This window comes from Amazonocrinis nigriterrae CENA67 (assembly GCF_016056305.1).
Classification (GTDB): Bacteria; Cyanobacteriota; Cyanobacteriia; order Cyanobacteriales; family Nostocaceae; genus Amazonocrinis; species Amazonocrinis nigriterrae.
In genome coordinates, this window is sequence record NZ_JAECZC010000019.1 from 1 (window position 1) to 57,671 (window position 57,671).

General features: G+C 41.3%; 47 protein-coding genes and 2 pseudogenes (1 of these 49 running past the window's edge). 35 read left to right on the forward strand and 14 right to left on the reverse strand.

Annotated features, from left to right (window positions below):
• On the reverse strand, window positions 1-1,989 hold a 1,989-nt coding region (locus tag I8748_RS12635), incomplete at its 3' end, for a caspase family protein (protein ID WP_198124932.1).
• A gap of 296 nt (window positions 1,990-2,285) precedes the next feature.
• Between I8748_RS12635 and I8748_RS12640 the strand changes: the two genes are divergently transcribed.
• Together I8748_RS12640 and I8748_RS12645 are read left to right on the forward strand one after the other, a co-directional pair.
• Complete coding sequence (locus I8748_RS12640; RefSeq protein ID WP_198124933.1) at window positions 2,286-2,525, forward strand: DUF433 domain-containing protein; 240 nt, start codon at window positions 2,286-2,288, stop codon at window positions 2,523-2,525.
• Between the two features lie 56 nt (window positions 2,526-2,581).
• Window positions 2,582-2,884, forward strand: a pseudogene (locus tag I8748_RS12645) (DUF5615 family PIN-like protein); the annotation flags it as partial.
• 360 nt (window positions 2,885-3,244) lie between these two features.
• Here the strand turns inward: I8748_RS12645 and I8748_RS12650 are convergent.
• From I8748_RS12650 to I8748_RS12660, 3 genes are read right to left on the reverse strand one after another with little or no spacing between them, the layout of a single operon-like run.
• The gene (locus tag I8748_RS12650) at window positions 3,245-4,054 is read right to left on the reverse strand and encodes a Uma2 family endonuclease (RefSeq protein WP_198124934.1); all 810 of its coding nucleotides are present in this window, start codon (window positions 4,052-4,054) and stop codon (window positions 3,245-3,247) included.
• Window positions 4,055-4,111: 57 nt separating this feature from the next.
• Complete coding sequence (locus I8748_RS12655; protein WP_198124935.1) at window positions 4,112-4,900, reverse strand: ADP-ribosylglycohydrolase family protein; 789 nt, start codon at window positions 4,898-4,900, stop codon at window positions 4,112-4,114.
• Between the two features lie 22 nt (window positions 4,901-4,922).
• On the reverse strand, window positions 4,923-7,145 hold the full coding sequence (locus I8748_RS12660; protein WP_198124936.1) for an FdhF/YdeP family oxidoreductase: 2,223 nt from the start codon (window positions 7,143-7,145) through the stop codon (window positions 4,923-4,925).
• An 882-nt stretch (window positions 7,146-8,027) separates the two neighbouring features.
• On the opposite strand from I8748_RS12660, the gene I8748_RS12665 reads away from it, so the two are divergent.
• Entirely contained in the window at window positions 8,028-8,402 is a 375-nt protein-coding gene (locus tag I8748_RS12665) for an MFS transporter (protein ID WP_198124937.1), read from the forward strand.
• Here I8748_RS12665 and I8748_RS12670 read toward each other — a convergent pair.
• Window positions 8,399-8,713 carry a hypothetical protein gene (locus I8748_RS12670; RefSeq protein WP_198124938.1) on the reverse strand — a complete coding sequence of 105 codons (315 nt, stop codon included), beginning with the start codon at window positions 8,711-8,713 and terminating at the stop codon, window positions 8,399-8,401. The two genes, I8748_RS12665 and I8748_RS12670, sit on opposite strands and share 4 nt — an antisense overlap.
• 687 nt (window positions 8,714-9,400) lie before the next feature.
• On the opposite strand from I8748_RS12670, the gene I8748_RS35060 reads away from it, so the two are divergent.
• A complete protein-coding gene (locus I8748_RS35060) occupies window positions 9,401-9,586 on the forward strand; it encodes a ribbon-helix-helix domain-containing protein (RefSeq protein WP_225896399.1) in 186 nt (61 codons plus the stop codon).
• Here the strand turns inward: I8748_RS35060 and I8748_RS12675 are convergent.
• On the reverse strand, window positions 9,583-9,768 hold the full coding sequence (locus tag I8748_RS12675) for a CopG family transcriptional regulator (RefSeq protein ID WP_198124939.1): 186 nt from the start codon (window positions 9,766-9,768) through the stop codon (window positions 9,583-9,585). The genes I8748_RS35060 and I8748_RS12675 overlap by 4 nt on opposite strands.
• A gap of 689 nt (window positions 9,769-10,457) precedes the next feature.
• Here I8748_RS12675 and I8748_RS12680 point away from each other — a divergent pair.
• From I8748_RS12680 to I8748_RS12705, 6 genes are all read left to right on the forward strand, one after another.
• Window positions 10,458-11,543: a glycosyltransferase family 4 protein gene (locus tag I8748_RS12680; protein WP_198124940.1), complete on the forward strand. Its 1,086-nt coding sequence runs from the start codon at window positions 10,458-10,460 to the stop codon at window positions 11,541-11,543.
• A gap of 228 nt (window positions 11,544-11,771) precedes the next feature.
• Window positions 11,772-12,668: a S66 peptidase family protein gene (locus tag I8748_RS12685; protein WP_198124941.1), complete on the forward strand. Its 897-nt coding sequence runs from the start codon at window positions 11,772-11,774 to the stop codon at window positions 12,666-12,668.
• 132 nt (window positions 12,669-12,800) lie between these two features.
• Entirely contained in the window at window positions 12,801-13,430 is a 630-nt protein-coding gene (locus I8748_RS12690; RefSeq protein ID WP_198124942.1) for an HAD-IB family phosphatase, read from the forward strand.
• Window positions 13,431-13,525: 95 nt separating this feature from the next.
• Window positions 13,526-14,167, forward strand: coding sequence for a methylthioribulose 1-phosphate dehydratase (mtnB, locus tag I8748_RS12695; protein ID WP_198124943.1), 642 nt, complete (start codon window positions 13,526-13,528; stop codon window positions 14,165-14,167).
• Window positions 14,168-14,191: 24 nt separating this feature from the next.
• Window positions 14,192-14,491: a putative quinol monooxygenase gene (locus I8748_RS12700; protein WP_198124944.1), complete on the forward strand. Its 300-nt coding sequence runs from the start codon at window positions 14,192-14,194 to the stop codon at window positions 14,489-14,491.
• 154 nt (window positions 14,492-14,645) lie between these two features.
• Window positions 14,646-15,425 carry a class II glutamine amidotransferase gene (locus tag I8748_RS12705; protein WP_198124945.1) on the forward strand — a complete coding sequence of 260 codons (780 nt, stop codon included), beginning with the start codon at window positions 14,646-14,648 and terminating at the stop codon, window positions 15,423-15,425.
• Window positions 15,426-15,517: 92 nt separating this feature from the next.
• Here the strand turns inward: I8748_RS12705 and I8748_RS12710 are convergent, their stop codons facing one another.
• Window positions 15,518-15,784, reverse strand: a complete 267-nt coding sequence (locus I8748_RS12710) for a CDGSH iron-sulfur domain-containing protein (RefSeq protein WP_198124946.1) — start codon at window positions 15,782-15,784, stop codon at window positions 15,518-15,520.
• Window positions 15,785-16,066: 282 nt separating this feature from the next.
• Here I8748_RS12710 and I8748_RS36445 point away from each other — a divergent pair.
• The 8 genes and pseudogenes from I8748_RS36445 to I8748_RS12750 form a co-directional block, all read left to right on the forward strand.
• Window positions 16,067-16,249 (forward strand): annotated as a pseudogene (locus I8748_RS36445) (IS1380 family transposase); the annotation flags it as partial.
• Window positions 16,250-16,483: 234 nt separating this feature from the next.
• Window positions 16,484-16,975: a hypothetical protein gene (locus I8748_RS12720; protein ID WP_198124947.1), complete on the forward strand. Its 492-nt coding sequence runs from the start codon at window positions 16,484-16,486 to the stop codon at window positions 16,973-16,975.
• A 775-nt stretch (window positions 16,976-17,750) separates the two neighbouring features.
• Window positions 17,751-19,541, forward strand: a complete 1,791-nt coding sequence (locus I8748_RS12725) for an iron uptake porin (RefSeq protein WP_225896400.1) — start codon at window positions 17,751-17,753, stop codon at window positions 19,539-19,541.
• Between the two features lie 994 nt (window positions 19,542-20,535).
• Window positions 20,536-23,412, forward strand: coding sequence for a bifunctional transaldolase/phosoglucose isomerase (locus I8748_RS12730; RefSeq protein WP_198124948.1), 2,877 nt, complete (start codon window positions 20,536-20,538; stop codon window positions 23,410-23,412).
• A 100-nt stretch (window positions 23,413-23,512) separates the two neighbouring features.
• Window positions 23,513-24,529 (forward strand): phosphogluconate dehydrogenase (NAD(+)-dependent, decarboxylating), encoded by a 1,017-nt coding sequence (gene gnd, locus I8748_RS12735; protein WP_318781217.1) that lies wholly within the window; start codon window positions 23,513-23,515, stop codon window positions 24,527-24,529.
• A gap of 289 nt (window positions 24,530-24,818) precedes the next feature.
• On the forward strand, window positions 24,819-26,372 hold the full coding sequence (gene zwf / locus I8748_RS12740) for a glucose-6-phosphate dehydrogenase (RefSeq protein ID WP_198124950.1): 1,554 nt from the start codon (window positions 24,819-24,821) through the stop codon (window positions 26,370-26,372).
• Window positions 26,373-26,410: 38 nt separating this feature from the next.
• Window positions 26,411-27,334, forward strand: a complete 924-nt coding sequence (locus I8748_RS12745; RefSeq protein WP_198124951.1) for a Cof-type HAD-IIB family hydrolase — start codon at window positions 26,411-26,413, stop codon at window positions 27,332-27,334.
• A gap of 227 nt (window positions 27,335-27,561) precedes the next feature.
• Entirely contained in the window at window positions 27,562-28,509 is a 948-nt protein-coding gene (locus tag I8748_RS12750; RefSeq protein ID WP_198124952.1) for a class I fructose-bisphosphate aldolase, read from the forward strand.
• A 279-nt stretch (window positions 28,510-28,788) separates the two neighbouring features.
• Here I8748_RS12750 and I8748_RS12755 read toward each other — a convergent pair whose 3' ends face one another.
• The 3 genes from I8748_RS12755 to I8748_RS12765 all read right to left on the reverse strand — a co-directional run bounded on the left by I8748_RS12755 (window position 28,789) and on the right by I8748_RS12765 (window position 31,365).
• On the reverse strand, window positions 28,789-29,436 hold the full coding sequence (locus I8748_RS12755) for an NADPH-dependent F420 reductase (RefSeq protein WP_198124953.1): 648 nt from the start codon (window positions 29,434-29,436) through the stop codon (window positions 28,789-28,791).
• A 5-nt stretch (window positions 29,437-29,441) separates the two neighbouring features.
• A complete protein-coding gene (locus tag I8748_RS12760) occupies window positions 29,442-30,563 on the reverse strand; it encodes a ScyD/ScyE family protein (RefSeq protein WP_198124954.1) in 1,122 nt (373 codons plus the stop codon).
• Between the two features lie 403 nt (window positions 30,564-30,966).
• Window positions 30,967-31,365, reverse strand: a complete 399-nt coding sequence (locus I8748_RS12765) for a nuclear transport factor 2 family protein (protein ID WP_198124955.1) — start codon at window positions 31,363-31,365, stop codon at window positions 30,967-30,969.
• 737 nt (window positions 31,366-32,102) lie between these two features.
• On the opposite strand from I8748_RS12765, the gene I8748_RS12770 reads away from it, so the two are divergent.
• The 15 genes from I8748_RS12770 to I8748_RS12840 all read left to right on the forward strand — a co-directional run bounded on the left by I8748_RS12770 (window position 32,103) and on the right by I8748_RS12840 (window position 50,604).
• Window positions 32,103-32,906 carry an SDR family NAD(P)-dependent oxidoreductase gene (locus I8748_RS12770; RefSeq protein WP_198124956.1) on the forward strand — a complete coding sequence of 268 codons (804 nt, stop codon included), beginning with the start codon at window positions 32,103-32,105 and terminating at the stop codon, window positions 32,904-32,906.
• Between the two features lie 146 nt (window positions 32,907-33,052).
• Complete coding sequence (locus tag I8748_RS12775; protein WP_198124957.1) at window positions 33,053-33,961, forward strand: alpha/beta fold hydrolase; 909 nt, start codon at window positions 33,053-33,055, stop codon at window positions 33,959-33,961.
• A 606-nt stretch (window positions 33,962-34,567) separates the two neighbouring features.
• Window positions 34,568-35,230: a nuclear transport factor 2 family protein gene (locus tag I8748_RS12780; RefSeq protein WP_198124958.1), complete on the forward strand. Its 663-nt coding sequence runs from the start codon at window positions 34,568-34,570 to the stop codon at window positions 35,228-35,230.
• A 96-nt stretch (window positions 35,231-35,326) separates the two neighbouring features.
• On the forward strand, window positions 35,327-36,334 hold the full coding sequence (locus tag I8748_RS12785) for an aldose 1-epimerase (protein ID WP_198124959.1): 1,008 nt from the start codon (window positions 35,327-35,329) through the stop codon (window positions 36,332-36,334).
• A 257-nt stretch (window positions 36,335-36,591) separates the two neighbouring features.
• Window positions 36,592-37,365: an SDR family NAD(P)-dependent oxidoreductase gene (locus tag I8748_RS12790; protein WP_198124960.1), complete on the forward strand. Its 774-nt coding sequence runs from the start codon at window positions 36,592-36,594 to the stop codon at window positions 37,363-37,365.
• Between the two features lie 85 nt (window positions 37,366-37,450).
• The gene (locus I8748_RS12795; protein ID WP_198124961.1) at window positions 37,451-38,293 is read left to right on the forward strand and encodes a heme-binding protein; all 843 of its coding nucleotides are present in this window, start codon (window positions 37,451-37,453) and stop codon (window positions 38,291-38,293) included.
• A gap of 410 nt (window positions 38,294-38,703) precedes the next feature.
• The gene (locus tag I8748_RS12800) at window positions 38,704-38,922 is read left to right on the forward strand and encodes a hypothetical protein (protein ID WP_198124962.1); all 219 of its coding nucleotides are present in this window, start codon (window positions 38,704-38,706) and stop codon (window positions 38,920-38,922) included.
• A gap of 88 nt (window positions 38,923-39,010) precedes the next feature.
• Window positions 39,011-39,607: a 6-phospho-3-hexuloisomerase gene (gene hxlB / locus I8748_RS12805; RefSeq protein ID WP_198124963.1), complete on the forward strand. Its 597-nt coding sequence runs from the start codon at window positions 39,011-39,013 to the stop codon at window positions 39,605-39,607.
• A gap of 63 nt (window positions 39,608-39,670) precedes the next feature.
• Entirely contained in the window at window positions 39,671-40,309 is a 639-nt protein-coding gene (gene hxlA / locus I8748_RS12810; protein WP_198124964.1) for a 3-hexulose-6-phosphate synthase, read from the forward strand.
• A 91-nt stretch (window positions 40,310-40,400) separates the two neighbouring features.
• Window positions 40,401-41,309: an alpha/beta fold hydrolase gene (locus I8748_RS12815; RefSeq protein ID WP_198124957.1), complete on the forward strand. Its 909-nt coding sequence runs from the start codon at window positions 40,401-40,403 to the stop codon at window positions 41,307-41,309.
• Window positions 41,310-41,769: 460 nt separating this feature from the next.
• Window positions 41,770-42,243: a quercetin 2,3-dioxygenase gene (locus I8748_RS12820; RefSeq protein WP_198124965.1), complete on the forward strand. Its 474-nt coding sequence runs from the start codon at window positions 41,770-41,772 to the stop codon at window positions 42,241-42,243.
• Between the two features lie 461 nt (window positions 42,244-42,704).
• Window positions 42,705-45,467, forward strand: a complete 2,763-nt coding sequence (locus tag I8748_RS12825) for an AtaL-like protein (protein WP_198124966.1) — start codon at window positions 42,705-42,707, stop codon at window positions 45,465-45,467.
• Between the two features lie 366 nt (window positions 45,468-45,833).
• A complete protein-coding gene (locus tag I8748_RS12830) occupies window positions 45,834-46,757 on the forward strand; it encodes an EthD domain-containing protein (RefSeq protein ID WP_198124967.1) in 924 nt (307 codons plus the stop codon).
• Window positions 46,758-47,136: 379 nt separating this feature from the next.
• Window positions 47,137-48,834 carry an alpha/beta hydrolase gene (locus tag I8748_RS12835; RefSeq protein ID WP_198124968.1) on the forward strand — a complete coding sequence of 566 codons (1,698 nt, stop codon included), beginning with the start codon at window positions 47,137-47,139 and terminating at the stop codon, window positions 48,832-48,834.
• 462 nt (window positions 48,835-49,296) lie between these two features.
• Window positions 49,297-50,604 carry an Nramp family divalent metal transporter gene (locus I8748_RS12840; protein WP_198124969.1) on the forward strand — a complete coding sequence of 436 codons (1,308 nt, stop codon included), beginning with the start codon at window positions 49,297-49,299 and terminating at the stop codon, window positions 50,602-50,604.
• 189 nt (window positions 50,605-50,793) lie between these two features.
• Here I8748_RS12840 and I8748_RS12845 read toward each other — a convergent pair whose 3' ends face one another.
• The 4 genes from I8748_RS12845 to I8748_RS12860 form a co-directional block, all read right to left on the reverse strand.
• A complete protein-coding gene (locus tag I8748_RS12845; RefSeq protein ID WP_198124970.1) occupies window positions 50,794-51,549 on the reverse strand; it encodes a sulfite exporter TauE/SafE family protein in 756 nt (251 codons plus the stop codon).
• A 283-nt stretch (window positions 51,550-51,832) separates the two neighbouring features.
• Window positions 51,833-53,047 carry an FAD-dependent oxidoreductase gene (locus tag I8748_RS12850; protein ID WP_198124971.1) on the reverse strand — a complete coding sequence of 405 codons (1,215 nt, stop codon included), beginning with the start codon at window positions 53,045-53,047 and terminating at the stop codon, window positions 51,833-51,835.
• A gap of 243 nt (window positions 53,048-53,290) precedes the next feature.
• The gene (locus I8748_RS12855; protein ID WP_198124972.1) at window positions 53,291-54,826 is read right to left on the reverse strand and encodes a phytoene desaturase family protein; all 1,536 of its coding nucleotides are present in this window, start codon (window positions 54,824-54,826) and stop codon (window positions 53,291-53,293) included.
• Window positions 54,827-55,091: 265 nt separating this feature from the next.
• A complete protein-coding gene (locus tag I8748_RS12860; RefSeq protein ID WP_198124973.1) occupies window positions 55,092-55,229 on the reverse strand; it encodes a hypothetical protein in 138 nt (45 codons plus the stop codon).
• 213 nt (window positions 55,230-55,442) lie between these two features.
• On the opposite strand from I8748_RS12860, the gene I8748_RS12865 reads away from it, so the two are divergent.
• Both I8748_RS12865 and cysT read left to right on the forward strand, forming a co-directional pair.
• Entirely contained in the window at window positions 55,443-56,588 is a 1,146-nt protein-coding gene (locus tag I8748_RS12865; RefSeq protein WP_198124974.1) for a sulfate ABC transporter substrate-binding protein, read from the forward strand.
• A 361-nt stretch (window positions 56,589-56,949) separates the two neighbouring features.
• A protein-coding gene (gene cysT / locus I8748_RS12870; RefSeq protein ID WP_198124975.1) for a sulfate ABC transporter permease subunit CysT crosses the window boundary here: on the forward strand, window positions 56,950-57,671 show its 5' portion. 148 nt of this gene lie beyond the right edge of the window; 722 of the gene's 870 nt are visible here — the first part of the coding sequence; it begins with the start codon at window positions 56,950-56,952; its stop codon lies beyond the right edge, outside the window.

Genomic DNA, 57,671 nt, shown 5'->3' on the forward strand with positions numbered 1-57,671 from the left:
GATAGGGGGATGGGGGGATGTTGATATTACTCCCTCATCTTCCCCTGCTCCCCCTGCTCCCCTGCTCCCCTGCTCAAAAGCTCCCCTGCTTTCCCCCAGTCGTCGCGCTAAAGCTTCCAAGGGACGTGCGCCAGGACGCAAACTTTTAATCAACCAAGAATCACTACCAGGCAGTTGTTTACCTAGGCGTAGTTGGGCAATTAATCCCGCTTGCACAACGGAAGATTTACCACTACCAGAAGCACCCACCACAGCAAGAAATGACTTGTGAGCTAACTGAGCAATCAACTGCTGAGTTAAGGATTCTCTACCGTAGAAATACTGAGCATCTTCTTCATTAAAAGCTTTTAATCCACGGTAGGGGCAAATTCTTAAATCCAACGCTGCTGTTTTGTGACTGCGTACACCAGCGATCGCAGGTATGATTTCAATTACTCCTTGTGTACCTGATAGCCAACTATAAAGTGGTGGAGATAGCAGAATTTGTGTTTGTGCTGCTAAGTAGACTTGTAATTGACTAATCCAAGCAGCTACTGATAAGCCATCAGGTTGACAGCCAGCTTTCAAAGTGTTAATCAAAGCTTGGGCAAATAGTTCTGGATTGTCTTTTGCAAAAGCTGCGGCGATAATACACTGTCCTTTTTCGGAGCCTAGTTGCAAATCTTCAACCCATTCTTGTAGAGGCGTACAGCTGTACGCCCCTACTTGCGCCCCTACAGGACAATCTAAGATAATAATCTGTTGGGTAATCTGAGAACGGCGTAACTGTTGTCTTAACCAAGAACGACTCAGCCAGATATCATCTAACAAAACTAATGCCGCTTCTCCAGATGGAGTTTCTTCAAGCCGTCCGCGCAGATATAACAATACTGTTGCTGGTTCTTCAGGATTGTGTCGTAGTGGTTGACTAGCAACACGCAGACATTGTTTGATAGTTTCGCGGATTTCTCTAGCGGTCGTGGTTCCAGAGCGGGGTAAATATTCCAACTCAAATACACCTGCACCAGCCAAAACTTTACTGAAATCTAGTGCTGTTTGAGAGTTGCTAATTCCCTCTATTACTAATGCTGTTCTGGGAGGGAGTGATTGAGCGATCGCAGGTATTGCACCTAAAATTAATTCTCCAATTCCTTCTACAATTCGTTTAGGGGTTTGGAGTGGATATTCACTATAGAGTTGGATATCACCTTTACCTCTTTTTTGTTGATTAATTAATCGTAATTGTTGATTGGTTTTATCAATATATTGTAGTGTTTGGTGATAAACATAGCGATAAAGTCCATCAGCAGAAATTACACCTTGAGTATCTGCGGCGTCACCACGTAACCCCCGCATCAAATAATAAGTAAATACCCCATGTCCCAATTCAGGAAACTCCCAAGATTGCTGGTCTGTATCGCAGGAAAGCAAAGCATAAAAACCTTTGCTTTTAGCAGCGCGTTGTTGCAATACTTCTACTAATTGCGGTGTGGGATTTAATAAATCTCCAGAACTTCTTAGGGTCATTCCACCACTATGACAAGCATCCAGCCAAACTAATTGATTTTGTACCCCACTATTACCCAGGAGTTGCAATAATTCCTTGACAGCTAAACCTGTATTTTGCAAATTATCTTTCTGGGTATCTGCTAAACACAAAAATGCTTGCTGAGTACTTGGCTGAAGCATTCCATGTCCAGAAAAATAAAATAGAATTGTGTCTGATGGTTGAGCAGCATTAGTTATTTGTTGTAAATTATTACGAACAGTATCTAGAAGTGGTAATTGATCTGCAAAATCGTGAAAAATTTTGATTTCTTTTTGTGTAAATAGCTCTTGTGTTGCGCTTGTTAAGGCTTCTGCTAATACCTGACAATCAACTGCTGAGTAACGTAGACAAGGAAGTTGCTCATTTAGGTATTGATTCACACCCACTAGTAGTAACCAAAGTTTGGGGCTAATTGTTGGTTGAGTTTGAGTTGATTGACTGGTAGCAAGACCGCGTGGCATTTTATTTAAGGTTATTCAGGAGACTTATCTTGAAAAGTTGACATAATTCATTATGTTTATTGGTTTGCTTTTATGCGCTAAATATCAATAAAATTATATTTTTATTAAATAATCGGTATTTTTGATTGTAAAAGATAATTAAATTTTATATTGTAGTGACGTGACACAGCTAAAATAGAGTATAAAATCTACCTGTTGTGGTGTGGGTATCTTACCGCAACGGACGGGCGAGACGCCCATCCTACAAGAAAATCTTAATTTACCAATATTAAAGCGACGCGAGGAGAATTAAATATATGTTAGGTTTCGACCGCATTACATTTGACCCACGCATTATGGCTGGGCAAGCTTGTATTCGTGGGATGCGAGTTCCGGTTTCATTAATTTTGAATTTGGTCGCCAACGACAAAACTGTCGCTGAAATCATAGAAGATTATCCATATTTGGAACCAGAAGATATTCAGCAATCATTGATGTATGCAGCATGGTTGGCACGAGAACAAGTTTTTCCCATAGTTGGTGAGCAAGCCGGATGAAATTTTTAGCAGATATGGGCATCTCACCACGTACTGTAAATTAGCTAAAGACTGCTGGTTATGATGCAGTACATTTGGTTGATGAAGGTCTAGAAAGATTAGCTGATGATCAAATTTTATTGAAAGCTCGGTTTGAAGGGCGAATTTTATTAACAGTAGATTTGGATTTTGGTTACTTATTAGCAGTAAGTGGAGCCACATTACCAAGTGTAATTCTGTTTAGATTGGGGAATGAAAGTTACGAAATCATCAATGGACGTTTAGCCGAAGTTTTGAATCGGTTTGAGCCAGATTTAATAGCAGGTGCGATTATCTCTGTCAGTGATCGCGATTTTCTAGTAAGACAATTGCTAATATAAGAGCAAGCAACAAGTAAGAAACATCGGCTCTCTTAAATTTGTAGTTGGCGCAATGTAAGCGTTAAGAGTGCCAATGCTGCTCCCCTTTCTTGCCCGGTTGAAGCAGGGGAGAACGTATTATCTATAGTTCAAGAATGGGGAAACATCCTCAAGCCCGACAAGAATGGCAAAACTTCTTAAATCTCAAAAAGGAAAATGCCTTCACTGCAGATTGATGTTTAAATTAGTACTTAAAAATTACTTTATAAATGAACTTTAAGTTCTGATTAATCTAGAAGCAATTCATGAATTGCCTCTACAAATATCGCATTTTCATCATTGCAAGCGATCGCCTAAGTTCAACTTCTAGATTATTAATTTTTATAAACTATCGGGATCAATATTCAATTCCCGTAGTTTTGCTGCTAAACGTTCGGCGCGTTGCTTTTCTTGTTCGGCGCGTTGTGCTTCTTGTTCGGCGCGTTGTGCTTCTTGTTCGGCGCGTTGTGCTTCTTGTTCGGCGCGTTGTGCTTCTTGTTCGGCGCGTTGTGCTTCTTGTTCGGCGCGTTGTGCTTCTTGTTCGGCGCGTTGCGCTTCCCATTCTGCCATTTGTTCAGGTGTAGGAATTAGAGTTCCTTCCGCAGTAAAATAGCGCAACTGATTTTCATGAACACCCAGATACAAACTTAGTTGCTGACTCCACAATAATCCTTGGGGATTAGCTTCTATAGATTCATATCTACCACCCATTAAGATAAACCCAGCAAATTCTAAATTCTTGGGATCAAACCAAAAATATTCTGGGGTGCGAAAGATATCTTGATAAATTTGTTTTTTTAAGCCTTTGTCTATTGCTGCTGTTGAAGGAGAAAGCAGTTCTATAATCAAATTTGGATATTTACCGTCTTCTTCCCAAACAACCCAACTGTCACGGTGTTTGTGTTCAGTATCTAACACCACAAAAAAATCTGGGCCTCGGAAGTCTTCTGACTTGCGCTGGCGCGGACTATAATTAATGGTAAGATTACCACCAACAAAAAAATTGTTAACTTTGTTGTGGTCTCGCCACCACCACTCCAGGCATTTGATCAACAGCAGCATTTGCTGCAAATGTAAAGATGTTTCCAATGGCGGTTCGTCACTATATAGATCCCCTTGAGGAAATATTACATCATCTTTGGCGACGGACATGGCTACAAGTTTGAGTTTTATATAAGTCTAGCGTAGCAGTTGGAATAAGAGCCTAGTTTATGTACAAAACTGAAACATAAACTTTTCCGTAACAGTGCATAGATGTTCATTTAAATGAGATAATGTTAGCTGAGCGATCGCTTCTGGTACACCACCATAAAAAGCTTGAGCAATAGCACCTGTCATACAAGCAATGGTGTCACTGTCACCGCCAATTGACACTGCATTGCGGATAGCATCTTCAAAATCGGTAGATTCTAGAAAGGCGATGATTGCCTGGGGTACAGAACCTTGACAGCTAGAATCATATTGGTAGGTAGGTCGGATTTGGTTGAGGGTTTGCCTCAAGTCATAGCCAAAGGTAGCCTGAATATAGGACTTAATACCAACTTTATCCTCGCCTAGACGTGCTAAAAAAATGGCTGCTGCTATTGCTTGAGCGCCCTTGATGCCTTCAGGATGGCTATGGGTAACTTCTGCACTACGCTGGGCTTCCCGTAACACAGTATCTAAATCATTGAAGGCAAAGCCAATGGGACTGACTCGCATGGCTGCACCGTTACCATAACTTTTGTATGGTTCGTTGCTGTTAGATTTTGCCCATTCTCTAAAGTTACGCCCGTAACCAGCATAAGCATAACGACGGTAATACCACTGGAATTGCTCAGTGTATTTACTAGTGTACACGAATTTATTAGCGTTCAAAATCACATCTGCGACTGCGACCGTCAGCACTGTGTCATCAGTGAAGCGACATTCTCTGTTGAACAGAGGGAAATCCTTTATTTTGAAATTTTTTCCCTCATATACCGAACCAATTATGTCACCTGCGATCGCTCCAAGCATACTTATCTTCTGACTGTAATATTTATTGTTTTTCTAGGCGTACTACTGCGTTATAATCTGGGACACCTTCAAGCGATCGCTTCGTTTTATCTAATAGTACATTGCCTTCGGGCCAATGTATCTGCAAATTTCCTGATTGAATTGGTGCAATATATACTTGTCCCTTAAACTCGCCCAACTCATTCTTCAGAATTACCGCATCTCCATCTTTTAACCCCAAACTTGCTGCATCAGAGGGATTGATCAACACCGCCTCGCGCACAGCCCCAGTAATTGCATCTTTGCGTTCCTGCACCATACTATTAAACTGTTTACCTCGGCGCGTTGCTACTAAAAAACAATTCTCTGGTAATTCTGTTTGCGGTGGTGACAGTGGAGTAAAGTGTGCTTTCCCGTCGGGTGTGGGGAAGTTCCAGCCAAAGCATAAATGTGACCCGCCATACTGAAACTGATCTCCTGCTTGCTGTAAGTGTTGAATACCAGCGTATTGCGGGACGACTTGGGCAATTTCTTGGCGGATGGCGGCTGTATCAGCAAAAGTCAAGTTATCTGCTAAATCTGGTCGCACCCGCCTTGCCAATTCCAGAAATACTTCCCACTCTGGACGTGCTTCTCCAATACGGGGCCCTGGAATTTCCGGACTAAAAATTACTCGCCGTTCGGTGTTCGTTTCTGTCACCCCTCCCGGTATTTCGTAGCGAGTAGTCGCAGGTAACAGCACCACTGTATCAGCAGGTTCCACCAACATTTGACTGGAAAGGACAATATCTATATGTACCCGCAACGGTATATTTTTTAAAGCATCTTCTACATAATCTGGTTCTGGGAGAACTTCGAGGAAATTCCCACCTACAGAGAATAATACATCTAAGTTTCCTTGATATGCTGCATCAATCATTTCTGGAGCAATTAAACCCTTAGTTGCAGGGACTTCAAAACCCCAAAGTTTACTTAACTGGGCAGCATTTTCTGAGTTGATAGGCTTACCACCAGGAAAGACGGTGGCATAACATCCCATCTCTGCACCACCTTGTACCCCAGAGTGACCGCGAATTGGCATTAAACCGCAGCCTTCACGACCAACAAAACCTTTGGTAAGAGCTAGATTGATGATACTGCGGACATTATCTTCGCCACACTCATGTTGAGTAATTCCCATACTCCAGACAAATACAGCTTTGCTGGCTTCGCCGACCATTTTGGCAAAGGCGTACATTTCATCGCGGGATGCACCAGAAAGCCGTTCTAATTCTTCCCAAGATTGGTTTTCTAGTAATGCCTTGAGTTCTGCAAAGCCAGTGGTGTAGCGATCGATAAATGACTGGTCTACCCAGTCGTTAGCAATCATATGCTTAATCGTACCATTCAAAAATGCCATATCTCCACCCATGTTTACCAAAAAGAAGTCTTCGGCAAACTTGGTACCAAAAAGGGCACTTTCTACAATTGAGGGCACCCAATACCGTTCCATTCCTGGCTCACGGTAAGTATTAATCACTACAATCTTCGTGTCAGCTTTTTTAGCATAGTGGAGATACTTAACGGTGACAGGCTGATTGTTAGCAACATTAGAGCCGATGAACACCAACAAATCAGTACCAATCCAGTCTTTATAAGAACAAGTAGTAGCGGCTGCACCAAGGGAACTCTTTAGCCCCGCTGTGCTAGGAGAATGGCAAATACGGGCAGCATTATCAATATTATTGCATCCGATTGCCCGCACAGCTTTTTGGGTAGCGTAGTAAGTTTCGTTGACAGTGCCGCGACTGGTAACATAGAAACTGAGGCGGTCTGGTGTAGTAGCGCGGATACGACTAGCAATTACCTCTAAAGCCTGATCCCAGCTAACACGGCGAAAACCTTTTTCTCCTCGTTGACGCATCATCGGATAGGGAAGCCTTCCCAAGTCCCGTAATTGGGCGCTTTTGTGCTTTTGCAACCCAGAGACATCTTCTAGCAAAACAGGGTCAAAAGCTGGCATAGTATTCATCCGCAACAACCGCAGCCGGACATTGCACAGATGGATGCCATCTAACGTCCAATCTTTCATCCCAGTAGTTCCCAACGCGCAACCGTCGCATACACCTTGATTTAGGATGTTCCACGCATAAGGCAGTTGGTCGCGGGACAACCAGATAGCCCGAATAACTTCCCAATAGTTATTCGGGTACTGTTCGCCAATGCCAAAGGGCTTCCAGCTTGCCCAGTGCTGAGGAGTCCAATTATTCTTGGGTTTCGGTAACATAATGATATGTGGAAATGATTAGACCACCACTCTAAGGCTATCGTTTTGAGTAGAAATTTAGTAGTAAATTAATAGGAAATTCGTAGTCAAACTATAAACTATTTTAAATTTAACTTAATCTTTTTTTAAACGAAACTTTTCCCTGTGAAAATCTACCACACAGACCTAAAAAGCTTGTATTGAAAGCAATACAGCCTTTTGCTTTATTACTTGTATCACGGCTCAATAGCAAAATGCTTGAACTTCACGTTTTTGGTAAAAAGCCTTATGCTGCTACCTCGCTTACATAATCTCTACATTTGTAGACAAGGTAGCAGCCTGGGATAGCGAAGCGCTGAGCGCAATTTCTAGGCAAGCCAACCAAAGCGCAATACGGTTCAGTTAAGGTCAAAACTATTTGTAAAAGTCAATTTTTTTTAACGAACCGCTAAGGACGCCAAGGACACAAAGAGAAGAAAGAAATGCTTAATTGAACTGTATTGAACCAAAGCGTCAACCCTGGCCCTTTTGTTAGTAGACCCGCAGAAGTTTAGCCAAATGATTGCAATTCCCCCGGATTGTATGGAATGGATGGGGTGACGTTGGGGTTGTGCGATCGCTAGCAATCAAGAGTGGGGCATCGCTAACTCTAGTCAGGAACTGCGATCGCCTCACCGCCAAGTTTTGCTGAAAAACTGGTGCTGATGTGGCATTTTCTCACAATTAAAATGCTGTGAAAAAAAAGATTAGGGTTAAATTTAACAGAAAATATAAACAGATATTTCTATTTAGTAAAAGATAAATAATTGTTCATAAATGCTGGGTTCAAGGCTGAATAAGATACAGCAAGTATTTCATTAAAGACTTTAGATTTCTTTAAGCTTAACCACTTTCAATCTGCCGATGACGAAACTTATTGGCATTACTCAATCAGCACCAACAGATTGGAACTTGCCAACTCTGGGGTGGATATTTTTTAGTGCGATCGCCTTTGTCGGAATTTCTGCGGCTGTATTTGGTAAATGGGTGGAAAAACAAGGCCCGCGCAAAGCGATGTTTGTTGCAGCGCTGTGCTTTAGCGGTGGCTTCTTCATTTCTGCGATGGGAGTATATTTACATCAAATTGTGCTGGTTTATCTTGGTTACGGTGTATTGGGCGGGATTGGGTTAGGTATTGGCTACATCTGTTTGGTATCAACGTTAATCAAGTGGTTTCCTGACCGTCCAGGGATGGCAACAGGGATGGCAATTATGGGATTTGGTGGCAGTGTATCTTAGGGTACTGACTTTTTCAGCTTATCTAAACTTTCAAGCCTGTTTCGATTTACCCAACGATTGATAACTTCTTTGTTGGGTCTGTACACCTTGATTTGTACTTGCTTTGAGCCTAGCTTGACTATTTCGGCAGGAATTCTTTGAACATCGGCAGAATCTGCACGAGGCTTGTAAAGCCAAGTGACTTTTTGTCCAACTTCAAAGTAGTCAGCATTGCTAATCAAGTCAGGAGGTCTTTCTGCCCAAGATGGGCAGGCAATTACTAAGTTGACTAAAAACATTAAGACCACTAGAACAATTTGGAAAAGTTTCATGAATACTACACCTGTCTTGGTCTGACTTTTATCGACCAATCAGCTTCTCAACAATTTTGTTATTGTCTACATTTGGTTGGTCAAGGGTAAAAGTTGCTCGTCGGAAGTTTCTTGAAGGAATTTACTATTAGTTTGGACGTGGAGTCCTGGCAATACACTTACTGTAACGTCTGAAAAACGATAGAAGCAAATATTCTTTATTTTTAAAACAATAAAAAAAAATAATGAATAAGTCTAAATCAGTATCCGAAGAAGAAAAGATGCAATTTTGACCATTAAAGCGATACCCTGAGACTATATAGCAGGGTTAGATAGGCGATCGCATGGTCAAAACTGGTGCAAACTCTTGGTATATTTTTCTTGTAAACCAGCACTAATGTCATCTCTTCATGATTTCTTGAATGAAATCATGTGATTTATACTGTTGCATCAACAGTTTAAGTGCTTGATGCTATATTAAGTTACTTAAAAATAAAGCCTACACGGGCACGAAAAAGGTGATTTTTAGTCTATTTATGATGAAGGGTGTGATTCACAACTTTATCAAAAACGATTTCAGAAAGTAGGAGAAAATGAATTTACCCCCGGAAAGTGAAGAACTTTTTGGGTAAAGTTACCACTAATTCTTCAAACGGGGGTAAAATTTTTTTCTACAAAGACCAAATATATCAAGGAGGAAAATGAATCATGAATAAAAAATGGGCTGTTAAGCGACTGACCGTAAATCTCACATCAAGCGAGGTGGAGAAGCTTGAACAATATTGCTCAAAAACAGGAAGACCTGCAACCGATACAATTAGGGAGTTAATCCGGTCTCTTCCAGTTGACACGTCTTCAGCAGTAATTCCGAAACCAGCGGTCGGGGAAACTTAACCACTATGGTGTTTCTCTAAGCCTGTTGGTAAAGAATCCGGGTAATCAGGTAGTTTGCGAATCAGTTCGTGAATCACATCAGTTTCGGTTTTTCTTGTCTGATTACAGTGTTTTTCCAGCCTTTCGGCTTCATCTAATTCTAAGTCAAGATGAATTTGCTGAATGGTTAAACTTTTACTCATGTGATACCAACAATGTAGAAATTATACTTGGATATTACCAACTTTGTACGGTGTTTTGGACAAAGGCTTGAGATAGAGAGATTCTATCTCAAACTTTTGTTAAGGTTTTCTCAGATGTAGTCATCGCATCCTACTCTGAATTTATGGATTATTAAGCTAGATATTTGCAAATTTGCGAATATCTTTACCAGTGAAGATATTGATTTTGAAGAGGAACTTAAGCTTTTTTGTCTTTTGCTGTTCATTGGTATCAAGTACAAGGATTAGCACAAGCAAATAGCTTGATAATACTCTCAAATAATACAATATATTAATTACTGGGAAAACAAAACAGCTGATCTCAATCCAATTGCCGTATATCCAACATAAGTAGACTTTTTGCAAAAGGCACTTTTGCAGTTTTGTAGGGAAAGGACAAAAGTGAAGGGTAAAAGCAAAATTCCACTTTTTTCACCCTTCCCCCTTGCCCTTTTCTCGACTAATGCCACCAAGTCTCTGGCAATATTAGAGCTAGTGTGACCTTGGTTGCAGTTGCTAGGGTTGGTAAGCGATCGCAGCAATGCCAAAGTGACAACAGTTAAATTATCCTGATTGAAGTTGATGATTGATGACTGTGAACTGCGTCAGTCCTGCTTGTCTTTCACCTGAGATTTGCATCAAACAATAAATTAGCCAATAACACAAAACCTTTGACTGCTTCTGCCAAAACTCTGAAACTACTGTTTGTTTCCACTCCCGTTGGCCCTTTAGGTAGTGGACTCGGTGGCGGTGTGGAATTGACTTTGTATAACATCGCCCAAGAAATGATTAGGCGAGGTCATCAACTGCAAATTGTTGCTCCTTTTGGTTCCACTTGGAATGATATGCCCTTGGTGCAAATTCCTGGCAATTTACAAATCATTGCTCAAAGTCAAGAACGCACAGCCCCAGTTACCATGCCAGAAAACTCGCTGCTGGCGAATATGTGGGATTATGCTCGTCAGGTTCAGGCTGACTATGACTTGATTGTGAATTTTGCTTACGATTGGTTACCATTCTACCTCACACCTTTTTTCCATCAAGCGATCGCTCACTTAGTGAGTATGGGTTCACTGAGTAACGCCCAAGACCAAATTATCAAGCAACTAGCAAAGCAGTTTCCTGATACGATTGGCTTCCATACTCAAACCCAAGCTGACACTTTTGCTTTGGAACAGCAGTGTCCGATTCTCAGTAATGGTATTGATGTCTCACTGTATGATTTTTGCAGCCAACCAAAACAACAGTTGGCTTGGGTAGGTAGAATTGCCCCAGAAAAAGGTTTAGAGGATGCGGTAGCAGCATCACAAAGCACAAACATTCCCCTAAAGATTATGGGTAAAATCCAGGATGAATCATACTGGCAACAAATTCAACAAAATTACCCAAATGCACCTTGGGAATATTTAGGATTTTTATCAACCCATGAAATGCAACAGGTAATGCGTGAGTGTCAGGCATTACTAATGACACCTCGTTGGGTAGAAGCTTTTGGCAATGTCGCAATTGAAAGCCTAGCTTGCGGAGTACCGGTGATTTCCTATCGTCGGGGTGGGCCTGCGGAAATTATTCAAGATGGCAAAACAGGCTTTTTGGTAGAACCGGATAGTGTTCCTGGCTTGATCGATGCGATCGCACGTCTATTTCAAATCGACCGTAAAACCTGTCGCCAGCAAGCCCAAACAGAATTTTCTCTCTTGGCGCTGGGCGATCGCTTTGAAAACTGGTTCTACAAGATTCTAGATATTCATGGATGAGTAATTGATAACTGGTAATAACTAGTGGTAAAAAATAATTACTAACATCATGTCCGTTTAAATACTGCTGATATTTGTGGAGGTCGGTAATTGGTAATTGGGAATTGGTAATTGGATTTTACTATTAGTCATCACATCTTACCCATTACCCATTACCCATTACCAGGCAAACCGACTATATCGTAAGTAATTAGCCGAACTTGATATAAATCCTGACTTGTTTAATTCATGCAATCCAAAATCTTACCCCCGCCTCTGCAACCTGGTGACTTGCTGCGAGTCATTGCCCCTAGTGGTGCTTTGCGAGAATTTGAGGCGTTGGGACAGAGTGTGAGAATTTGGCGATCGCGTGGTTATCAAGTAGAAATCTTCCCTAAGATAGATGACAAATGGGGATATTTAGCAGGTAAAGATGAAAACCGCACTCAGCAACTAGCAGCAGCATGGCAAGACCCAGATTGTCGTGGTATCCTTTGCGTTAGAGGCGGTTTCGGCAGCACCCGCATTTTGGAAAATTGGAATTGGCAGACAAACTCAACATCTCCAAAATGGCTAATTGGTTTTTCAGACATCACTGCTTTGTTATGGAGTCTTTACACCGCGGGGATTTCCAGCGTTCATGCTCCCGTGTTGACTACCTTGGTAGATGAGCCAGATTGGTCAACGCAACGATTATTCGATTTGGTGGAAGGTCGCCCTTTAACTCCTCTCAAAGGTTGCGGTTGGGGCGGTGGGATTGCTCGTGGCATGTTATTACCAGGTAATCTCACGGTAGCCACCCATCTTTTAGCTACACCCATACTACCGAATTTAGATGGTGTAATTCTGGCTTTGGAGGATGTCACAGAAGCACCATACCGTATTGACAGAATGCTAACGCAGTGGCGTTTAAGTGGCGCTTTGCAAAAACTGCGAGGTATTGCTTTAGGAAGCTTTTATCGATGCGAAGCGCCACAGAACATTCCCAGTTTTACTGTAGGGGAAGTTTTGCGCGATCGCTTGGGTGATTTGGGTATTCCTATCGTCTCTGATTTGCCCTTTGGTCATGATATCCCCAATGCCGCCTTACCAGTGGGTGTCCAGGTGACATTAGATGCAGATCAGGGAATATTGGATTTCAGCTAATAGTAGCTTAGGAAACAGAGGAGCAAAAGGGGAAGAATTGGTTAAAAGAAATCGTCAACAGGAGTACGAAGGTATTGCTGTTAATGAATAAATGGTATATCTATAAAGAACGAAAGACTGGCAGGATAGGACGTGAAGCAGATTGTTTTTTGCGACTTTGACGGCACTATCACAGTTGAGGAAACATTTGTTGCGGTTTTCAAAAAATTTTCACCTGAACTTTCTGCCCAATTACTGCCTGAAATGTATGCACGACGGGTGACACTGCAAGAAGGAGTCAGGAAAATCTTGGAATCAATTCCATCTTCAAGCTATGGCGAAATTTTGGAATTTACTCAACCCCAAGCAATGCGCCCAGGATTTTTAGAACTGTTAGATTTTCTGGAGTTTCACAAAGTTCCTTTAGTCGTAGTTTCTGGAGGACTACGGGGAATGGTGGAAGTTGTCCTAGATAGTTTAGTTGAGCGGGTTCATGGCATCTATGCTATTGATGTGGATACCAGTGGTTCTTATCTAAAAGTACACTCTGATTATGAGGGTGGTACAGAAATGGTGGCGAAAGTGCAGGTGATGGCACAGTATCCAGCTGAGCAAAAAATTGCGATCGGCGATTCCCTCACTGACCTCAATATGGCCCTTGAAGCTTCTGTAGTGTTTGCTCGTTCAAGCCTAGCTAAATATTTAAATGAATACCAAAAACCCTACATTCCCTGGAATGATTTCTTGGAAGTGCGTAACCATCTAGCTCAGTTATGGCAGTAATTATAAACTAATGCACATTTAACTTGCATATTGTTTATTTTCGAGAAAAAGCGTCAATCCTTCTCTCCTGCACCCCTGCACCCCTGCTTGATGCCATGACCAGCCACACTCCAAGCGATCGCCGTCTTGAACTCATCGCAACTGCTCGTCATTTTTACCAACAAGGTTGGATGGTGGGAACTGCGGGCAATCTTTCAGCACGTTTACCTGATGGTAGTTTCTGGATTACAGCTAGTGGTCGGTCTAAAGGAGAATTGTTACTCAGTGACTTTGTTCGCATTTATCCAGATGGAAAAGAGGAGTCGTCAGCAGATTTAAAACCATCGGCTGAAACTGCTATTCACCAAGTACTTTATACCCTCTTTCCCCAAGCACAAGCTTGTTACCACGTCCATTCAATTGAGGCAAATTTGGTTTCTCGCTTTGTTGTGGGAGATTCTTTACCCTTACCGCCCTTGGAGATGCTCAAAGGTTTGGGAATTTGGCAAGAGAATCCTTGTTGCGTGCTTCCCATCTTTGCCAATCATTTACAAGTCTCCCGCATTGCAACTGAGATTCAAGAACGTTTTACAATTAACTTGCCCCAAGTGCCAGCTTTACTCATCCGTGACCACGGCGTTACAGTTTGGGCATCCTCTTGCGAAACAGCTCGTAACTACATCGAGTTGGTAGAATACATCTTCCGCTATATGGTAGCTGCCCGTGGCATCTGGGGGGATGAGGGGAATAACAACTGACAACTGACCACTGACAACTGACAAATGACAAACCAAACCATTCGTGTAGTAGCCCGTGTAATTGCTTTACCTGAAAAAGTAGAAGAACTTAAAGCTGTACTGTTGGAACTCATTGAGCCAACCCTACAGGAAGCAGGTGCAATTAAGTATGAACTTTTGCAAAACCAGTCTGACCCCACAGATTTTACTTTTGTGGAAGAATGGAGTTCTAATGAAGCCCTTAATGCTCATCTTCAATCACCTCATCTCCAAGCCGGAGCTGCTAAACTCGAAGGTTTAGTGGCTGCTGCACCGGACATCGGCCGCTATCATCTTGTGCTGTAGTGCAAAATTTACAGGCGTTGGCAAACTGAAGTACTTACCTTGTGTTGGGGAGCAGTAAAATCTCCAGATTGAAGCGATCGCTCCAGAATTGATGTAGCAATCTGAAGTATCTTAATCCTCAGAGATTAATCGAAATTCAACAGATGCAACATCCATGTGCCAATTATTGGGAATGAATTGCAATGTTCCAACAGATATTTGCTTTTCTTTTGAAGGCTTTTCTGCACGAGGAGGAAAAACTGATCATCATAGTGATGGTTGGGGCATTGCTTTCTTTGAAGGAAAGGGATGTCGCCTATTTTTAGATGAAAAACCCTCTATTACTTCTCCCATCGCAGAGTTGGTGCGATGCTATCCCATCCACTCTACTCATGTGATTGCTCATATCCGCAAAGCTACTCAAGGCGAAGTCGCCCTACACAACTGCCATCCTTTCCGCAGAGAACTATGGGGAAGGTATTGGGTATTTGCCCACAACGGTAATTTACCAGATTTTGTTCCTGAAAATATGGGTTTCTATCAAGCTGTGGGTGACACCGATAGTGAAAAAGCATTCTGTATGATCCTAGAAACTCTGCGAGAACACTTTCCTGACGGTAAGCCTCCCCTAGAAAAACTGTATTCTGTCCTGCGTAAAGTTACTGATAAATTAGCAGCAAAAGGAATTTTTAACTACTTACTTTCCGATGGAGAAGACTTTTTTGCCTATTGCTCAACCAAACTCAGCTACATTGTACGTCAAGCACCCTTTGCTGCTGCCCATTTGATCGACCAAGACATGACTGTAGATTTTCGAGAAGTGACTACTGAACGCGATCGCGTCGCTGTGATTGCCACTACGCCTCTGACTGACAACGAAGTTTGGACGCAGATTGAACCAGGAGAACTACTAGTGTTTCAAGATGGTTTGCCTCTGAAATATGCATCTAGTTAAGAAATAGTGTAGGTTGGCTAAAATTTTTTCATCCAACCTACCCTTTCTTCTCTTCAGCTAAAATCTCATAATGTTTTGAATTCAATTAAAGTTTACAGATTCTTGTGATAACCATCACAAAATGGAGCATTATTAGTGTATTTGCACTGACAAATAGCAACAGATTTCTTCTCAGTAATCTCGAATTTAACTGGTTTAAATTCAGTCCCTTTGTGAGCGCCATTGCAGAAGGGTTGATTGCTAGAGTACCCGCAGCTACACCATAGATATGTGCCAGGTTCCAGTTCCATTACTATTGGTTTTTTATCAATGATCACACGTTCTTTTGCTTGCTCATTGACCAAATTTGTTTCGCTCATTCTATTTTCCTTGTTAATATCTTATTGATGAGAAAGTTTTTTCGTGTGTGGAATAATATCGTCAATATGAGTAGCGTTAAAGCCACAAATAGACATCTGCTAATCATTTTTTTGCTTACATCAATAATTGTTTACTTTTTTTTAATTTTGGAGTAGAGAAGATCGATAAATTAAGGATAATTTTAAGAATATAGATTACCCGGATTTCTCACAAAGAGATAAAAAAGGGGGTCAAAAACTGCGAAAATGTATATTTAGCAAGCATTTCAGTAGTTGTAAAGCATAACCTCTATAACAACGCCCTATATACCAAAACAGTTCAGATTTGAACAGCCAAAGTCAGTCCCAGTGGTAGTTACTTTTAAGGGTGGACGGGTAACATCGGATGCAGGTTTAAGCTTGATTGCTGAAATAGATAGAAAACTGCAAATCACCTCACAGTACCGAAAGTCACATCGAATAAATTGATTTTTTATTGTTTGTGAGAAATAGGGGTTTTAACTGGTCGCGCCCAGAATTCTGCAATTTCAGCAAGCGCAAGTTAAAAACGGCATTTGCTTTTCCAGCAAAATAACCATCAATAATTCTCGTTTTACCCCTCTCTAACCCTACCCCCTGAAATCCCTCCTTAGTAAGCTATGCATAACCTACATCTTTCTTTACAATCTTGAAACCCTGGCTTTAGCTTCAAACAAATGTATGAACAAAATCTTACTAGGACGTAAATTGATTATTGTTGCGGCTATTCTCACGATCATTGTGCCGATTGGTGTGGATGGTTTTCTACTTGCCAAGGCACACATGGCAAATCCACTTTGGTTACCACATGCGAAATTACACTGTGCCATGTCCTTCTTTGCAGCAATCAGTCTTGGGGTGAGTTCTCTTGCTGTACTCATGACCCGTCCAGTGATTGACCGCACGAATGCAGCGATCGCTACCTTTCTTTCAACTACTTTCTGGCTAGGTCTAGTTTTTGCAGGTATTTTGCCAGGTACATCTTACGGCTTTCTCAATGATCCCAACCTCACCAATCTGAAGCCACCGATTGTATTCGGGATACCTATTGAACTCAACTTAGCTACGGCAATCCTCAGTATTATTGTTGGTTGGTTCGGTTTTACACTAATTTTTCAAGGAGTTGAACAACATAAAAAAACCAGACTACGCTCAGGGGTTGCCAAAAAATAAACCATCCAACTTTTGAGCAAGAGTTGGAAAAGCTGCTGTCGCCAGCCAGAGCGCTAGCCAGAGCGATCGCATCTCAATTACTCTTGATCACAAGCAACGAACTTTTGGCCTATCACAGTAATCACGTCAGTAGGAGAGGCAAAAAGCGAGGACACTGCGCCCTTGGTGGTTCCCACGGCAGTGCGGTCTTGGGGGTCTCCTCCAAGACCGCACTGCCTCCCCGTTGTCGCAAGTGTCCGGGCGTGGATGTTCCTCCCGCTTTATTGCCTGTGTTATGCCGTAGGAATCACGCACCACCCCAGATACAAGGGTACGTTAAGAGGCTTTGTCCATAACGCACCCTTGTATCTGGGAAGAATTGGTTAGGGCTAGGTTCGGTCGAACAAATGTTAAATTTGTTCCTAACATCAGGATCTTCTCTGGTCAAAAGTTTTTTGAAAGTCAAAGCTGTACTCAAATCTCAATTTAAGATCAAAAATGCTTCCAGATGTTGAAATAGTCTTGCCTCTAGCAAACATAGACAAAGCCCATAATTTAGGTCAAAAAGAGCAAATACGCGTTAAAATTGTGCTGCAAGTCGTCGATTAATGCTGATTTCATCTTTTTGCTTTCACTTTAATCAAAAAATTAGGTTAAATATACTCATTCGGTTGCGGTATATTTTGCCTCTACAAAACCAGTACTTGCTGACATTCAAAATACGAAAAAAATTGGTATTTCAGCCTTGAATCTCATGATGCGAACCTTAAACATGCGTTTGAATCTGATCAGTGGGATGAGTATCCTTTATTTGATTGTCCTAGGTGTTCCTGCTTTAGCTGAAATATCAGAACCTACGAACATCGGGCTTGAAGGAACTGTCACTAACGATAGTATTTCTCCTACCATCTCTACGACTTCTAAAGCAACCGAAACAACAATCACACCAAGTGCAACTCAACTGTCCCAGCTAGCCCCAGTCAGTTATTCTCAAAATCAGGCCGCTTTTTTGACTACTGCTAACAACCAGTCTGTGTTTGACATAACGACAACGCCTACTGATGAAACTGACAGTTTACTACTTCCTTTTACTCTTGTTCAAAATGCCCAAACAAACACAGATAGTGATGCCCCAATGGCACAAGTCACTTCTGTGTCTCAACTAAAAGATGTACAACCAACAGATTGGGCTTTTAATGCGTTACAGTCTTTAGTTGAACGATATGGTTGCATTGCAGGGTATCCAGATAATCTCTACAGAGGCAATCGAGCCTTGACAAGATATGAGTTTGCAGCCGGATTAAATGCTTGTTTAGAGCGAGTCAACGAACTAATTGCCACGGCAACTTCTGACTTAGTTAAAACAGAAGATTTAGCCACAATTAAGCGCCTGCAAGAAGAATTTGCGGCAGAATTAGCTACGCTGCGGGGTCGTATAGATACTTTAGAAGCCCGTACCGCAGAATTAGAGGCAAATCAGTTCTCCACAACCACCAAGCTCAGTGGTCAAGTAATTATAGCAGTGAATTCAGGAGGATTTAGTGGAGAACGCATCATCGACCCCACAGGTAAAGAAATTGCTAGTTCTGACCCAAATACTACAGTGGTTTATCGAGCTGCTATAGACTTAGACACAAGCTTTTTTGGCACAGACCAGTTAAAAATCCGTCTTGATACAGGCAACAATAATGGTATCAATAATACGCCAGGATTCTTAGAGCCGAACTTTGGTAGTGTTCTAGACTTTTCAATTAAACCACCCACTAATAGCAACCTTGGTGTGTCACGGCTATACTACACTTTTAAGCCATTCCAAGATTTCACGGTGTCTGTGGGGCCTGAAATTCGTACTACAGATTATGTAGACTACAACAGCTACGCTTACCTGAGCTTTCGAGACTTTAGCACTTTCGCATTTATAAATAACCAACTTCTTTTCCCTGTCAACGGCCCAAGCGCAGGTGCTGCAATTGATTGGAAGCCAGGAGGAGGAGCATTGACAGTAAGGGCTTTGTATGCGGCAGCAGAAGCAAACAATCCAGGTAGCAATGGATTTGTCAGAGGTGTAGCGCCATTCACTCGGTTGTTGTATCCTGCTGGTGGTGGCCAACTAGGTTTATTTGGCGACACATATCAAGGTACTGTTGAACTAGAGTATGCGCCATCGAAAGTTTTTGCTATACGCCTTCAATACAGTAATGGAGAATTATTCAATAACCACTATGACGTGTTTGGCGCAAATTTTGAGTTAACTTTTTCACCGAAACTAGCCATATTTGGTCGCTATGGCTATGGTAATTACGATAACACTAGCTTTGGTGACATCAAACCTAACTACTGGATGGCAGGAGTGGCTTTCCCTGACTTGTTTTCCCGTGGTGCTTTAGCTGGTATTGCAGTTGGTCAACCTTTTATTGCTAGTGAAATTGGTAATAACACTCAAACCAACTTTGAAGGATTCTACAACTTTAGAGTCAGTGACAACATCCAAGTTACTCCTTTGATTCAGGTAATTACTAATTCTTCCAACCAGGATGCCAATGGTACAATCGTTACAGGTACTCTCAGAACAGTCTTTTCTTTCTAGTTGCAGTAGAACTATCGTTTTTTAATCATTCCCAGGTCGAGTTATAGGAAAGTGCTGAGTGCTGAATAGAAATCCAGCACTCAGCACTTTACCATATGATTATTTCCAGACTTATACTACCAATTTGAAAAAAGAATACTACAGATAGATTGACTAAACTAACATGAGTCTCCGTTGGAGACTCACGTTAAACCAAGACGCACAAAGCGATTTACAACAATCCCGAATCCCAAATCCCAAATCTCAAATAGTATTATTTTTTGGCACTCCTATGAACAGCCTTAACTTCAGTAATAAAATGTAGATCTTTGCTGGTAAAGACAAGTTTAAAATGAAACAATAATAACGATATCAATTTTATTCTTGAATGCCAGATACCACAGTAAAACACAGAGGCGAAAATTTAACTTTTTATTTTATTTTCGCCTTTTCTATCTGACTCAATTTTGATTCTCTTTTTTGGTTTTTAAGCTCATCAAATAAAATCCTTGTGTTCACCTAGTTAATACTAATTGGACATCATTAAATATCAAATGCCAAAGAGAGAAACTCACTGATTACAAGGCTTTTACTTCCTACCTCTTACTTAACATGAAAACTTGTTAAGGCTTGGATGCCTTTAGAGACTTCCAAGTCAATAACTATTCTATCGCTCTTAGCAAGCTGGAGTCTTTGCACTCCAAGCAAATGGAATAATTTAACGTCAGTTTGATGAACCTCTTTCCCCCCAACCCCACTATCGTGGGGGCCCCTAAGCCCCCCAAGCTTCCTCGCCTAAAAGGCGAGGGAAGAGAAACGAAAAAATCACGGTTTTACTCCCCTCTCCTTGTAAGGGAGAGGCCGGGGGAGAAGTCAAAACAGCACTTGTCGAACTCACGCTAATTTAATTTTTGGAAGTCCTTTAATGAAATTGCAGAATAAATTTGGCTTCATCCCTGAGAATATCTTCTTCCTAGTCAAGGCGCAATTAGCAAAAGCTTAAGGAGACCAAATCATGACCGTTTCGGAAACTATAACGAACCCTTTACAAGCATTGCAAAATTATGGACAGTCCATATGGCTAGACTATATCCGGCGTAGCCTGATTACTAGTGGTGAACTGCAACGCCTAATTGATGAAGATGGGGTACGAGGAGTCACATCTAACCCAGCAATTTTTCAGAAAGCCATTGCAGGTAGTATTGACTACGATGATGCTATTAAGGCAATTGAGGATAGTCACGATCAAGATGCGATTTCGCTCTATGAACAGTTAGCAATTGAAGACATCCAAGCCACAGCGGATATCTTACAACCTATTTACCAACAAACCAACAGACAAGATGGTTACGTCAGCCTGGAAGTCTCACCCTATTTAGCTCACGACACCGAGCAAACTATTTCAGAAGGACATCGGCTTTGGCAAGCGATAAAAAGACCCAACCTGATGATTAAGGTTCCTGGTACACCTGCTGGTATCCCTGCCATTCAACAACTGATCAGCGATCGCATCAATGTCAATGTGACACTGCTGTTCTCTCAAGAAGTTTATGAACAAGTTGCGAATGCTTACATTGCAGGGTTAGAGGCACTTGCTGCTACTGGTGGAGATGTCAGTCAAGTCAATAGTGTTGCCAGTTTCTTCATTAGCCGGATTGATACTGCCATTGATCATCTGATCATGACTCGGCTGAAAACAATCAGCAACAAGGATGAGCGGGAATTACTAGAGGAGATACTAGGGAAAATAGCGATCGCCAACGCCAAGCTAACTTATCAGCGCTACCAAGAGATTTATCAAAGCGATCGCTGGAAAAAACTAGCTCGATTGGGCGCTAAACCCCAACGACTTCTATGGGCAAGTACAGCTACTAAAAATCCCCTATACAGCGATGTTTTGTATGTGGAAGAACTAATTGGTCAAAACACCGTCAATACAATTCCACCTACAACTTTGGCAGCTTTTGCCGACCACGGACAGCCTCGCCCTAGTTTGTTAGAGAACCTTGATGTTGCTGAGGAGATGATGCTGAAACTCGAAAGAGCAGGTATTTCCTTCAAAAGCATCACAGACAAATTGTTAGTTGAAGGATTGGATTTATTTTCCGATGCCTTTGATCAATTGTTGGGTGCAGTAGAGAAAAAGCGAGAAATAGTTTTAGGGGCAAAACTTGACTCCTTGTCCTACAAACTGCCAGAAGACCTCAATACTAGCGTTCAAGCGTACCTAGAAGACTGGCGCGTTAATGGCAAAATCCGCAGACTGTGGTCGCATGACGCTTCTTTGTGGACAGGCGCGGATGAAAATCGCTGGTTAGGTTGGCTTGGGATTACTGAAGATCAGTTAGCGCAGATTGATCACCTCAAACAGCTAGCACAAGAAGTTAAGGACTTGCGCTTCTCTCACGTTGTGCTGCTTGGTATGGGTGGGTCGTCACTCTGCCCAGAAGTGATGAAGCTGACTTTTGGTAAAATAGCAGGTTATCCAGAACTGTTGGTACTAGATTCAACCGACCCTGCTCAGATTCAGACACTGTTAAATCAAATCAACCTGACCACAACTTTATTTATTGTCTCTAGTAAGTCTGGCAGCACCCTAGAACCAAACATTTTCAAGCAATATTTCTTTGATCAGGTGCAGCAAATTCTGGGGGCAGAATCGGCAGGAAACCGTTTCATTGCCATCACAGACCCTGGTTCTCATCTGCAACACATTGCAGAGGGTGACGACTTCCGTCATATCTTCTTTGGTGTACCTAGTATTGGTGGTCGCTATTCTGCCTTATCTAACTTTGGGATGGTGCCAGCTGCGGCAATGGGTGTTGATGTTGCCAAATTTTTAGACTTTGCTGAAGAGATGGTACATTCCTGCGCTCCTTCGGTTCCAGCAAAGGATAATCCTGGTGTGGTTCTTGGAACCATTCTAGGTGTATTGGCAAACCAAGGACGAGATAAAGTAACCCTGATTACCTCGCCCTTGATTGCAGATTTGGGTGCATGGCTAGAGCAATTGCTAGCAGAGTCTACAGGTAAAGATAACTTGGGATTGATTCCAATAGACCGCGAACCATTAGGAGAACCAAAAGTATACGGCAGCGATCGCTTGTTTGTATATATTCGTCTCGAATCTGACCCTGATCCAACTCAAGATGCTGCCTTTGCTGCCCTAGAACAGGCAGGACAGCCCACCGTCCGTATTTCTGTTGCTCATCCATACCAACTAGGACAAGAGTTTTTCCGTTGGCAGATTGCAACTGCGGTTGCTGGGTCAATTATTGGCATCAATGCCTTTAACCAACCTGATGTAGAAGCTAGCAAAATCGCTACTCGTCAATTGACCACTGAGTATGAAAAAACAGGAGCATTGCCAGCGGAAACACCAATTTTCACAGAAGCAGGCATTAAGTTATTCACCGACCCCAAAAATGCAGTATTCCTAACAGAAGCAACGGGGCCCGACCAATCTTTAGTTGGTTATTTACGCGCTCATCTAAATCGACTCCAACTTGGAGATTACTTTGCATTGCTAGCTTATATCGAAATGAACGAATCCCACCAAGAGCAATTGCAAGTGATTCGGCAGTTAGTTCGTGATTCAAAGCAAGTTGCAACTTGTTTGGGCTTCGGGCCGCGCTTTTTACACTCCACAGGACAGGCATACAAAGGTGGGCCCAACACTGGCGTTTTTCTGCAAATTACTTGTGATGATGCCGTTGATTTACCTGTAACTGGTCACAGATACAGCTTTGGAGTTGTCAAAGCAGCCCAAGCAAGGGGTGATTTCCAGGTATTGGCAGAGCGAAATCGCCGAGTTCTCAGATTACATTTGGGTAAAGATGTGCAAGCAGGTTTAGAACTACTACAGAAAGTTATTAAGCAAGTTTTGGTCTAAGTTGCGGGGTATACAGGGATTCTACTTTATCAGTATTTCCCTGTGTACCCTGTCTGAAACTGCTTGGCGTTTAAATCTTTAAATGCATTTTAGCTAATGGATTTCACAGCAAGTATTTAATCAACAGAGGAGAAAAATCATGCAAATTGGTGTATTTGGTCTTGGGCGCATGGGTGCTAACATAGTTAGACGCTTAATGCGCGCTCAACATGAGTGTGTAGTCTTCAACCGCACCCCCGACAAAGTTCGACAGCTAGAAGGCGAAGGTGCCATAGCAGCCGCCTCACTCGCTCAATTTGTACATCTACTGGCAAAACCAAGAGTAGTTTGGGTGATGTTACCTGCTGGGGATGTAACTGAGCAAGCGATCGCGGCTTTGGCCGAAAAGCTGGAACCAGGTGATATAGTCATCGATGGTGGCAATTCCTACTATAAAGATGATGTCCGTCGTGCTAAATTAATCAACGCCAAAGGTATCAACTACATTGATGTCGGTACCAGTGGTGGGGTATGGGGGTTAGAGCGGGGTTACTGCCTGATGATTGGCGGCAAACCAGAGATTGTCAACTACCTCGATCCCATTTTCAAATCTCTTGCTCCCGGAATAGGAGATATTCCCAAGACACCCGGAAGAGAACACCTCAGCAGCACTGCCGAAATGGGCTATTTGCACTGTGGTTCTCATGGAGCAGGACATTTCGTCAAAATGGTGCATAATGGCGTTGAATATGCGCTAATGCAGGCATATGCCGAAGGGTTTGACATTTTCCGCAGTGCCAACTCTCAGGAACTGACTGAAGATTATCGTTATGACCTCAATATGGCAGACATTTCTGAAGTCTGGCGGCGGGGTAGTGTAGTGGGGTCTTGGCTGCTAGACTTGACCGCAATGGCACTGGCAGAGAATCCTACACTTTCTAACTACAGTGGGTATGTGCAGGACTCAGGCGAAGGACGCTGGACAATTATGGCGGCCATTGAAGAAGCCGTCCCTGCTGATGTACTATCGGCTGCTCTATATACTCGTTTCCGCTCCCGACAAGAGCATACTTTTGCAGAGAAAATTTTGTCTGCCATGCGCTACAAGTTTGGCGGACATGTTGAGCAACACAGCTAAATACTGATAGGGCTTACGCATACTCTACGAATTCTTGGCGCTCTTGGCGTTCTTGGTGAACCAGCGCTGTAGGCGGGTTTCCCGCCGTAGGCGACTGGTGTTACCAAGAGCGGTAGCGAGAAGCGCGAGCGTCACCCGGAGGGCGGTTCGTTAAATCAAGGTTTTTGGTAATTTTTGCGTAAGTCCTAACTGATATAGCCGTAGCCACATCAGTGAAAACAGTGCTAATTACTCAAAGCTTTGAAGTAACTGGCTTTTTACTCAGCACTCAGCACTTTGCTATAAAATTATGACTTTTGCAAAAGCAAATAATCTGAATCAATTGCTAGACCAACCAGCAAATCCCTGTGTGGTAGTGATTTTCGGTGCAGCTGGAGACTTAACTAAGCGCAAACTGATCCCTGCCCTCTACAACTTGGCACGCAGTAACTTGCTGCCTGAAGAGTTTGCCATAGTAGGGGTTACTCGTGCCCCCATGAGCAGCGAAGATTTTCGTATCCAAATGAGTCGGGATATCGAAAAATTCTCCACTAACGACGTTGACCCCCAACTGTGGCAGTGGTTTGAGAAGCGGCTGTATTACCTAGCAGGTGATTTTCAGGACACCGACACCTACAGTCGGCTCAAAGAGTTACTCATGCAGGTTGATCAGGAGCGTGACACCCAAGGCAACTATCTTTACTATTTAGCAACTGCACCTCAATTCTTCTGTGACATCATCTGGCAACTAGGCTCTGTTGGACTTGCCCAAGAAGATGGTTACTGGCGGCGTGTGATTATTGAAAAGCCTTTTGGACAGGATTTAGAATCTGCTCGCGCACTGAACAAAAACATTAGCACAATTCTCAAAGAAAGTCAAATATACCGGATTGATCACTACCTGGGTAAGGAGACAGTACAGAACATTTTGGTCTTCCGCTTCGGCAACGGACTGTTTGAACCGATTTGGAATCACCATTATATCGATCATGTACAGATTACAGCTGCTGAGACTGTTGGGGTAGAAGGCAGAGGTGGCTACTATGAAGGAGCGGGGGCAATCCGCGACATGGTTCAAAACCATCTATTCCAACTACTGGCGCTGGTGGCAATGGAGCCGCCTGTTTCCTTTGAAGCAGATGCAGTGCGGGATGAAAAGTCAAAAGTACTCAAGGCAATTCAACCCCTGACACCCCAGGATGTGCTAACTCATACTGTTCGCGGGCAGTACGGCGAAGGCATAGTCAAGGGACAACATATACCTAATTACCGTTCGGAACCTCGCGTTGCTCCTGACTCTGGGACGGAAACCTTTACTGCTTTGAAGTTGACGATTGATAACTGGCGTTGGGCGGATGTACCTTTTTACTTACGTACAGGTAAATCTTTAGCACAGCGTGTCACTGAAATTACCATCCAATTTAAGCGAGTACCAACCTTGCTTTTTAACAAAACCTCCATTGACCAGCTAGTTCCTAACTTTTTGGTAATTCGTATCCAGCCCAACGAGGGAATTAGTTTACAATTTGGGGCGAAAGTTCCTGGCCCAACGGTGCGAATGGGGGCGGTGGATATGGATTTTGCTTACACTGACTACTTTAATAGTGCGCCCAGTACAGGCTATGAAACCTTACTCTATGACTGCATGATTGGTGATGCGACTCTGTTTCAGAGGGCAGATAATGTGGAATTGGGTTGGAAAGTCGTCAGTCCGATTCTAGATGTCTGGAAAGCTTTGCCACCACGTAACTTTCCCAACTATGCCGCAGGCACTTGGGGGCCGAAAGAAGCAGATGAGTTATTGCAGCATGATGGTCGGCAGTGGAGAACAAGTGCCGATTTGAGTGCCCCAGTCAAGGATTGAGTGAATGCGATCGCCTAAAAAATAAGAGTGACAGTATTATGAATCAAACGATTGAGTTCAAACAATCTCAAATTTCTTTGCTCGTTGCCGATGTAGACGGCACTTTGGTTACTCGTGAGAAGATATTGACAAATCGCACCCGTACAGCTGTCCAAAAGCTGAATGAGGCTGGTATTATCTTCACCATCACTAGTGGTCGCCCGCCTTTGGGCATGAAGATGATTGTCGATGCACTGAATTTAACTGCCCCGATCGCTGGCTTTAATGGTGCAGTGTTCTTTAATTCTGACTTCTCCATTATTGATCAGAATGTACTGACTCAAGCGATCGCTCAGCAGGTGGTTGAAATCATCACTGATCACGGTCTCGATGTTTGGATCTATCAAGGCAACGATTGGTTTGTACGTGAACGGCATGGTTCTCATGTTGACCGCGAAGAAAAGACAGTGCAATTCTCACCAACCGTTGTATCCAACTTTGACGGACTGCTAAACAACGTTGCCAAAATAGTCGGCGTCAGTGATGACACAGAAGCAGTAGCACGCTGCGAGGCTGATGTGCAGCAAAAGTTCAGTGGACAAGTCTGCTGTCAGACCGGCACGAGTTCCCGTGATGGTGAGCAAGTCTCTGCTGCACGTTCCCAGCCCTACTATTTAGATGTCACCCACCCTCGCGCTAACAAAGGAGCGGTGATACAGCGCCTCTCTGAACTCCTGACAATTCCTACTCACGAGATTGCCACCATTGGGGATATGCCTAACGATGTACCAATGTTTGAACAAAGCGGTCTGAGCATTGCTATGGGCAACGCCAGTGTGCAGGTGCAGCGCCAGGCCCAGTATGTCACAACTTCCTATGAAGAGGAAGGATTTGCCAATGCAGTGGAACGGTTCATTTTGGGTGGTAACGGCTCAAAGCCAGTACTCGATCAAAGCTTAAGGCAATCAGCAGCTACTAGTTAAATGCTACTAGTTAAATCCAGACCAACCTTTGAGGGGAAAAATTGTCCTTACTGCTCTGATAGAATGCTGCAACATATTCGGAATAACCATATTTACTGGTTCTGCCGCAGATGTTGGCAGGAAATGCCGTTGCTAGATGTAAAAACCCATAAATCATTCTCAGCTTCTCTTGTCAGTAGGTCATTAATTAAAAGAAAAAACTGATTGATTTATTTTGGAGAATTAAAATGACCCAACAAGTTAAAGAAATTCTTAGTTGGTATGGCAGCGATAATCCAGGAACCCTAACTAACCTGGCACGACTACTCAATCATGGTAAGTTAGCAGGCACTGGTAAACTAGTTATCCTGCCCGTAGATCAAGGGTTTGAACACGGCCCTGCCCGTAGTTTTGCTGCTAACCCAGTTGCTTACAATCCTCATTATCATTTTGAGTTAGCAATTGAATCAGGCTGCAATGCCTATGCAGCACCTTTAGGATTCCTAGAAGCAGGTGCAAGAGAGTTCGCGGGTGACATTCCCCTGATTTTGAAAGTTAACGACCATGATGTACTGGTAGATGAAAAAGATCCCAGCCAAGCCTTGACTGGGAGTGTTCAAGATGCTTTAAGACTGGGTTGCGTGGGAATTGGTTTCACTATCTATCCTGGCTCAACTCATCGATTAGAGTTGTATGAACAAATTCGCGCTTACGCTGAAGAGGCAAAACGCCAAGGCTTAGTAGTGATTATTTGGTCTTACCCGCGTGGCTTTGGTTTGAGCAAATTGGGAGAAACTGCAATTGATGTGACGAGCTATGCTGCTCACATTGCTGCCCAACTTGGTGCCCACATTATTAAGGTGAAGCTACCAAGTGCCCATATTGAGCAAGAGGCAGCTCGTAAGGTCTATGAAAAAGAGCAAATTCCAATTGCCACTCTAGATGAGCGAGTACGGCATGTTGTGCAATGTACGTTTAATGGTCGGCGGATCGTGATTTTTTCAGGTGGCCCTACTGAAAGTGATGATGTGTTACTTGATGAAATTCGTGCCATCCACAAGGGTGGCGGATTCGGCTCTATCATCGGGCGCAATTCATTCCAACGTTTTAAACCAGATGCACTACGGCTACTGAATACAATTATGGATATTTACTCTGATGAATTAGCTCCAATTCCCAGCCAATTACTCGCCTAGTAGTCTGGCAAGACATCTAGTAGTCCACCAAGGGAAGTCTGCATGGTGAGCAGGGAGGCAGGAGGGGAAAGAGGGTTGTTAATTTAGGACTTACACACTCTTAAGGGAAGAACGAACCACAGAGGAGGCAGAGGACACGGAGGAATAAGGGTTTGAGAGTTTTTTTGCGTAAGTCCTATAATTGTTACTTCTTCTCTCCCCGTGCTACCTCTGCTTCCCCTGCTCAAAGTTGAATTTGAGTTTACCCAGCAAAATTAATGAGACAGACCATTAGTTCTATTAACGGCGTAACACTTTTAACCCGACGTTTGGGAACATACCTGCAACAACAGCCATCTGCACCCAAATAGTTGCCAAAGACTCTAAAGTGCGTGCTATTACCAGTGGCCCAGCATCCACAGCTTCGTACCCGCTTTCTTTGATTAGCCCCGCAGTCACCTGTTTTGCTTGTTCATCATCACCACAGTAGAAAACACTGGGCTGTTCAGAACCGAACTGCCGTGATTCAGATTGCAATATCTCTGCAAATGTCAGGTTGAACGCTTCCACGACTTTGGCTGATGGAGCCAACTGAGCAATTGTTTCCGCAGCAGAAATTTCCGAGAATGCTTGTAAACCTGTGGTCAGTCCCTTAAAGTCCGGTTTCAGAGGGCTGACACATGTGATCAATACTTTGTCATCGAGTGGCCCGGCAGCATTGAGTGCGTCTTTGAGCGCTACCCAAGGTACTGCAAGAAAAATTACTTCTCCAAACTGTGCTGCTTCAGCAGGTGTACCAACTAAAGCACTTGGAGCAATGGAATCAATAACAGCACGGAGATTGTTTGGATCACGCGAGTAGCTGAATAGCACTTTGTGACCATTTTTGCTCCAGATGCTTCCCAAGGCTTTGCCCATATTTCCCGAACCAATAATTCCAATATTCATAAAATTTAATTTTTAATCCTAATTTTGACTACTTCTCCAATACCAGCATATGAGCCGTAGTTTGAAATATAGATGTCTCCATCTGTACTAATTGTCATAGCGGTTGGGAAAACCAGTCCATCGCTTACCAGAGTCTTACGTTGCCCAGAAGGTGATAGATAGATCAGCGCTCCGGTGGGATCACCTGATAACAGAGAGTGGGAGGCGTATTCGAGAACATATAGACCACCGTCAGGGGCGGCAGCCATATCTATGATTTGGGTGAAACCGTCAGCATAGACTTGTGGCACTTGCCCTGGTATGAAACGGAAGATACGTGCAACACCTTCTAAGAAAGGAAATCCAGATAATTCGCCTATATAGTAGGCTTTGTCTGAACCAAGTGTGATACTTGTGGGTACTGTTTGTACGGGAGTTTCTACGTCAGGAAAGTAACGCTGATGAAAAACTTCCTCTGTGGAGATTTTGCCATCTTTATTCACCCGTAGAAGATCGTTAGCACCTCCATCAACAACCAAAGTGTCATTACCCTCGACTAAGATAGAGTAGGGATCACTAACGAGATCGTCATAAGGTGGATTTTTTTGTAATTCATACTCTCCGAAGTCAGCGATTTTTTTGATCGACACGACTTTACCCTTTGGGGTTAAATTGATCTTCAGAAGTGACGCTAGATTTTCACCAGTGTAACCGAGGTTGCTTTTATAAAATGGATTAGTGGCATAACCAAGGATGATATAAGCATCTCCCTTTCGATCAAATGCTATGTCGGCAGCACCAAAAGTTTGGCTGCTACCATTGACAGACGGCACTAGCTGAGTTCCTTCGGGATCTACTGTTGTGGATGGTAAATCGGTGATGATACGTTCTTGCACTCCTTTATAAACGCGAGTCACTGAACCATTCAAGCCAAAATTTAAAATCACGCCCGGCGCTGGCCCTGGAATTTGTGTTCCTTGCCCATTGACACCAGCCTCTGTAATATAAAGTGCGCTGTCAGAACCAAAGGCAAGCCCCCGTGGATTATTTAGGTTTTTAGCAACTATACTCATCTTGACTTGTGAGTTGCTAGATGCAAAGCTTTCCTGTGCATTTACAGTTGGTATTAGTACCCTCGAAACCAGCATAGGTACTAGGACTGTTAAACCTAGAGACAGTAAAGATATCAACAATAATTTGAATTTGCTAGTTGTTCTTTCAAGCAAATGATACCAATTCAACATCTTCTTGTTCTTTTTAAGGTGGAAAAAATTCTAGATTCAGGACTTATGAAACAACCTCTCATGACTCAGAACTTAATAGCACTCTTATGAAGCACAAATCCACTGTGTTGATGGCTTTTGGGTGTAGGGTGAGTGGATGTAGTAAACAATAAAGAAAAATAAAAATAAGTGCAAAGATCAATAAATCTTTGACTCAATAAACTTTGCACCCCACACCTTACACCCAGTCTAGACAAAGGTTTCAACTTTTATTTGTGCGATTTAAATCAAAACTCTCTTTGCATTCTTGAACTTTTAACTTTATAAATCAAGCAAATAGTGGACTAATATCCATATAAATTCCTAGTTCTTGGATTAAGTTACCTTTAAATTGAAAGAAATCCATCACAGGAAGTGTCACGGCAGTGCCATCAAGACGGTAGTAAGTGACTTCCATGTCCAGGAACACTACATCTCCAAACTCCCACTCTCGTTTGATGTCGTGATATATACTCTTTACCTGTTGGCAAAAATTCACTAAAGAGTCCTTAATGGCGTTGTGACCAACCAAAGTATCGAAGTTACCAAACCGAAATTGTGCGCTTTCGGTAAGGAATGTCACATATCTTTCTGAGGACTGGATGGGAGTATTTGGCCCAGATTCCAGCACTTCAAACAGGTTTTTGATTATTTGTGTTTTAGTTGATGTACCAGCTAAATTGGACATTGAAATTCTCATAATTAAGATGTAAATTTAAGTTGCCTATTTTTCGCAAATTTAACAAGTCAAGTTCATTATTTTAAGGAAAACTTATGCCTTTGTTCAAAAAAATACTTAAACTTCATATTTTATTTAGTAATTTTACTGAGAAAATTAGCTGATATTAAAGTAATTTTTATATTACTCTACAGATAGAAATACAAAAAAGGCTGAAGGCAGAAAGGTAAAAATTGAGATAAGGCTTGAACCCCATCTTCCAGCTACCAAATCAGAGATTTTAGTGTCAGATTTAAACCCTTGTTTCCTGCTTTATCAGAGGCTATGCGAATGATCGCCAGAAGTTAAACTCTATAAAATAACCAAGTAAAAATTGCTACTAGCACTAATACTTACTAACTTCAGTCTCATCACACTGAAGAAATATTTTATTTAGATTGTAGTCTTTTTGAGATTCATGTTTTCTCGGCATTATGTAGCATAAATGCAAGAAAACTTAAACATTATTTAAAAACTTTGTAATAAAACATCATAACTTTATTCTTAAAATACAGAACTTTACTGGTGATTATTTCTCAGAATAGACAAACTAAATCTATCTTCTCACCGATGAGAATTACCACAAAATTGAATAAAGACGTATCATCAACTCACAAAACATTAGCCGACCTAGGATTCGTCTTGCTTGTTACATATCGCACAACAAAGTTACAGAGTCTACAAAAATATAACCATGAGGTAAGTTCATGGATTTACACTTACGTGATAAACGAGTTCTTATTACTGGTAGTAGTAGTGGACTTGGTGCAGCGATTGCTAAAGCTTTAGCAAAAGAGGGTGCGATCACTATTATACACGGACGCAGAGAAGAGCAAGCCAGTAAAGTGGCTCAAGAGATTAATCAAGATGGTGGCAAAGCTTTTGTTGTTACTGGAGATTTGACAACAAATGAAGGTGCAAATCAAGTTGTTGAAAAAGTACTATCAACTCTTGATGGTGTGGAAATTTTAGTCAATAATGCTGGCTCATACGAAGACCGAAGCTGGACTACTAGCCAACCAGAGGGATGGGCTGAAGTCTATAACGCCAACGTGATTTCTATGGTGAGATTAATTCAGCTTCTTGTACCCCAAATGAAGCACCTAGGTTGGGGACGTATTATCCAGATTGCTAGTGGTTTAGCCACTCAACCCAATGCTTCCTTGCCTGACTATCAAGCTACAAAAGCTGCAGTTTTAAATATGACTGTGAGTCTTGCAAAAGAGTTATTCCAAACAGGCATTACAGTCAACACGGTGAGTCCTGGTCTAATTGCAACTGAAGGAGCAAAGAATATTTTTCATCAAATTGCTCTTCACAAAGGATGGGGTAAAGATTGGGCAGAGATTGAAAAGCACGCCATGCAAGAGTATTGGCCTAACCCAACTGGTCGTCTAGGACGACCAGAGGAAATAGCAAATATGATTGCATACTTAGCTAGTCCGCTGGCAGACTACATTAACGGTGCAAATATTCGGGTGGATGGTGGAGGCGTGGGAGCAATTAACTAATTTGCTCACCTCATATTTCTGACACAAGTGTAGAAATGACAGTGGTTGTATCAATCAGAGCAACCAAAAAATTCAAGAAGCTGCAAAAAGTATAACCAGAGTCTGATTCACAAGACATCAACGCACTTTTATACAAAGGTACAACCATGACAAGTTATTTGGCAGATACCAAAACGGCTCTCGAAGCAAAATTTACCCATAAATATGCTTTTGTTAACGGCATACGTCTGCACTACGTAATAGGTGGGCAAGGCGATGCAATAGTTTTGTTGCATGGTTGGCCACATACTTGGTATCAGTGGCATAAAGTGATGCCAGCCTTGGCAGAACACTATACAGTGATTGCGGTTGACATCCGTGGTTTTGGTGACTCTTCCAAGCCGGCTGTAGGCTATGATAGCCGCACCGAAGCTGAAGATATTTACCAGTTAGTTCATTCTCTAGGTTTTGAGCGGGTTTTCTTAGTTGGGTCTGATTGGGGTGCGCCAGTCAACTATGCCTATGCGGCAGCTCATCCAGAAGATGTACGTAGATTTGTTAACCTGGATGCAACACTTCCAGGGTTTGGCTGGGAAGACCTAGCGGGATATTCCTCTGAAACCTCACGCCAAGGAGGCGGAATTTGGCATTTTAACTTTAATGCTGTACCTGACCTGCCAGAGGCACTGATTGCAGGTAGAGAACGCATATTCATTTCCTATTTTTTCAATAGATATTCTTACAACCCCTCTGGAATCTCTGAGGCTGAAATAGACGAGTATGTTCGTTGGTATTCTGCACCAGGAGCAGTACGCGCTTCTTTGGGACTTTACCGGGCTATTCACGAGTCGGTGGAACAAAATAAGCAAAATGCCAAAACAAAACTTCAAATACCTGTTCTAGTTCTTGGTGGCTCTCATGGTTTAGCCGATCGCCCAATTAAGGCGATGCAGGCAGTTGCTGTTGATGTTCGCGGTACAGTTATTCAAGGTTGCGGACATTTTATTCCAGAAGAACAGCCAGAGTTCCTAATTGAACAGCTACTCCAATTCTTTGGTGAGGATTATAAATCCTAATTCTAGTAGTTCACCAAGGTAACTCTGCGTGGTGGTGAGCGCTTGGAGGCTGGGGGGGGAAAGAGAATTGTTATATCAAGTTCGGCTAATTACTTATGATATAGTCGGTTTGCCTGGTAATAGGTAATGGGTAATGAGTGATGGGTGATGGGTAATAAGTGATGACTAATAGTAAGATCCAATTCCCAATTCCCAATTACCCACCTTCGCAGATATCATAATTGTTTAAACGGACATGATATTAATTGTTACTTCTTCGCTTTCCCTGCTTACCTTCACCTAGCAATGCAAGGGTTGCTTGAGTACTAGCTCTGTTACCTCTGTACAAAGCATTAATCATAGGACTTACGCAAAAGTCACGTAAGAACATAGACGCGCAAGTGGTGAGTCAGCGCTGTCTTGGGGGTTCTCACCATGAGCGACTGGTATTAGCGAGCTTGCGATCGTCACCCAAACGACTTCCCGCAGGGTGCTACAAAGGACGCGAAGTACACAAACAAAAGAGGGTTTGAGACAGTTATTGCGTAAGTCCCAGATTATTTAGCTTCAGACGGAATTGATTACAACTATCCGCGCAATCAACTGAAGAAGGAAATAGTTTCTCTTATGAACAGTCAGCTTTCTCTCTCCAACGGGAAACAGAATATCAAGCCCGAACTATCTGTTTCAAATAACAGCGTTTTTAGTCAAACTTCAGACCAGACAAGTAATATTTCACAGAGACTACCAGGAACAGCATCAGAGATTGTAACGCGCTTATTTGCTAGAGGCGAAGCATTTGACTCGGAAGGATTTATTGAATTTTTTACTGATACACCAGTGTATCAATTTGGCAACTATGCACCATGTTTCACTAAAGCTGCTATCAAGCAATCTGTGGATGCCTTTTTCAGTCAAGTTTCTGCCTTGTACCATGAAATTAAGATGACGTGGGAAGTTGGTGAGGTAGTATTCGTTGAAATGGATGTGATTTACTGGCGCAAGGATGGCTCTGTAGTTACACTTCCTTGCTGCGATATTTTCAGGTTAGAGGGCGACAAATTCGCAGAATTGCGGATTTTTATGGATGCAAATCCTGTATCTAACCAAACGATTCCTGTTTCCAACACATCTTCCGTATTCACAATCAGCCAAGGACATAGAATAACTCCAGTAGGCATCATGAAAAATTACTTCAGCGAACATGATGAAGGGAAACAACGTGTAGCAGCAGGATTTGTCCCCAAATGGTCTGAAGAATTGTCTAAATGGTCGCTTATTAAGATATGACCTTCCGAACTTATAAAAAGGCATAAAGTGTAACTTATGTACACGCACGGAAGAAAAGAGGGTTGTCGCATTAGTTTAGATTACACCTACAAGAGTATGCAAATTGCATACCTGGAGAACGAGTTACTGCGGGTCGGAATACTACTGGAAAAAGGTGCAGACATCTTTGACTTCACCTACAAGCCTTACAACTTGGATTTCATGTGGCAATCACCGATTCCTATGCGACGCCCCTTTGTTGCAACTAGTGCGCTACCCGAAGGAGCTTTCCATGATCACTACTACGGTGGTTGGCAGGAGATACTACCATCAGCAGGATGGGCGGCAGAACCCTACATGGGCACTTCTCAAGGTTTGCATGGTGAATTAGCACTCCTCCCTTTTGAGGCTACTATCTCTGAAGATACCCAAGAACAAGTCACTTTATACACACGTGTACGTCTTTACCGTTCACCGTTAATACTTGAACGCACGATGTCACTCAAACGTGGTATTGCTGGTTTGTTTATTCATGAACGTCTTGTCAACGAATCAATGGGTGAATTCGCCATCATGTGGGGTCATCATCCTGCTATTGGAGAGCCATTCCTGGATGATAGTTGCGTGGTTCAGACCCCAGCTTCCAAAGTTGAAGTGATGGCTTACCATAAAAATGGTCTGTGGGAACCAGGAGGAGATTATGATTTCCCTAAAGTCAAAAACCGACGTACCGGAGTCATACAAGATATTACCTCTATACTCTCTAGGGAAACTCAATCGGTTGATGTCGTCTTTTTCAAAGAATTAACTGAAGGTTGGTACGGTTTAACTAATCAAAGGAAAGGTGTAGGCTTTGGGATGGTTTGGGACAAAGATCTGTTTAAATATCTTTGGATGTGGCAGGTCTACGGTGGACATACTGACTATCCTTGGTATGGGCGTACATATAATTGCGCTCTTGAGCCATTCACTAGTTTTCCCCCTTCCGGAATCAAGAATGCTGTTAAAAACGGTACAGCGTTGACAATGAAACCAGGCGAAGTCATTGAAACGGAATTAGTTGCTGTTGCTTACCAAGGAGAAGGTGTAAAACGTATTACTCCTGATGGAGTTGTGGAGCAATAGTACAGTAAAGTGCTGAGGAGCCAGTGCGAAGAACGCGCTTCGCTGACAGCTGCGCATCTAGCGTTGCTGAGTAAAAAGCCAATTACTTAAAAGCTAGTAGCAATCACCACTGTCATAACCTATATGACTACGGCTATAAGAGACTGTTGGTCAATTCACGATGGGTTGACGCTATTTCCACGGCCCCCAAAACCTTGATTTTTTTCAGATGCATAAGTCTTAGTCCTGAGAAGTTGTGAATTTAGTGAGGCTGAATCATGAAGCTAAAAGACAAAGTTGCCATTGTAACTGGTGGTTCAAAAGGCATTGGCTGGGGAGTTGCTACAGTTTTTGCCCAACAAGGAGCCAAAGTTAGTGTTGTGGCTCGTGATGCCAAAGCAGGTGAGCAAACAGCTGAAGAAATTCGCGACAAAGGCGGTGAAGCTATTTTCATCCCCTGCGATATTTCCAATGAAGAAGAAGTTAAAGCAATGGTCGCAACCACCATTGATGCTTTTGGGCAAATAGACATCTTAGTCAATAACGCAGGTGTTGGGGTTTACAAGTCAGTATTGGATACCACAAGCGAGGAATGGGATCGTTGTTTAGCTATTGACCTCAAAGGTGCATTTCTCTGCTCCAAATATACGATTCCTCATATGCAGGCGATCGGGAAAGGTGTGATTATCAATATGTCTTCAGTACACTCTCATGCCACAGTTAACAGTGTCGCACCATATGCAGCTTCTAAAGGTGGGATGACTGCCTTAACCCGTAACATGGCTATTGACTATGGCCCGACCATTCGGGTGAATGCAATTGCTCCTGGCTGGGTATGGACACCTCTGATTGAAAATCTCTTCAATAGCTATGACAACCCAGTTCACCAACGAGAACTAGTAGAAAAAAGGCAGGTGATGAAGCGCCTTGGTACTCCTGAAGATATTGGTAATGCTGCTGCTTTCCTTGCTAGTGACGAGGCATCTTTCATTACTGGTACGCAGTTATTTGTAGATGGTGGTCTAACATCTGTGCTTGAAGAATCTTGGTAAAGCAGAAAAACACAGATATGAACAGTAAAGTCAGACTGATCACCTCAAGATAACAAAAACAGCAAATTTGGAATAACTAATTGTCATGCTTACACTCAAAGATGCACAAAAAATAGTTGCTTCTGCCGAACAAAAAGCTATTGAAATTGGTCAGCCAATGAATATAGCAGTAGTAGATCATGGGGGAAACTTAATTACTCATGTGCGTATGGATGAAGCCTGGATTGGCAGTATTGACATTGCCATTAAGAAAGCTTACACTGCCCGCGCCTTCAATATCTCCACCAAAGAATTAGCAGCACACAGTCAATGTGGAGGAGAGTTTTTTGGGATTCATGCATCTAACAATGGCAAGGTGATGATTTTTGCTGGGGGGATTCCTCTCAAACAAAACGGTACAATTGTTGGAGCTATTGGCGTAAGTGGTGGTTCTGGTAAACAAGACCAAGAAGTTGCTGAAGCTGGGGTTGCAGGTTTGACAAACATTGAAGGAATCTTTCACTGCAACGTTAATTGTACTGATCTTGATCGCTCACTCACGTTCTATGAAATGCTTGGCTTCAAGGTGATAACTGACTTCAGCAAAGGAATGAGTAGTGCTGCTATGGCTAAGGCATTTGGATTGCCATATGCAGAACTTCGAGGAGTCCATTTGACATTAGAAAATGATCCAAAAGCAACTCGAATTGACCTGGTTGAGTTTCTTGACCCCAAAACAGAAGGACAACCTTATCCTAATTTAAACCATACTGGAGTGGCTCGCATCTGCCTTCGTACCAATGACATTCATCAGGTATACGAAAATTTAAAGGCACGGAGTGTAAATTTCTTGTCTGAGCCTCAAAAATTGCCTGGAACAGATGCTACTATTGTTTGCTTCACTGATCCAGATGGGAATGTACTCGAACTGCTAGAGGGAGCCATATAAACCAATACAGTCCAGTTCGGACTAAAACTCTTTGTCAAAGTTAATTTTTGTAATGAACCGTTCCAGGCGCAGAGGAGGACACTTGCGTGCGGGGGTTCCTCCCCGTTGAGTAAAGTGTCTGTTCCACAGAGAGAAGGAAGAAATGCTTAACTGAACCGTATTGCCATACAAATATAGTTTGATTACCTCTTTGATGGTGGTCTTTAATTGGTAGTGGAAAGAGAGTTTTCCCAATTATCCTCGCACACCACACCCTTTGGATTGACGCGATCGCTAACTGGGATGCAAAAAAGCCAGATTTATCATGGGACTTCACTAACAGCCTTAACTTCAGCAATAACGTATAGATCTTTGCTGGTGAAAACGGGCTTGAAACGAAAGAATAATAACCATACCAATTCTGTTCTTGAATGCCGCATACCACAAAGACCAGAGGCGAAAAGTTAACTTTTTATTCTCTTTTCGCCTTTTCCATATTCCTCTTTGGAGTTCTCAAAGCGACATCAGCAAGGGGTGATTTTCAGGTATTAGCAGAGCAAAACCGTCGAACTCTCAGATTACATTTTGGTCAAAATTTGCCAGTAGGTTTAGAACTATTACAGACAACTGTCAAGCAAATTTTGAACTAAGTTTTAGGTTAAACAAGTTTTTTTATAGCTTTAGTAGCAGTTGGTTCCATGAGTATCAAACTTTAGTAGTTGAGAGGAAAAAGTAATCATGGCTAATATTGCTCAAACTGTCACTATCACAGACATTAAGGTAGGTCTTGATAAAGCGATTCAATTAGTATTAAACGAGAACAGAGGCGTTTTAGAAAAAATTAGCTACTTAGCAATTGCAGAACTTGGGCAAGCAATTATGAATGCCCAAAGAATCTTTGTGGCTGGCGAAGGTCGCAGTGGCTTAGTGATTCGGATGTTTGCCATGCGGTTGATGCATTTAGGTCGTCAGGTCTATGTAGTGGGTGAAACAATTACTCCGGCAATTCAGCAAGGAGATTTACTGATTGATTTTTCTGGTTCGGGAAGCACAGAACATGTTTTAGAAATTGCTCACAAAGCGAAAGAATTTGGTGCATATATTGCTAGTGTCACAACCCAAGCAGACTCTCCTTTAGCTAAGATTGCAGATTTTCTCATCATAATTGAAGCTGCAGCTAAACAAGACCATAGTCATCAACAGTCACAACAATTTAGTGGTTCTTTATTCGAGCAATCATCCTTGCTACTATTTGATGCCTTGTTTCATGTTCTGTCTGAAAATTCCAGCAAAAGTTCTGAAAATCTTTGGTCTTTACACGCCAATCTTGAGTAACTAAATTAAGGTTTTACTAGATTGTAGTAGAGTACAAAGTTACCACAAACATGAGGTGTTTTTATGAAGTTACAAGTTTCTGTAGATTTGTTGTCATTAGAACAGGCAATGAACTTACTCCAAGAAGTTTCTCCTTATGTTGATATCATTGAGGCAGGTACCCCTCTAATCAAGCAAGAGGGACTGAAAGTTTTAACAACCTTCAAACAATATTTTCCCGATAAGCTAATTTTTGCAGATATGAAGACGATGGATGCTGGAGGCTTAGAAGCTGAGATGGCATTCAAAGCAGGAGCGGACTTTACAACAGTCTTAGCTGTATCGAATGACAGTACGATTGAGGGTGCCGTAACTGCTGCTCGTAAATACGGAAAGTATGTCACTGCTGATTTGATTTCTGTTTCAGATCGTGTGTCACGTGCGCGTACATTAGAAAACCTAGGAGTTAATTACCTAGAACTACACTGCGGATTGGACGAACAGGCTAATCATTTGTGTACTTCTACCGCAGATGAACTCACGGCTCTACGAAATGCAGTCTCAATTTCTCTTTCGGCTGCTGGGGGCATTAATGAGAAAACAATTCAGGAAGTAGAAGCAGCAGGAGCTGATGTAGCAGCAGTTGGTGCTGCTATCTACAGTGCTAATTCTCCTGCAGAAGCTGCCCGTCGTTTACGGGAAAAGATTAATTCACAAGGATAACAACTTCTGACACCAGTGTAGAAATGACGGTGGTTGTATTAATCAAAGCAACTAAAAACTCAACAAGCAGCAAAAACTATAATCAGAAACCATGACAAGTTATTTGGCAGATACCAAAACGGCTCTCGAAGCAAAATTTACCCATAAATATGCTTTTGTTAACGGCATACGTCTGCACTACGTAATAGGTGGGCAAGGCGATGCAATAGTTTTGTTGCATGGTTGGCCACATACTTGGTATCAGTGGCATAAAGTGATGCCAGCCTTGGCAGAACACTATACAGTGATTGCGGTTGACATCCGTGGTTTTGGTGACTCTTCCAAGCCGGCTGTAGGCTATGATAGCCGCACCGAAGCTGAAGATATTTACCAGTTAGTTCATTCTCTAGGTTTTGAGCGGGTTTTCTTAGTTGGGTCTGATTGGGGTGCGCCAGTCAACTATGCCTATGCGGCAGCTCATCCAGAAGATGTACGTAGATTTGTTAACCTGGATGCAACACTTCCAGGGTTTGGCTGGGAAGACCTAGCGGGATATTCCTCTGAAACCTCACGCCAAGGAGGCGGAATTTGGCATTTTAACTTTAATGCTGTACCTGACCTGCCAGAGGCACTGATTGCAGGTAGAGAACGCATATTCATTTCCTATTTTTTCAATAGATATTCTTACAACCCCTCTGGAATCTCTGAGGCTGAAATAGACGAGTATGTTCGTTGGTATTCTGCACCAGGAGCAGTACGCGCTTCTTTGGGACTTTACCGGGCTATTCACGAGTCGGTGGAACAAAATAAGCAAAATGCCAAAACAAAACTTCAAATACCTGTTCTAGTTCTTGGTGGCTCTCATGGTTTAGCCGATCGCCCAATTAAGGCGATGCAGGCAGTTGCTGTTGATGTTCGCGGTACAGTTATTCAAGGTTGCGGACATTTTATTCCAGAAGAACAGCCAGAGTTCCTAATTGAACAGCTACTCCAATTCTTTGGTGAGGATTATAAATCCTAATTCTAGTAGTTCACCAAGGTAACTCTGCGTGGTGGTGAGCGCTTGGAGGCTGGGGGGGGAAAGAGAATTGTTATATCAAGTTCGGCTAATTACTTATGATATAGTCGGTTTGCCTGGTAATAGGTAATGGGTAATAAGTGATGAGTGATGGGTAATGGGTAATAAGTGATGACTAATAGTAAGATCCAATTCCCAATTCCCAATTACCCACCTTCGCAGATATCATAATTGTTTAAAGGGACATGATATTAATTGTTACTTCTTCGCTCCCCCTGCTTACCTTCACCTAGCAATGCAAGGGTTGCTTGAGTACTAGCTCTGTTACCTCTGTACAAAGCATTCATAATTGAGCTTGCAGTCAAGGTTCATAAACTACTTGTGAACAAATACTGGCAAGTGTTACGTATACTTGCCAGCAGTTTACATTTTGAAAAATCCTAGCAGAGAAAGGAGAAATACATTGGTAATTAAAACTAATCCGGTAGTGTCACCAACAGGCGAAGGTCTTGTTTACTCAGTTGTGGGAGACACATACACTTTTAAAGCAGTTAGTGAAGATACTGGCGGAGCTTACTCAACATTTGAGTTTTATATTCCATCCGGTCATGGTTCTCCACCTCACATTCATCATCGGGAAGACGAGACATTCTATATCCTAGAGGGGGAGTTATTGTTCCAGGTTGGAGATCAAAAGATAGTCTTATCGGCGGGTAGCTTTGTTCATGCACCTAAAGGTATTCCTCATTCCTTTACAAATGTTGGTACAACACCAGCAAGAACTTTCACAACAGCTATTCCTGCTGGGCTGGAAAACTTTTTTGAGGAAGTAGGTTATTTAGTGAAAGACAAAGATACACCCGTACCAATCGCCCTCGAAGACCAAATCAAAAAAATGCGTGAAGTTGGGCCAAAATATGGTGTTGAAATACTATAGTTCTCGCACTTGATATAACAAATATGGTAACTCCAAGAAATAAATTATCCTGGTTGAAGTTGTTGACTGATAACTGATAACTGCAAGCAGTGGAATATTTTTTTACTTGGAAGTTTCTATAAGATTAGTATCCCCGATTTTTTGAAGTAAGATGCTAAGGATTTCCCAAGCCCTGATTTTTTCGTTGGTCATTTTCATGAATTCATAACTAAGTTGTGGAAAAAAGCCACGCTGTTTCGTGGTTTGAGGACTTACTGTCAAAATTCAGGCAGGCTGCTTCAGCACGCTAAATAAGATTTTTAAGGGATTTCCAGAAAGTAAAAGCAAGAGCCGTCGCTTTCGCCCCTTCGGGGCGAAAGCGCCTCAGTCCTTGGGTTGAGCCAAAATATATTTGATACGGCTGGGCATTTTATTACTTGTAGGTGTCTAACCAGAGTAGTGTTGAATCAAGGAGATCTGCTATGAAAGCAGTAACAAAAAAAGCCAATTATGCAATCCGAGATCAAAATGGCAAACTAGCTTTTTATGTTCTCTTGTGGAAAAGAAAAGGTATTTCTTTAGAGCTTTTTGACGATTACTGGAGAAATGTGCATGGGCCTCTGTGCGCGCGATTACCAGGTCAGCACCAATACTGGCAATTTCACCTAGATCATAATCAAGAGGGTAGTTTGTGGCCAAGGGTTCCAGGGATTGATTACACATATCAGACAGAAGATCAATTTGATGGCATTGCAGAATTAACCTTTGAAACCGAAAGCGATCGCCAAGCCTTTTTTCAATCGTCAGATCCTCTGATGGCTGACGAACACAACCTATTCAGCAAAGCAGTTGGCTATAATACCAACTATGGTAATTCCCAAACCTTCATTGATGGCATCCCCACAGGGGAACCAAACGGTAAGGTGGATGGGTTGAAATTCCATGTCATGCTGAAAAAAGCTGATGGCGTGGATGTAAGAGCCTTTCGCGAACATTTGACAGATTACTTTGCTCCTGCGATCGTCCAAAGTAATGCAGTCCTCAAGTTCCGATTGCATTTGTTTGATGAAATAGACAATTCCCGCCCAGATGTTGCTGGGGTGTCTCATTGGGAACCACCAGAGAAGCAGTATCAAGCGGCGTTTGAAATTGCCTTTGCCAATCCTCTAGAAATGGAAGCATTCTTTGCTTCCCCAGAATATGCTGCTGCTTTCAAAAACTTAGCTAAATATGTAAAGCAGATTTTACCATTGCGAGAACGCAGTGCTTACACCTTTGTACATAACGGCAAATTGACCCTAGCAGGTCAGTGGAGTTCTAATGTTGCAGATTTGATCGTGAAAGTAGGAGCAACTAATCAATTAAATTCAGATACAGTTTCTCTAATGAACGGTAAAGAAACTGTTAAGCCAGGGTTAGGTCATTATCTGCAAGGAGTGCAACACGTTGGAGTTACAGTTCAAGATATGGAACAATCCCTCGAGTTTTACACAGAGGTATTAGGAGGGAAGATAGTTGTTGCAGAAAATAATCTCATGGGTGATGGGATACAAAACACTCTCTTTCAAAAAGAGGAGTTGGATGCATTAACCCAAGGAGTTAACCCCAAAACTTTTGGTATCCCTAATCTTAGAGATGCTAAAGAAGCCTTAGATATTAAATTCATCTCCTTTGGTAATACCTGTATTGAACTCATTTATTTTCGAGATGCAGCAACACAAAATCCCCATCATTCAGCTGTTGAGCGCATTCCTTCCCATGTTGGTCATGTGAATGCTATGCACATCTCTTTTCATGTAAAAGATGATGTGGATTTAAATTTTTTTGCCAAACTCTTAGAAGAAGAGTGCCAAATACGCGGCATAAAAAATGTTGTTTTTAATCGCGTAATTAGAGTAAAATCTGAAGAAGAAAGAAGAAAAGTTGCACTAAAATATAATTCTTCTAAATTTTGGGATGAACCAGATTCATTAAATGCAAATAATCAACCGGAGTCAGAATTTGGTGAATTAGAAGGTTGGGCATTGTTCTACTGTAAAGGGCCAAATGGAGAACAATTAGAATTCAACCAAGCCACTCGCACAGTTAAAAAACATTTTGTGAAAGCACAGAAGGAATATAGTATGGCAACTAATACACATTTCGCTGTTTTAAATTCTAAATCTTTTCAACAAATAGAAACATCAGAAAGAGTTTATGCCACACATAGCAGTTCTATCAATGCATCGTTATCAACTGTTTGGAATGTGTTACTAGATACCATTGAAAATCCAGGGCGCTACAATCCAGAAGCCTACAATTGTAAAATTCTGGAGAGATATCATAATGGCATACTGCGTCAAATTAAAGTTCTCAACATGACAGTTGAGGAAAAAATAACTTGGAATGAAAAAACTGGAAAAATCCGACACACCTTAGTGAATAATCCTTTTTTCATTGGTCAAGGAACTAATAAAGTTATCCGCCCTACTAGTAACAATCCTCATGAACCTCTAGTAATTAGCTATACCTGGGATTGGGAAGCTTACAATGAAGAGGGCCGAAAAGTTGCTCAAAAAATTCAAGAAAGCATTGCCGAAGCAGTTAAGCAAATTGTGCTGAATTTAAAAAGTATTTCTGAACAGCAGGAAAATAGAGTACAAAGTACAATTTTTAATGGCAAAATAGGAGCTAATTACAAAAAATCTACTGCTGAAAAATTTCCCGGTACGACAACAGACTTGGTTAAGCGCTTATTCTCTAGAGGTGAGGCATTTGATTCGGAAGGATTCATAAACTTCTTTACTGACACACCAGTTTATCAGTTCGGCAATTTTGATGTGTGTTTAGATAAAGCAGCAATCAAGAAATCTGCGGATGCTTTCTTTAGTGGTATCTCTGCTGTCTACCATGACATCAAAATGATCTGGGAAGTTGGTGACGTAGTGTTTGTAGAAATGGATGTTACCTACTGGCGTAAAGATGGCTCAGTTGTGACACTTCCTTGTTCCGATATCTTCCGCGTAGAAGGTGATAAATTCTCAGAACTGCGGATTTTTATGGATGTGAATCCTGTATTTGATCCTACAATTAACGTTCCCAATTCAGCCACTGTGTTCACTGTCAGTGAAGGTAAAAAACTGATTCCACCGAACACTATGAAAAATCACTTCGCTGAACATCCTGAAGGTAGACAAAGAGTACAAACTGGATTTGCTCCTAAATGGTCAACAGCCAACCCACCTAAGTGGTCAATAGGTAGGTAAACATAATTATACAATGTCATTGCGAATGGAGCGAAGCAAAATGTAGACGTAAAACTCGCAATGACTGTCAAGATTTTTGTGAATTTACTTAGGTATAAGTGATTTTATTCACTATTAATGTCAGGTGATGCGATCGCAAACTGCTAAGAAAAGCCATAAGCAAGCTAGCACTACAATTTAAATGTAGGGAAGCCAGTGCGTTGCAGAGGTTCCCTCTAAAGCAACTGGCGTTGCGTTGTCGCCAAGGGCCGCACCGACAATAAGAGACTTCCAAGTAAAAAAATATTTTCAGCCTGAAATTTATATTTCTTTATATACATTGTCCCTTTTATTTAGGTAACACTTGATATTTCCAGGAGATTAACTATGGCAAAGGTCAATTATTCAGCACATGCTCAAGATGCGACAACAGTATTATATATACTGATTAAAAAGAGAGAAGACATAGATTTGCAAACATTCTATAGTTATTGGAAAAATGTTCATGGCCCTGTAAGTGCAAGAATACCAGGTCAATACCAGTATTGGCAGTATCACTTGACCCATAATAGGGATAATATTTGGTCAAGTGTTGATAGCATAGAATACACAATTCCAAAAGAAGATCAATTAGATGGAATAGCAGAATTGACGTTTTTATCAGAAGGTGACTTACAAACTTGGATTAATAGTGCTGCTATTCTCGACTCTGACCAGCAGAATTTTGTTAGCCAAGCTATTATATACGGAACGAATAATAGTAACTCTAAAACCTATGTTGACAGCATAGAAAATACTTATCCAATAGGCAATTTAGATGTCATCAAATTTCATGTTATGGTCAAAAAGGCAAATACTATCACTGTTGAACAGTTTCGGGAATATATGGTAGATAGATTTGCTGAATCTGTTGTCAAAAGTGATTTAGTTATTAAGTTTAGACTACATCTACTTGAGGAGCATGATAATTCACTTCCACCAGCACCTGGAGTTTCTCATTACGAACCATTAGAAAAGCAATATCAAGCAGCGTTTGAAATTGCTTTTAAAAATCGGACAGATATGAAAACTTTCTTGAATTCAGAACCGTATACTTCTTTAGTAAAAGACCAGGGTAAGTACATAAAGCAATTTGCTTCTTTTTTAGAAGAGGGTACTTACACTTTAGTTCATAACGGTAAGTTAACCCTAGCCGGACAAAGAACTTCCACAGTAGCAGAACTGATCACAAACCTAGGTGCAACCAATCAAACACAGGACAACATACTCAATCTTATCCTTGGCAAGGAGCAATCGACGCTTGTTGTTTAACACTGAAACCACTTGTGTCTCAAAAATCTATTGCATCATTTTAGCCTGTTCGTGCCAGTAGGGTTTATGGATGTTAGTCCTAACCCACCGAAAATCAGTCATAGTGAAGCAACACTCTTGCTAGGGTTTCCCACCCCACCTGCAGACGACTGCAACAAGCCGAAGGGTGCGGCGCTACGTGACAACACACCTTACTAACTAGCTCACTATTGACAGCCTCAACTAAAAATTGATGACACTGGTGTAAGTCCTGAATTATTTATGAACAATAAGAATCCAGGTATATTGAAAATATCTGGATTCTGAAACTTTCAATTTTCTCAACTCCAATAGGATTGCTATATCTAAAATCTCATCAATCCCATATTGTCAATCCCTCATGTTGAAAAAAACTGTAGGCTACTTCTTAGGCATTATCTCCAGTATTGCCATTACTACCCCCGCATTAGGAGCAGATCGTATTGAATTCAATTATTCGCCTTTTGGTGAGTTTGATATTGCCACAAAAGATTTGGAATTATTTATTAATGAAGGCAAAATTTCCAAAGACTTTGCTTTTTATGCAAATCGTGCTAACCCAGAACAATTAGCACAAATGCGGGAGTTCCTCAGAACAAAATTTCAAGTTTCTCCAATTCTTGTGTCGCAGTTTACTTATTCTCCTATCGGGGAAGCAATGGTGCAACGCTTGGGTCAGTTTCTACAAACATCTAGTAAACAAAATGGTTTTTATGCCCTGCGTTCTGCACTAATATTATCAGCAGCTAGTCCAGAAGGATTGACTTTTGTTAATATCCTGAAAAGGTATCCTAGTCCCAGTATTCACCTGAATTTATCAGAAACTTTACAGACAATGGGACAGTTATCAGAATTGCTGCAAAAAAGAGATTTAGTTGTTTCCCAAATACAGGGAATAGCAAATCAACAAGCTGCTAATTTGCTGCCAGTGGATTTTGCCGAAAAACCAGATCTTCGCAAATCTGGTGAATTTAATATCGAAAAATTTACCTTAACTTTACATGACCATTCTCGCGATCAACAGTCAAGACCTGTTTTAGAACGTAAATATGATGTTGATGTTTACTTACCCCAACCAAAATTAGCAACAACATCATTACCTTACTCGGTAATTGTGATTTCTCACGGTTTAGCAGAAGACCGTAATAGCTTTGTTTATATAGCTCAACATTTGGCATCATACGGCTTTGTTGTTGCTGTTCCTGAACATCCTGTCACTGACTCCAAACAATTTCAACAATTTTTAGCAGGGTTTGCGAAGCCTCCCCAAGCTACCGAATTAATTGACCGTCCTTTGGATGTGAAATACCTCTTGGATGAACTCCAACATCTTTCTGAAACTGACTCCAGATTTAAAAATAAATTAAATCTGCAACAAGTTGGTTTAATTGGACATTCACTTGGTGGTTATACATCTTTAGCCTTGGCTGGAGGAACCTTTGATTTTGAAAAAATTCGCAAAGTTTGCAATCCTAATCGCTCTTTAAATCTCTCAATTTTTTTGCAATGTCGTGCTAACGATCTCAAACCTAGCAACTATCATATCAAAGACGATCGCATTAAAGCGATTATGGTTATGAATCCTTTAAATAGCACTTTGTTGGGCGAAAAAGGAATGAGTCAAATACAAGTTCCCGTGATGATGGTGGCTGGGAGTCAAGATATATTTACCCCCGCAGTTCCTGAACAAATTCGACCTTTTACCGAATTATCCAGCAAAGATAAATATTTGGCTCTCATAGAAAATGCTACTCATTTTTCTGTAGAATCCGACTCACCATTTAGCCCAAAAGCTATCCCTGTACCGCAAGGATTGCTGGGGCCGGATAGAAAAAGTGTCTATTCTTATATGAATGCTTTGAGTGTTGCCTTTTTCAAAACCCATCTTGATAATCAACAAGAATATCGTCCTTATCTAACTGCTTCCTACGGTCAATTTATCAGTCAAGCGCCTTTAAATTTGAGTCTCGTGAATTCTGCAAGTGGAGAAGTGATTTATCAACTGTTAAATAGGGTTTACTCAAATCTTGCATCTACCCAATTTACCGCCAAGAAATAAATTTCTTGGCTCAAAGCTGAAGTAAGCTTCAACTTATTAAAATCAATTCCAGTCCATTTTTGCGGACTTGATCTATAAGCCTTGAACTGAAGTTCAAGGCGTACTCAGGGGAAGGTGTAAGATCCGAATACGTAAAAATCCTCAAAAAATTTACCGAATTTTGGGATTACCTGACTTAGCTAGGACTTACGCACTGGTGACGAAAAACTAAGCTTTTGCGATTACTTCGCTAGGCTCGTAATGACGTAAAATTGTAGTCTGTGCGTAAGTCCTGTTAGTACCTGATATGCACCTAGTACTCGACCAACCCTTGCATTGCCAGGTGGAGGCAGGGGGAGAAAAAGATTTTTCTTGGGCTATCAAGCCTGCTTGAGTTGCCTTGGTGGACTACTAGAGGTTGATGTTTATCCCTGATTTTCTGAGATTATGAGAGGAATATGAGATTATTGACATGTAAAACAAATGACTCATTTTAAAAATCCCCCCAGTCTCCCGGAAGTTCACCGCAGTATTGTAATTCCCAATAGTAAAAGCTTTTGGCGCAAGATGCTGGCTTATGCAGGGCCAGGGTATCTGGTTTCAGTGGGATATATAGACCCTGGAAACTGGGCCACAGATATTGCTGGTGGGTCTAAGTTTGGCTATGCCCTCTTGACAGTAATTCTACTGTCTAACTTGATGGCAATATTGTTGCAATCGCTATGTGTGCGTTTAGGTGTTGCTACAGGGCGAGATTTGGCACAAGCTTGCCGGGATTATTTTAATGCAAGGGTTAGCTTTTGTTTGTGGGTAATGTGTGAGATTGCCATTGCTGCTTGTGACTTGGCAGAATTATTAGGAAGTGCGATCGCTCTACAACTTTTATTTGGTATTCCCTTAGTATGGGGTGTGTGTATCACTGCGCTTGATGTCCTGGTATTGTTATTTTTGCAACATAAAGGCTTTCGCTATACAGAAGCTTTGGTAATAATTCTGGTGACAACTGTAGGCATCTGTTTCATTGCAGAAATTCTGTTCTCTCGACCTGATATAGAGGGGATAATGTTTGGATATCTGCCCAAGCAAGAAATTTTACAAAACCCAGAAATGCTCTACATTGCTATTGGCATTTTAGGCGCAACAGTAATGCCTCATAACTTATATTTACACTCTTCTATTGTGCAAACCCGTGATTGGCAACCGAGTACAGAAAAAAGATGGGAAGCAATTAAGTTTGGCACAATTGATTCAACTTTCGCTTTGTCGTTGGCACTATTTATCAACTCAGCGATTTTAATTGTATCTGCTGCAACATTCCATTTTTCTGGTAATTATAATGTGGCAGAAATTCAAGATGCTTATAAACTACTTTCATCATTCTTAGGTGTGAGTGCTGCTAGTACCATCTTTGGAATTGCCTTACTTGCTTCCGGTCAAAGTTCAACACTAACTGCAACCCTGGCTGGACAGATTGTCATGGAAGGGTTTTTACAATTTCGTCTTCCATCGTGGTTACGCCGTTTACTTACCCGTTTGCTTGCAATCGTTCCAGCATTAATTACAATTATTATCTTTGGTGAACATAGTACCAGCAAACTTATAGTTCTAAGTCAAGTTATCCTCAGTTTGCAGTTACCGTTTGCAGTCATTCCTTTGGTGATGTTTACAAGTAATCGCTGCTTAATGGGTGAGTTTGTAAATCCGTTATGGCTCAAATTTTTAGCTTGGGCAGTTGCTATTGTAATCGTTGGGCTAAATGTTTGGTTGCTATTACAAAGTATTTTGAGTTAACTAGGTTTTTAGCGTTAAACCGCTGAGATAACTCCCATAAATAAATTGTTTTAGTTGAATTTGTTGACTGATGACTGATAACTGATGAATGCTGAATTTTCCAAGATGGTTTGTCCTGAAAATATGCACGTAGATAAAAATTAGTGTAGGTTGGCGAGATTTTTTCATCCAACCTACGCTTTTTTCTCTTCACCTGACATCTAATAATGTCTTAAATGCAAGTGCTATGACTGTAATCAGAAAAATCCGGCGCAACCAAATATTACTGAGTTTAATGGCAATGCCTGAACCAATGACTCCGCCAATGAACATGGTAGCACTTAGAATAATTCCGAGTTTATAATCAACTATGCCACGTGAAATAAAGATGATAGTGGCAATTAGTGAAGAAAAAATATTGATTAACTTTGTATTGGCAACTGCCTCAAGAAACGTCATGCGAAATAAGCTAACATAGGCAGTTGTCAATATAGTGATGTAGCCACCACTAAAGAAACCTCCATAAATACCAAGCACAAAAGTTGCTGCGTGTCCTCCAAATTCTGCTAATCTTGATGGGCTACCTGTTGGCGGAATTACTCCAACATTCCGGTTGGTAATTGAGAATATAGCAACTGCAATCATCAAAATAGAAATAATTAATGGCATCAATTTTACTGGCACGGTCAGCACAATTACAGCACCCCAGATTGAGCCTGCAAGTGTCAAAACAATTAGTAGTGGCAAGCGACTATGGTCAATGGTTTTTTTGCCAATAAAAGGCAAAGTTCCACCCATACTCATGAAGGTTAATGCCAGCATATTGGTGGCTAGAGCCGTGCGCGGTTCAATACCTAATTGCAGCATCACTGGTACAGTAATTAGGGAAGTACTACCAGTTACTACACTTATTATACTTGTGATAAGAAACACGATAATAAGGATGAGCAACTGAATATTTGACATAATATTGTTCTTAATGTGATTGGCAATACATTTTTGGAAGTTAATTACAATAGTTAACAGATAACTTCAAACTTTTATTTACTAGCATTACCGTCAATTTATTTTTAAAATAAAACAGATGAAACCCAGTGTCAAACAAATATTTTTTACCAACTAAATTAGTAGAAAATATAAAAGTTGGTAACAAATAAGTTGGTATAAATCACCAATATTAGAATTTCAAGTTTGCAAAATTAATAGTTATCAAATCTGATACTATTCTTTCTATATATACTGAGCAATATCAACTGATTAATTCAGCAACCCTAATTGCAGAAGTTATTGCTCCTTCATGCAAACCATCTCCAAGATAAGCTCCTACATAATAAGTATTGTTTTCACCATTTGTGATGATAACTTCATCCCTATACATAAAGGATTCAGTAGTATATAAAGGAGTGTGGTGTTCTTGTATGTGAATGATTTTGTCTTGAGCAATCAAATTATCCAAGTTAAAAGCCAGACTGTATTGAAGAGATGATGATATTCCACAAAGTTGGTTTAAATAAGCGTTATAACCCCATCCATTATTTGTATGGAAGAAATCAAATTCTGAAGATTGTTTAACACCATAACTCCCATACATTGAGGGATCTGTGTGTATTACAGTTGTTGCTGAGTTTTTCTGCCATCCAGAGAATCTTTTAATTTCGTCCTTAGTCGGGGTAGATAATAACTTTATTATTTGATCGGGTGGTGTTGCAAAAACCACTTTGTCAAACAGATACTTTTGACCGTCTGATAGTACGATAGTCACAGAATTAGTTTTTCTGAATATTTCTGTAACTTCTACGTTAAGAAAAACTTCACCCTGAAAACATTCGAGAATTTTTTCAATATAAGAGTAAACCCCTCCTTTAATTCTTACCCAGTTAGTAAAGATATAATCTCGGAGAACCGGAATAGCCATCTGGGCTGGAAAGTCGTTGATTCGCTCAAATGCCATTGAGTAACTATACATTATCAACAACTTTAACCAGTAGTTTCGGATACACTGGGTTTTAAAAAATTGAGATATTGGCAGGTTATATAATTGGTGTATTTGAGTAAAATTTGTTTTTAAAAATAGTCCAGCAGCATTTGCATAGAGAGTATTCAGCTTCAGAGATTCAATCAAACCATGAATGCCTGTAAAATTTCTTTGAATGGCTACAGATGAAAGAAAATAATCGCCATTTGGTAAGAATATTGCTGAACCAATATCAACAGGTTCTAATTCTACCCCCAAATCTTTCATTAAACCTAAAAAGTTGTGAAACTTAAGAGGAAATTCAAGCACACCACTTTCTAAAATTTGGTCACAATCAGATTGATTTGGTTTAACATTTTTATTTAATGTCCTAATATGTCCACCCAAAATAGATTGTTTTTCAAAAACCGTGACGTGATGACCATTTTTGCCAAGCAGGTATGCCGTTACCATACCGCTTGCTCCGCCTCCAATAATAGCTATTTTCATATTGCACCACTAAACTAATGGAATGCTTTGAGAATTACACAAGAATTTAGAGGACAGAATCAATCAGTCTAGTGAACATCACATAGAAGAATTACTAAATTAAAAATTTAGTGTAGTATTTCACTATATATTTATCGCTGAACATACAAATCTTATACGTTCATAATGAACGTAGGTTGAGCATTTTGAATTTTGATTCTGACTTTCAAATTCCGTTTTGATAATTGATTACAAAACTTTTTGTTACTTTGCTAGAATCACATCTCTTGATAATTTTTGATACAGATTTGCTCCAGTCCAGAAGGTAGCTGCAAAGCCTGGATATCCAGATGAAGCATTACAAAAGTAAAAATTATGTAAAGATGTCTCGTAAGTTAATCTACCAATACCCATATTTTTAGGGGTCAGGTTAGAACCATAAGAGTTGCCTTTGGGACTCCAACAAAACCGCTCATTAGTTGTTGGTGTCCCAGTGATTTTAAAAATCAGATATTTTCTAAAATCAGGAATATAATTTTTTTCTACTACATTGAGAATTGAATTAAAAATTTCTTCTTTTTTTCGTCGATAAGCTTTTCTATTAGTTTGTTTTAGTTTTTGAAAATAATCATAATTAGCAACTGTCAAAAATTCAATTACTTGACATCCTTCGGGACAATCGCGCTCATAATTTGTTATTAAAGTAGGTGTTGTAATAGCAAAACTGGGGTTAGAAAAGTCATGCTTTTCGTACATTTGAGAAAATGCTTCATTTAAATCCTGATGACCAGTATGAAAGGTATTCCATTTTCCAAAGCCGTAATCTCGCAAATCAATATCTTTAACAACGCAGTAGGCCATATAGTTGGAAGGGGAATACTCGTAGTTGAGTTTTTTACGTATCTTGTTTGAAAAGTTTTCAATTCCTATCATCTGGGCAGCTTTTTGAGGATCTATATTACAGATAATAGTTTCAGCAGTAAATTCATAATTTTGATGATTGAGTCTGTTAGTCGCCTTAACTCCAGTTATAGTTTTATTGTTGAGTATAAAATTAGTAACTTCTAAATTTAGCAAAACTTCGCCTCTATTTTCTTCAATAACCTTCACCAAAGAATTAATTACATGCTCAAAATGCTGTGTAGGATAGAAAGCTCCTTTTTGATAGCTAGTAAATAAAATTACCCAAGCGTAAAAAGAAAGTTGAGCAGGTGGCAACAAAAAGTCAGGCCATTGCAAAGCTAAAAGTGTTTGTGCTTCTTTAACTAATTTGAATTGATTAAAAACATCTTGAAGCGTACTATTCAAATATTTTAAAGCAGATGATACTTCAGCAAAATGTTGGAATAATTCAGCAGGAATGATTGGTGGTGATAATATCTTTAATCCTTCACTGACATTCTCAACTTCAAGTATAAATTTACTAATTTGCTTGGCATTTTCTGGAAAAAGATGAGATAAACGCCAGATTAACTCTTGCGGTTCTGAGGGAATATCTAGCGAATAATCAGGCATTCTCATGTGGTCAAAGCCATCAGGATCATATCGCTCAAAAGTTACTTGTTTATCCAAGTTTAATTTTTTCAGAACTCTATTGACAGTTTGTCCTTCACCACAATCCCAAACATAATGCAGTTGAGCATTAAACTTATATTTTTTTGCCATTGTAAATGTATGACCAAAGCCTCCTGGATGTTCATGAGACTCCAATACTTGAACTTTTTTACCAGATTTGGCCATCAAAGACCCAAATACTAATGCTGACAAGCCACTGCCTACAATCAGGTAATCTGTTTTCATTACTGTGGCATTAAAAGTATATAAATTTAATCTGCATTATCTTCAAATGGTTTTTCATGAATCTTTGGATAGATTTATAGGTTTTGATTCAAGGCTAAAAAATTGATCTGCGATCGCTATCAACCACTACCATATTTCAGCACTCGTTCCCATTACCAACGCTATGCTGTTTCTACCGTTATTTCTTGACCACGAATTGGAATACCATAGAGACAATTCATGAATTATCTTTACATGAAAATAGATATCTGCATACAAATGTCAACTAATTGACGTTTTTGCCTGTACATGGATGAGCGATCGCGCCATAAGGCAAATATGTTGTTAAAGTAAGCTTGATATACAAGTCTTCTAGTAAAAACCGACTTTCCTCGAAAATCAGCCATTCTCTAACAAGCTTCATTAGACACGCAGTAGCGCATTGTGAGGAAAATTTGAGACTTGAGAGCAAAAGTATTTTTAATTGCTCAGTAAACTGCTAGAATCTCCATATTGTCTATCGAGAATATGAAGTTATTATTTTTTCGTAATTTTGATACCAGTAATCATCTATTACTTTAGACTGTATATAACTATATATCGATCGACTAACAGTAGATTGAAAGGAGGAAATGGAATGACTTTGTGGCAACATCAACTGCGGAAATTACAAGCCATCGCCGAGCAGAGAAGATACAGATTCAGGCTAAAATCGGTCAAAGGCTTTGTATCGCTGGCACTGGTAGGGGCGATTTTGAGTGTAGCGATCGCCGCCTGTTCTGGTAATAATACAAATAATTCTTCTGCTGAAACCCCTAATGCTAGTCCTGTGGCTGCTAGCAAAGATAACATAGAATTAACATTGGTTTCCTTTTCCGTTACTAAAGCAGCTCATGAAGCCATCATTCCCAAATTTGTGGAACAGTGGAAGAAAGAACATAACCAAACAGTCATCTTTAAACAAAGCTACGGCGGATCTGGTTCCCAAACTCGTGCCGTCATCGACGGTTTAGAAGCAGATGTTGTACATTTAGCATTAGCTGGCGACACATCTAAAATTGAGAAAGCAGGACTGATTCAACCAGGATGGGAGAAAGAAGTTCCTAACGATGGTATCGTCTCCAAAACAGTGGCAGCGTTAGTTACCCGTCCAGGGAACCCCAAAGGCCTCAAAACCTGGGCAGACTTAGGAAAAGATGGTGTAAAACTGATTACCGCTGACCCCAAAACATCAGGTATTGCTAAGTGGAATTTCTTAGCACTGTGGAACTCCGTAATCAAAACTGGTGGCGATGACGCTAAAGCCACTGAATTTGTCACCAAAGTTTATCAAAATGTACCAATACTGACAAAAGATGCACGGGAAGCCACTGACACATTTGCCAAGCAAGGTCAGGGAGATGCCTTAATCAACTATGAAAACGAGGTGATTTTGGCAAAACAAAAAGGCGAGAAAGTTGAGTATGTTGTTCCCGATGTGAACATATCCATCGACAACCCCGTCGCCGTGGTAGATAAAAACGTTGATAAGCATGGTACCCGCGAAGTTGCTGAAGGTTTTGTCAAATTCCTCTATACTCCAGAAGCACAGCAGGAGTTTGTCAAACTGGGATTCCGACCAGTGGATGAGAAATTAGCCCAAACTAAAGAAGTTACAGACAAATTTCCCAAAGTAAAAACTCTAGGTACAGTTCAAGACTTCGGCGGATGGAGTGAAATTGATAAGAAGTTCTTCGCAGATGGCGGTGTGTTTGACCAAGTTCAAGCCAAAATCAAACGGTAATTAGTCAATTGTCAGTGGTCAGTAGTCAGACCCTTCGGGTAGGGAAAAGGTTAAAGGGGAAAGGGAAAAGGGAACCCCATAACTCAAGTTAGTTGCTCTGGTATGAGGACGCTGTATTTCTCGTACCCTCCGGGTTCGCCAGTTGCCTGCAAAGGGAGACCCTCCCGCAGCACTGGACTCACTACGTCAGAGCGAAATACATCTTTAACTTTGCTCCATGTTTGAAAACTCTTTCTTGTACCCCTTCCCCCTTCCCCTTTCCCCCTTCCCCCTCTTTGGTCAGTAGTCAGTGGAAAAACTAACAACTAACAACTGACAACTAACAACTAACAAACCTCTTTGAAATTTTCAATTGTTAACTATGACTCTATCCCCTACTGTAGAAGGTGAAGGTAATACTCCCACCCCGAAAGCGTTCTGGCAACAGTTGGTGCGGCTTCCTTGGACTTGGCGAATCACTTTAATATACCTAACAGTGATGTTGTTTCTACCCATAGCTGCCATGTTCCTGAAAGCAAGTACGCAACCTCCAGCTAGGTTTTGGGCGATCGCTACTAGTCCGCTGGCCTTGGCTACATATAATGTCACATTTGTTACCTCAATACTTGCGGCTCTGCTCAATGGCGTTTTTGGTACTCTGATTGCTTGGGTTTTGGTTCGCTACGACTTTCCCTTAAAACGCTTGGTTGATGCCACAGTCGATTTACCCTTTGCCTTACCAACTTCAGTAGCAGGGTTAACACTGGCAACAGTTTACAGCGATAACGGCTGGATTGGTTCACTATTGGCACCTTTAGGAATAAAGATATCTTTCACTCGTGCGGGTGTGGCGGTGGCAATGATATTTATCTCCTTGCCTTTTGTGGTGAGGACTGTACAACCGGTGCTGCAAGAAATGGAACATGAGATAGAAGAAGCCGCCTGGAGTTTGGGTGCTTCTCAGTGGCAGACCTTTTGGAAAGTGATTTTGCCGCCTTTATTTCCGACAATTTTGACAGGTATTGCCTTGGGCTTCTCTCGTGCGGTGGGGGAGTATGGCTCGACTGTGATTATTTCTTCTAATACACCTTACCAAGATTTAAT

Bases quoted from the DNA above. Each gene is read 5' to 3' on its own strand.
- I8748_RS12755 (WP_198124953.1), bottom strand. From the start codon at position 29,436: ATGAATATTGGAATTATTGGTTCGGGAAATATGGGCAAAGCCTTGGGA.
- I8748_RS12780 (WP_198124958.1), top strand. From the start codon at position 34,568: ATGAACAGTCAGCTTTCTCTCTCCAACGGGAAACAGAATATCAAGCCC.
- hxlB (WP_198124963.1), top strand. From the start codon at position 39,011: ATGGCTAATATTGCTCAAACTGTCACTATCACAGACATTAAGGTAGGT.
- I8748_RS12700 (WP_198124944.1), top strand. From the start codon at position 14,192: ATGACAAACCAAACCATTCGTGTAGTAGCCCGTGTAATTGCTTTACCT.
- I8748_RS12855 (WP_198124972.1), bottom strand. From the start codon at position 54,826: ATGAAAACAGATTACCTGATTGTAGGCAGTGGCTTGTCAGCATTAGTA.
- I8748_RS12665 (WP_198124937.1), top strand. From the start codon at position 8,028: ATGACGAAACTTATTGGCATTACTCAATCAGCACCAACAGATTGGAAC.
- I8748_RS12710 (WP_198124946.1), bottom strand. From the start codon at position 15,784: ATGAGCGAAACAAATTTGGTCAATGAGCAAGCAAAAGAACGTGTGATC.
- I8748_RS12720 (WP_198124947.1), top strand. From the start codon at position 16,484: ATGAACAAAATCTTACTAGGACGTAAATTGATTATTGTTGCGGCTATT.
- I8748_RS12845 (WP_198124970.1), bottom strand. From the start codon at position 51,549: ATGTCAAATATTCAGTTGCTCATCCTTATTATCGTGTTTCTTATCACA.
- I8748_RS12670 (WP_198124938.1), bottom strand. From the start codon at position 8,713: ATGAAACTTTTCCAAATTGTTCTAGTGGTCTTAATGTTTTTAGTCAAC.
- I8748_RS12785 (WP_198124959.1), top strand. From the start codon at position 35,327: ATGCAAATTGCATACCTGGAGAACGAGTTACTGCGGGTCGGAATACTA.
- I8748_RS12730 (WP_198124948.1), top strand. From the start codon at position 20,536: ATGACCGTTTCGGAAACTATAACGAACCCTTTACAAGCATTGCAAAAT.
- I8748_RS12765 (WP_198124955.1), bottom strand. From the start codon at position 31,365: ATGTCCAATTTAGCTGGTACATCAACTAAAACACAAATAATCAAAAAC.
- I8748_RS12830 (WP_198124967.1), top strand. From the start codon at position 45,834: ATGGCAAAGGTCAATTATTCAGCACATGCTCAAGATGCGACAACAGTA.
- I8748_RS12705 (WP_198124945.1), top strand. From the start codon at position 14,646: ATGTGCCAATTATTGGGAATGAATTGCAATGTTCCAACAGATATTTGC.
- hxlA (WP_198124964.1), top strand. From the start codon at position 39,671: ATGAAGTTACAAGTTTCTGTAGATTTGTTGTCATTAGAACAGGCAATG.
- I8748_RS12725 (WP_225896400.1), top strand. From the start codon at position 17,751: ATGAGTATCCTTTATTTGATTGTCCTAGGTGTTCCTGCTTTAGCTGAA.
- I8748_RS12640 (WP_198124933.1), top strand. From the start codon at position 2,286: ATGTTAGGTTTCGACCGCATTACATTTGACCCACGCATTATGGCTGGG.
- I8748_RS35060 (WP_225896399.1), top strand. From the start codon at position 9,401: ATGAATAAAAAATGGGCTGTTAAGCGACTGACCGTAAATCTCACATCA.
- I8748_RS12655 (WP_198124935.1), bottom strand. From the start codon at position 4,900: ATGCTTGGAGCGATCGCAGGTGACATAATTGGTTCGGTATATGAGGGA.
- I8748_RS12760 (WP_198124954.1), bottom strand. From the start codon at position 30,563: ATGCTGGTTTCGAGGGTACTAATACCAACTGTAAATGCACAGGAAAGC.
- I8748_RS12825 (WP_198124966.1), top strand. From the start codon at position 42,705: ATGAAAGCAGTAACAAAAAAAGCCAATTATGCAATCCGAGATCAAAAT.
- I8748_RS12775 (WP_198124957.1), top strand. From the start codon at position 33,053: ATGACAAGTTATTTGGCAGATACCAAAACGGCTCTCGAAGCAAAATTT.
- I8748_RS12675 (WP_198124939.1), bottom strand. From the start codon at position 9,768: ATGAGTAAAAGTTTAACCATTCAGCAAATTCATCTTGACTTAGAATTA.
- zwf (WP_198124950.1), top strand. From the start codon at position 24,819: ATGACTTTTGCAAAAGCAAATAATCTGAATCAATTGCTAGACCAACCA.
- I8748_RS12795 (WP_198124961.1), top strand. From the start codon at position 37,451: ATGCTTACACTCAAAGATGCACAAAAAATAGTTGCTTCTGCCGAACAA.
- I8748_RS12745 (WP_198124951.1), top strand. From the start codon at position 26,411: ATGAATCAAACGATTGAGTTCAAACAATCTCAAATTTCTTTGCTCGTT.
- mtnB (WP_198124943.1), top strand. From the start codon at position 13,526: ATGACCAGCCACACTCCAAGCGATCGCCGTCTTGAACTCATCGCAACT.
- I8748_RS12865 (WP_198124974.1), top strand. From the start codon at position 55,443: ATGACTTTGTGGCAACATCAACTGCGGAAATTACAAGCCATCGCCGAG.
- I8748_RS12750 (WP_198124952.1), top strand. From the start codon at position 27,562: ATGACCCAACAAGTTAAAGAAATTCTTAGTTGGTATGGCAGCGATAAT.
- I8748_RS12840 (WP_198124969.1), top strand. From the start codon at position 49,297: ATGACTCATTTTAAAAATCCCCCCAGTCTCCCGGAAGTTCACCGCAGT.
- I8748_RS12850 (WP_198124971.1), bottom strand. From the start codon at position 53,047: ATGAAAATAGCTATTATTGGAGGCGGAGCAAGCGGTATGGTAACGGCA.
- I8748_RS12860 (WP_198124973.1), bottom strand. From the start codon at position 55,229: ATGAAGCTTGTTAGAGAATGGCTGATTTTCGAGGAAAGTCGGTTTTTA.
- I8748_RS12800 (WP_198124962.1), top strand. From the start codon at position 38,704: ATGCCGCATACCACAAAGACCAGAGGCGAAAAGTTAACTTTTTATTCT.
- I8748_RS12660 (WP_198124936.1), bottom strand. From the start codon at position 7,145: ATGTTACCGAAACCCAAGAATAATTGGACTCCTCAGCACTGGGCAAGC.
- I8748_RS12815 (WP_198124957.1), top strand. From the start codon at position 40,401: ATGACAAGTTATTTGGCAGATACCAAAACGGCTCTCGAAGCAAAATTT.
- I8748_RS12790 (WP_198124960.1), top strand. From the start codon at position 36,592: ATGAAGCTAAAAGACAAAGTTGCCATTGTAACTGGTGGTTCAAAAGGC.
- I8748_RS12685 (WP_198124941.1), top strand. From the start codon at position 11,772: ATGCAATCCAAAATCTTACCCCCGCCTCTGCAACCTGGTGACTTGCTG.
- I8748_RS12835 (WP_198124968.1), top strand. From the start codon at position 47,137: ATGTTGAAAAAAACTGTAGGCTACTTCTTAGGCATTATCTCCAGTATT.
- I8748_RS12770 (WP_198124956.1), top strand. From the start codon at position 32,103: ATGGATTTACACTTACGTGATAAACGAGTTCTTATTACTGGTAGTAGT.
- I8748_RS12650 (WP_198124934.1), bottom strand. From the start codon at position 4,054: ATGTCCGTCGCCAAAGATGATGTAATATTTCCTCAAGGGGATCTATAT.